The organism is Streptomyces sp. DH12 (genome assembly GCF_020873895.1).
In the GTDB taxonomy this organism is placed as follows: domain Bacteria; phylum Actinomycetota; class Actinomycetes; order Streptomycetales; family Streptomycetaceae; genus Streptomyces.
Genome location: NZ_JAHWGT010000012.1, coordinates 57,341 through 111,757 on the forward strand (window position 1 = coordinate 57,341; position 54,417 = coordinate 111,757).

The 54,417-nt window shown below is 73.8% G+C and carries 58 protein-coding genes, 1 tRNA gene and 1 riboswitch (2 of these 60 only partly in view); of the genes, 19 read left to right on the top strand and 40 right to left on the bottom strand.

The window, feature by feature from the left end; genetic code table 11:
• Positions 1-593, bottom strand: the 5' portion of a protein-coding gene (yidC, locus tag LPA54_RS13255) for a membrane protein insertase YidC (protein WP_228977282.1). It extends 67 nt beyond the left edge of the window; the window shows 593 of its 660 coding nt (coding positions 1-593); it begins with the start codon at positions 591-593; its stop codon lies off the left edge, out of view.
• Positions 594-839: 246 nt separating this feature from the next.
• Positions 840-1,127, bottom strand: coding sequence for a DUF6412 domain-containing protein (locus LPA54_RS13260; protein ID WP_228977090.1), 288 nt, complete (start codon positions 1,125-1,127; stop codon positions 840-842).
• A gap of 233 nt (positions 1,128-1,360) precedes the next feature.
• Here LPA54_RS13260 and LPA54_RS13265 point away from each other — a divergent pair, with 233 nt between their 5' ends.
• Together LPA54_RS13265 and LPA54_RS13270 are read left to right on the top strand one after the other, a co-directional pair.
• Entirely contained in the window at positions 1,361-2,389 is a 1,029-nt protein-coding gene (locus LPA54_RS13265; RefSeq protein ID WP_228977091.1) for an SEC-C domain-containing protein, read from the top strand.
• Between the two features lie 269 nt (positions 2,390-2,658).
• Positions 2,659-3,204: an excalibur calcium-binding domain-containing protein gene (locus tag LPA54_RS13270; protein ID WP_228977095.1), complete on the top strand. Its 546-nt coding sequence runs from the start codon at positions 2,659-2,661 to the stop codon at positions 3,202-3,204.
• A 44-nt stretch (positions 3,205-3,248) separates the two neighbouring features.
• On the opposite strand, the gene LPA54_RS13275 is transcribed toward LPA54_RS13270, so the two are convergent.
• On the bottom strand, positions 3,249-4,034 hold the full coding sequence (locus LPA54_RS13275) for an aminotransferase class IV family protein (protein WP_228977097.1): 786 nt from the start codon (positions 4,032-4,034) through the stop codon (positions 3,249-3,251).
• A complete protein-coding gene (locus LPA54_RS13280; protein ID WP_228977100.1) occupies positions 4,031-4,738 on the bottom strand; it encodes a hypothetical protein in 708 nt (235 codons plus the stop codon). Before LPA54_RS13280 ends, LPA54_RS13275 begins: the two co-directional genes overlap by 4 nt.
• A 158-nt stretch (positions 4,739-4,896) precedes the next feature.
• On the opposite strand from LPA54_RS13280, the gene LPA54_RS13285 reads away from it, so the two are divergent.
• Positions 4,897-5,199, top strand: a complete 303-nt coding sequence (locus tag LPA54_RS13285) for a hypothetical protein (RefSeq protein WP_228977102.1) — start codon at positions 4,897-4,899, stop codon at positions 5,197-5,199.
• Positions 5,200-5,288: 89 nt separating this feature from the next.
• Here the strand turns inward: LPA54_RS13285 and LPA54_RS13290 are convergent, their stop codons facing one another.
• The 4 genes from LPA54_RS13290 to LPA54_RS13305 form a co-directional block, all read right to left on the bottom strand.
• Positions 5,289-6,620, bottom strand: a complete 1,332-nt coding sequence (locus LPA54_RS13290) for a DUF445 domain-containing protein (protein WP_228977103.1) — start codon at positions 6,618-6,620, stop codon at positions 5,289-5,291.
• A gap of 202 nt (positions 6,621-6,822) precedes the next feature.
• A complete protein-coding gene (locus LPA54_RS13295) occupies positions 6,823-7,794 on the bottom strand; it encodes an ATP-binding cassette domain-containing protein (protein WP_228977105.1) in 972 nt (323 codons plus the stop codon).
• Positions 7,795-7,797: 3 nt separating this feature from the next.
• A complete protein-coding gene (locus LPA54_RS13300) occupies positions 7,798-8,700 on the bottom strand; it encodes an ABC transporter permease (protein ID WP_228977107.1) in 903 nt (300 codons plus the stop codon).
• A complete protein-coding gene (locus tag LPA54_RS13305) occupies positions 8,693-9,493 on the bottom strand; it encodes an ABC-2 family transporter protein (protein WP_228977284.1) in 801 nt (266 codons plus the stop codon). The genes LPA54_RS13300 and LPA54_RS13305 overlap by 8 nt, the downstream gene beginning before the upstream one ends.
• 295 nt (positions 9,494-9,788) lie before the next feature.
• Between LPA54_RS13305 and LPA54_RS13310 the strand changes: the two genes are divergently transcribed.
• On the top strand, positions 9,789-12,197 hold the full coding sequence (locus LPA54_RS13310; protein WP_228977109.1) for a transglycosylase domain-containing protein: 2,409 nt from the start codon (positions 9,789-9,791) through the stop codon (positions 12,195-12,197).
• Here LPA54_RS13310 and LPA54_RS13315 read toward each other — a convergent pair.
• The 3 genes from LPA54_RS13315 to LPA54_RS13325 all read right to left on the bottom strand — a co-directional run bounded on the left by LPA54_RS13315 (position 12,191) and on the right by LPA54_RS13325 (position 13,487).
• Positions 12,191-12,511 (bottom strand): multidrug efflux SMR transporter, encoded by a 321-nt coding sequence (locus tag LPA54_RS13315; protein WP_228977112.1) that lies wholly within the window; start codon positions 12,509-12,511, stop codon positions 12,191-12,193. The two genes, LPA54_RS13310 and LPA54_RS13315, sit on opposite strands and share 7 nt — an antisense overlap.
• A gap of 35 nt (positions 12,512-12,546) precedes the next feature.
• A riboswitch (guanidine-III (ykkC-III) riboswitch) is annotated at positions 12,547-12,619 on the bottom strand.
• Positions 12,620-12,704: 85 nt separating this feature from the next.
• Positions 12,705-13,043, bottom strand: coding sequence for a co-chaperone GroES (locus LPA54_RS13320; protein WP_010474424.1), 339 nt, complete (start codon positions 13,041-13,043; stop codon positions 12,705-12,707).
• A gap of 120 nt (positions 13,044-13,163) precedes the next feature.
• Positions 13,164-13,487 (bottom strand): DUF3618 domain-containing protein, encoded by a 324-nt coding sequence (locus LPA54_RS13325; protein ID WP_228977114.1) that lies wholly within the window; start codon positions 13,485-13,487, stop codon positions 13,164-13,166.
• 134 nt (positions 13,488-13,621) lie between these two features.
• Here LPA54_RS13325 and bcp point away from each other — a divergent pair, with 134 nt between their 5' ends.
• The 4 genes from bcp (at position 13,622) to LPA54_RS13345 (ending at position 15,813) form a co-directional block, all read left to right on the top strand.
• Positions 13,622-14,089 (top strand): thioredoxin-dependent thiol peroxidase, encoded by a 468-nt coding sequence (bcp, locus tag LPA54_RS13330; protein ID WP_228977115.1) that lies wholly within the window; start codon positions 13,622-13,624, stop codon positions 14,087-14,089.
• Positions 14,090-14,246: 157 nt separating this feature from the next.
• Positions 14,247-14,876: an HNH endonuclease gene (locus LPA54_RS13335; RefSeq protein ID WP_228977116.1), complete on the top strand. Its 630-nt coding sequence runs from the start codon at positions 14,247-14,249 to the stop codon at positions 14,874-14,876.
• Positions 14,873-15,712 carry an HNH endonuclease gene (locus LPA54_RS13340; RefSeq protein ID WP_228977117.1) on the top strand — a complete coding sequence of 280 codons (840 nt, stop codon included), beginning with the start codon at positions 14,873-14,875 and terminating at the stop codon, positions 15,710-15,712. The genes LPA54_RS13335 and LPA54_RS13340 overlap by 4 nt, the downstream gene beginning before the upstream one ends.
• Before the next feature lie 25 nt (positions 15,713-15,737).
• Positions 15,738-15,813, top strand: a tRNA-Leu gene (locus LPA54_RS13345).
• Positions 15,814-15,864: 51 nt separating this feature from the next.
• On the opposite strand, the gene rdgB is transcribed toward LPA54_RS13345, so the two are convergent.
• From rdgB to LPA54_RS13365, 4 genes are all read right to left on the bottom strand, one after another.
• The gene (rdgB, locus tag LPA54_RS13350) at positions 15,865-16,467 is read right to left on the bottom strand and encodes an RdgB/HAM1 family non-canonical purine NTP pyrophosphatase (protein ID WP_228977119.1); all 603 of its coding nucleotides are present in this window, start codon (positions 16,465-16,467) and stop codon (positions 15,865-15,867) included.
• A gap of 29 nt (positions 16,468-16,496) precedes the next feature.
• On the bottom strand, positions 16,497-16,877 hold the full coding sequence (locus tag LPA54_RS13355) for a hypothetical protein (RefSeq protein WP_228977121.1): 381 nt from the start codon (positions 16,875-16,877) through the stop codon (positions 16,497-16,499).
• Between the two features lie 89 nt (positions 16,878-16,966).
• Positions 16,967-17,701, bottom strand: a complete 735-nt coding sequence (gene rph / locus LPA54_RS13360; protein ID WP_228977122.1) for a ribonuclease PH — start codon at positions 17,699-17,701, stop codon at positions 16,967-16,969.
• A gap of 166 nt (positions 17,702-17,867) precedes the next feature.
• Entirely contained in the window at positions 17,868-18,161 is a 294-nt protein-coding gene (locus LPA54_RS13365) for a PTS glucose/sucrose transporter subunit IIB (RefSeq protein WP_308112843.1), read from the bottom strand.
• Positions 18,162-18,303: 142 nt separating this feature from the next.
• On the opposite strand from LPA54_RS13365, the gene LPA54_RS13370 reads away from it, so the two are divergent.
• Together LPA54_RS13370 and LPA54_RS13375 are read left to right on the top strand one after the other, a co-directional pair.
• Positions 18,304-19,575, top strand: coding sequence for a PTS transporter subunit EIIC (locus LPA54_RS13370; RefSeq protein WP_228977126.1), 1,272 nt, complete (start codon positions 18,304-18,306; stop codon positions 19,573-19,575).
• Positions 19,576-19,944: 369 nt separating this feature from the next.
• Positions 19,945-21,210: a PTS transporter subunit EIIC gene (locus LPA54_RS13375; RefSeq protein ID WP_228977128.1), complete on the top strand. Its 1,266-nt coding sequence runs from the start codon at positions 19,945-19,947 to the stop codon at positions 21,208-21,210.
• Between the two features lie 194 nt (positions 21,211-21,404).
• Here LPA54_RS13375 and LPA54_RS13380 read toward each other — a convergent pair whose 3' ends face one another.
• The gene (locus LPA54_RS13380; protein WP_228977130.1) at positions 21,405-22,157 is read right to left on the bottom strand and encodes an MBL fold metallo-hydrolase; all 753 of its coding nucleotides are present in this window, start codon (positions 22,155-22,157) and stop codon (positions 21,405-21,407) included.
• 207 nt (positions 22,158-22,364) lie between these two features.
• Between LPA54_RS13380 and LPA54_RS13385 the strand changes: the two genes are divergently transcribed.
• Positions 22,365-22,874: a type II toxin-antitoxin system PemK/MazF family toxin gene (locus tag LPA54_RS13385; RefSeq protein ID WP_228977132.1), complete on the top strand. Its 510-nt coding sequence runs from the start codon at positions 22,365-22,367 to the stop codon at positions 22,872-22,874.
• Between the two features lie 322 nt (positions 22,875-23,196).
• On the opposite strand, the gene LPA54_RS13390 is transcribed toward LPA54_RS13385, so the two are convergent.
• The 7 genes from LPA54_RS13390 to clpS form a co-directional block, all read right to left on the bottom strand.
• Complete coding sequence (locus tag LPA54_RS13390) at positions 23,197-24,147, bottom strand: PLP-dependent cysteine synthase family protein (RefSeq protein WP_228977134.1); 951 nt, start codon at positions 24,145-24,147, stop codon at positions 23,197-23,199.
• Positions 24,147-24,434, bottom strand: coding sequence for a MoaD/ThiS family protein (locus LPA54_RS13395; RefSeq protein ID WP_228977136.1), 288 nt, complete (start codon positions 24,432-24,434; stop codon positions 24,147-24,149). The genes LPA54_RS13390 and LPA54_RS13395 overlap by 1 nt, the downstream gene beginning before the upstream one ends.
• Before the next feature lie 123 nt (positions 24,435-24,557).
• Complete coding sequence (locus LPA54_RS43005) at positions 24,558-24,674, bottom strand: putative leader peptide (protein WP_368857861.1); 117 nt, start codon at positions 24,672-24,674, stop codon at positions 24,558-24,560.
• Positions 24,675-24,774: 100 nt separating this feature from the next.
• Positions 24,775-25,197 carry a Mov34/MPN/PAD-1 family protein gene (locus LPA54_RS13400; RefSeq protein ID WP_228977137.1) on the bottom strand — a complete coding sequence of 141 codons (423 nt, stop codon included), beginning with the start codon at positions 25,195-25,197 and terminating at the stop codon, positions 24,775-24,777.
• A gap of 111 nt (positions 25,198-25,308) precedes the next feature.
• Positions 25,309-26,724, bottom strand: a complete 1,416-nt coding sequence (locus LPA54_RS13405) for an amino acid permease (RefSeq protein ID WP_228977138.1) — start codon at positions 26,722-26,724, stop codon at positions 25,309-25,311.
• 292 nt (positions 26,725-27,016) lie between these two features.
• Positions 27,017-27,595, bottom strand: a complete 579-nt coding sequence (locus LPA54_RS13410; protein WP_228977141.1) for a DUF2017 domain-containing protein — start codon at positions 27,593-27,595, stop codon at positions 27,017-27,019.
• The gene (clpS, locus tag LPA54_RS13415; protein ID WP_228977288.1) at positions 27,595-27,909 is read right to left on the bottom strand and encodes an ATP-dependent Clp protease adapter ClpS; all 315 of its coding nucleotides are present in this window, start codon (positions 27,907-27,909) and stop codon (positions 27,595-27,597) included. Before clpS ends, LPA54_RS13410 begins: the two co-directional genes overlap by 1 nt.
• Positions 27,910-28,084: 175 nt before the next feature.
• On the opposite strand from clpS, the gene LPA54_RS13420 reads away from it, so the two are divergent.
• Together LPA54_RS13420 and LPA54_RS13425 are read left to right on the top strand one after the other, a co-directional pair.
• Positions 28,085-29,419, top strand: a complete 1,335-nt coding sequence (locus LPA54_RS13420; RefSeq protein WP_228977143.1) for a nicotinate phosphoribosyltransferase — start codon at positions 28,085-28,087, stop codon at positions 29,417-29,419.
• Between the two features lie 166 nt (positions 29,420-29,585).
• A complete protein-coding gene (locus tag LPA54_RS13425) occupies positions 29,586-30,173 on the top strand; it encodes an isochorismatase family protein (RefSeq protein ID WP_228977145.1) in 588 nt (195 codons plus the stop codon).
• 51 nt (positions 30,174-30,224) lie between these two features.
• Here LPA54_RS13425 and LPA54_RS13430 read toward each other — a convergent pair whose 3' ends face one another.
• From LPA54_RS13430 to LPA54_RS13440, 3 genes are all read right to left on the bottom strand, one after another.
• Complete coding sequence (locus LPA54_RS13430; protein WP_228977147.1) at positions 30,225-30,521, bottom strand: hypothetical protein; 297 nt, start codon at positions 30,519-30,521, stop codon at positions 30,225-30,227.
• Between the two features lie 121 nt (positions 30,522-30,642).
• Entirely contained in the window at positions 30,643-33,087 is a 2,445-nt protein-coding gene (locus tag LPA54_RS13435; protein WP_228977149.1) for an immune inhibitor A domain-containing protein, read from the bottom strand.
• Positions 33,088-33,266: 179 nt separating this feature from the next.
• Positions 33,267-35,945: an immune inhibitor A domain-containing protein gene (locus LPA54_RS13440; protein WP_228977150.1), complete on the bottom strand. Its 2,679-nt coding sequence runs from the start codon at positions 35,943-35,945 to the stop codon at positions 33,267-33,269.
• A gap of 167 nt (positions 35,946-36,112) precedes the next feature.
• On the opposite strand from LPA54_RS13440, the gene LPA54_RS13445 reads away from it, so the two are divergent.
• Positions 36,113-36,361, top strand: a complete 249-nt coding sequence (locus tag LPA54_RS13445; protein ID WP_228977153.1) for a hypothetical protein — start codon at positions 36,113-36,115, stop codon at positions 36,359-36,361.
• Here LPA54_RS13445 and LPA54_RS13450 read toward each other — a convergent pair.
• Entirely contained in the window at positions 36,347-37,129 is a 783-nt protein-coding gene (locus LPA54_RS13450; protein WP_228977154.1) for an RDD family protein, read from the bottom strand. The two genes, LPA54_RS13445 and LPA54_RS13450, sit on opposite strands and share 15 nt — an antisense overlap.
• Positions 37,130-37,192: 63 nt before the next feature.
• Positions 37,193-38,830, bottom strand: coding sequence for an RDD family protein (locus LPA54_RS13455; RefSeq protein WP_228977156.1), 1,638 nt, complete (start codon positions 38,828-38,830; stop codon positions 37,193-37,195).
• Positions 38,831-39,065: 235 nt separating this feature from the next.
• Between LPA54_RS13455 and LPA54_RS13460 the strand changes: the two genes are divergently transcribed.
• The gene (locus LPA54_RS13460; RefSeq protein WP_228977158.1) at positions 39,066-39,488 is read left to right on the top strand and encodes an SsgA family sporulation/cell division regulator; all 423 of its coding nucleotides are present in this window, start codon (positions 39,066-39,068) and stop codon (positions 39,486-39,488) included.
• Positions 39,489-39,621: 133 nt separating this feature from the next.
• Here the strand turns inward: LPA54_RS13460 and LPA54_RS13465 are convergent, their stop codons facing one another.
• Positions 39,622-40,989, bottom strand: coding sequence for an FAD-binding oxidoreductase (locus LPA54_RS13465; protein WP_228977159.1), 1,368 nt, complete (start codon positions 40,987-40,989; stop codon positions 39,622-39,624).
• A gap of 98 nt (positions 40,990-41,087) precedes the next feature.
• On the opposite strand from LPA54_RS13465, the gene LPA54_RS13470 reads away from it, so the two are divergent.
• Entirely contained in the window at positions 41,088-42,479 is a 1,392-nt protein-coding gene (locus LPA54_RS13470) for a hypothetical protein (protein ID WP_228977160.1), read from the top strand.
• 176 nt (positions 42,480-42,655) lie between these two features.
• On the opposite strand, the gene hppD is transcribed toward LPA54_RS13470, so the two are convergent.
• Positions 42,656-43,801, bottom strand: a complete 1,146-nt coding sequence (gene hppD / locus LPA54_RS13475; protein WP_228977161.1) for a 4-hydroxyphenylpyruvate dioxygenase — start codon at positions 43,799-43,801, stop codon at positions 42,656-42,658.
• A gap of 121 nt (positions 43,802-43,922) precedes the next feature.
• Here hppD and LPA54_RS13480 point away from each other — a divergent pair, with 121 nt between their 5' ends.
• Positions 43,923-44,417: an Lrp/AsnC family transcriptional regulator gene (locus tag LPA54_RS13480; protein ID WP_228977163.1), complete on the top strand. Its 495-nt coding sequence runs from the start codon at positions 43,923-43,925 to the stop codon at positions 44,415-44,417.
• Between the two features lie 39 nt (positions 44,418-44,456).
• Here the strand turns inward: LPA54_RS13480 and LPA54_RS13485 are convergent, their stop codons facing one another.
• The 8 genes from LPA54_RS13485 to LPA54_RS13520 all read right to left on the bottom strand — a co-directional run bounded on the left by LPA54_RS13485 (position 44,457) and on the right by LPA54_RS13520 (position 51,218).
• Positions 44,457-45,245 (bottom strand): S16 family serine protease, encoded by a 789-nt coding sequence (locus LPA54_RS13485; RefSeq protein ID WP_228977164.1) that lies wholly within the window; start codon positions 45,243-45,245, stop codon positions 44,457-44,459.
• A gap of 95 nt (positions 45,246-45,340) precedes the next feature.
• Positions 45,341-45,985, bottom strand: coding sequence for an IclR family transcriptional regulator (locus tag LPA54_RS13490; protein WP_228977166.1), 645 nt, complete (start codon positions 45,983-45,985; stop codon positions 45,341-45,343).
• Between the two features lie 459 nt (positions 45,986-46,444).
• The gene (locus LPA54_RS13495; protein ID WP_228977168.1) at positions 46,445-48,229 is read right to left on the bottom strand and encodes a DEAD/DEAH box helicase; all 1,785 of its coding nucleotides are present in this window, start codon (positions 48,227-48,229) and stop codon (positions 46,445-46,447) included.
• A gap of 131 nt (positions 48,230-48,360) precedes the next feature.
• Positions 48,361-48,540, bottom strand: coding sequence for a hypothetical protein (locus tag LPA54_RS13500; RefSeq protein ID WP_228977170.1), 180 nt, complete (start codon positions 48,538-48,540; stop codon positions 48,361-48,363).
• Positions 48,537-48,737: a CopG family transcriptional regulator gene (locus LPA54_RS13505; protein ID WP_228977172.1), complete on the bottom strand. Its 201-nt coding sequence runs from the start codon at positions 48,735-48,737 to the stop codon at positions 48,537-48,539. The genes LPA54_RS13500 and LPA54_RS13505 overlap by 4 nt, the downstream gene beginning before the upstream one ends.
• Before the next feature lie 59 nt (positions 48,738-48,796).
• Positions 48,797-50,272: an MFS transporter gene (locus LPA54_RS13510; protein ID WP_228977174.1), complete on the bottom strand. Its 1,476-nt coding sequence runs from the start codon at positions 50,270-50,272 to the stop codon at positions 48,797-48,799.
• A 130-nt stretch (positions 50,273-50,402) separates the two neighbouring features.
• Positions 50,403-50,876 carry a VOC family protein gene (locus LPA54_RS13515; RefSeq protein WP_228977176.1) on the bottom strand — a complete coding sequence of 158 codons (474 nt, stop codon included), beginning with the start codon at positions 50,874-50,876 and terminating at the stop codon, positions 50,403-50,405.
• A 90-nt stretch (positions 50,877-50,966) separates the two neighbouring features.
• Complete coding sequence (locus LPA54_RS13520) at positions 50,967-51,218, bottom strand: GntR family transcriptional regulator (protein WP_228977177.1); 252 nt, start codon at positions 51,216-51,218, stop codon at positions 50,967-50,969.
• A gap of 170 nt (positions 51,219-51,388) precedes the next feature.
• Here LPA54_RS13520 and LPA54_RS13525 point away from each other — a divergent pair, with 170 nt between their 5' ends.
• Both LPA54_RS13525 and LPA54_RS13530 read left to right on the top strand, forming a co-directional pair.
• The gene (locus LPA54_RS13525; protein WP_306806496.1) at positions 51,389-51,583 is read left to right on the top strand and encodes a hypothetical protein; all 195 of its coding nucleotides are present in this window, start codon (positions 51,389-51,391) and stop codon (positions 51,581-51,583) included.
• 178 nt (positions 51,584-51,761) lie between these two features.
• Entirely contained in the window at positions 51,762-51,947 is a 186-nt protein-coding gene (locus tag LPA54_RS13530; protein WP_228977179.1) for a hypothetical protein, read from the top strand.
• A gap of 44 nt (positions 51,948-51,991) precedes the next feature.
• Here LPA54_RS13530 and LPA54_RS13535 read toward each other — a convergent pair whose 3' ends face one another.
• Together LPA54_RS13535 and LPA54_RS13540 are read right to left on the bottom strand one after the other, a co-directional pair.
• Positions 51,992-52,627: a hypothetical protein gene (locus LPA54_RS13535; RefSeq protein WP_228977180.1), complete on the bottom strand. Its 636-nt coding sequence runs from the start codon at positions 52,625-52,627 to the stop codon at positions 51,992-51,994.
• A 49-nt stretch (positions 52,628-52,676) separates the two neighbouring features.
• Positions 52,677-54,417 carry the 3' portion of a DUF6571 family protein gene (locus LPA54_RS13540; RefSeq protein ID WP_228977182.1) on the bottom strand. 404 nt of this gene lie beyond the right edge of the window, so the window shows 1,741 of its 2,145 coding nt (coding positions 405-2,145); the start codon falls outside the window, past its right edge — the gene reads right to left on this strand; its stop codon occupies positions 52,677-52,679.

Genomic DNA, 54,417 nt, shown 5'->3' on the forward strand with positions numbered 1-54,417 from the left:
GTCGTGCTGGTCACGACGTACAGCGCCGCCGCCAGCGGGACGACGGCGACGGTGACGAGCGTCCCGAACGACAGCAGCGGCGCCACCCGCGCCACCGCCGCCGCCCCGGGCGGCCCGGCGTCGGCCCCGGCGTCACCTCCGGCGGCGGCGAGCTGCGCCCTGGCCGTCCGGTACGTCCAGGTGGCGACGGCCGCGACCAGCGCGAAGAGCGCCAGGTAGACCAGCCCCGCGCCGCCGAACGCGCCGCCCCGCGCGAGGGCGTCGGCCCACCGGCCGTCCAGCGGCGCCCCGAGGAGGTGGTGGCCGGCCTGGCCGGGCGTGGAGAAGAGGCGGTACAGCAGGAGGAACACCGGCAGCTGGAGGAGTCCGGGCAGGCACCCGGCGAGCGGGGACACCTTCTCGCGGGCGTGCAGCTCGGCCACGGCCCGCCGCAGCCGCTCCGGGTCCCGCGCGTACCGCTTGCGCAAGGCCGTGACCCGCGGCGCGAGCCGTGCGCGGGCCCGCTGCCCGCGTGCCGACGCGAGCGACATCGGCAGCAGCGCCGTACGGACGAGGAGGGTGAGCAGGACGATCGCGGCGGGGGCCGTGACCAGCCCGGAGAACCACGTGAGGAACTCCGTGAAGACGGAGAGCGTGAAGACAGACAAAGCGGACCCCTGGGTCGTCGTTCCGTCGTACCGACGGGCAGGCCGGAGTGGTGGCGGAAGCGGCCGGGAGGCCCGGGTGCCTGGGGCACCCGGGCGGCGCGGCGGCCCCGGTCGTGCCGGACGGACCGGCACACGCGGCGTGGCGGCGGGTACGGAAGGACGTACGGGGGTGGGTCGGGGCTGACGCCCCGGTCAGCCGTGCGCGACCGCCGCCGGACGGCGGCGGCCGGGGGCCCGGGGACGCGGACGCCCGGAGGCGTCGGGGTCGCGCTGCGGGAGGAAGGCCGTACGCCGGTCCCGCTCCCGCAGGGCGGTGCGCACCCGGGTGGGCGGCACGGCCGGCACGCGGCGGGCGCTGACGAGGGCACACGCGACGAGCGCGGCGGCCACGAGGGCGACGGCCGGGAGCGCGGGGCCGTCGGCCAGGAGGGCGACTGCGAGGAGAAGGGGCAGGAGCAGGCGCAGGAGCGTTCCGTACACGCTGCCTCCCCTCGCCGGACCGGGCTGTTCTCCCCGTCACCGTACCGGAGTTCACCGCACCGGCGGGAGGCCGCACGTGTCACGGAACCGTCCCGAAACCCCACCCCGCACATCCCCCGCACCTCCCCCGCGCACCCCGCGCACGCCCCGCGCGCACCGCCCGCGACCGCGTCGCCGTCCGGTCCGCGCACAACCCCGCCGGAGCCGCGCCGTACGGCAGTACGGTGGTGACCATGCGCCTCGACACGCCTGCTGACCACACGAACGAAGCCGAGCGCCTGCTGCGCACCGCGGAGCAGTACCCCGGGGACCGTGAGCCGCTCCTCCTGAGGGCCGCCGCGCACCTGGAGCTGGCCGGCGACCGCGCCCGGGCGACGACGCTCTACGACACGCTGCTGTCCACTCCCCCGGCCCCGGACAACCCGCACCTGGTGCGGGCCCTGAAGGCGGCGAACCTGTGGGAGTACGGGCACGAGGCGGAGGCCCGGGCGATCATCGCGGGCCTGCGGGCCACGACGCCCGACTCCGCGCCCGCCTCCGCGTCCGCCTGGGAGATCGTCGGGGAGACGCTGGAGGCCCACGACGAACTGGAGGCGTCGGAGGAGACGTTCTCGACGGCGGCGAAGGCCCTGGTGCCGCTCCCCCACGAGCAGGAGGTGCCCTACCCGGCCCAGTCGCTGCTGCTCTCCCGCCACCGGGTGCGCCGCCTGCTGGCGCGCGAGCACGACGACTGGGACGTCCTGGCGGACCGGCTGCACACGGGCACCGTCCCGCTGGACGAGCTGCACGACCCGAAGCGGACCTGGGCGCTGGGTTCGTCGGACCCGGCCGAACTCCGGGCGGAGATCACCCGCCTGCGCAGCGAGCTGGGCTCGTACCGCACGGCGCTTTCGCGGCCGTTCCCGGTGGCGGTGCTGCTGTGGCCGCGCGAGGAGCTGGACGAACTGCTCACCGCGTACCCGGAGCTGGAGTCGGAGTACCCGACGTACGACGCGCACCTCACCGACCTGGAGGCGTCGCTGCGCGAGCTGGCCGCGGCGGGCACCCCGAACCTCGGCGTCGTGCGGGGCACGGTCCCCTCGTACGAGGCGTTCGCCGCCTCCGAGGGCGCGTCGCCGGCGGACGCCGCCCTCCTCCCCCAGTACGCCACGACCCTGGCCGCCCGCGGCCGGGCCGTGCCGTGGCCGCCGCAGCGCACGGCCCCGTGCTGGTGCGGCTCGGGCGCCCCGTACGCCGACTGCCACGGCAAGGAACTGCCCTAGCGGCGCCGCGGCACGGCGGACGGCTCGGCACGGCGGACGGCTCGGCGCCGGGCCGCGGCGTGCGGTCTCGGGTGCGGCGGGTGCGGCGTGCGGTGCCGGGTGCGGTGGGCGCGGCGTGCGGTGTCGGGTGCGGTGGGCGCAAAACGGGTTCGGCCGTTTCCGCCCGCCGGGCCCCTCCCGTCCACTAGTTTCACGGTGAACGACCGCCGACCGGCCCCGCCGGACCCCCCACACGCCCCGCGGTCCCGTGTGCGAGGGAGACGTGCGCCATGAGCCACCCGTACCAGCCGTCCCATGACCCGTCCGCCGCCCCTGTGGCACCGCGGCCGCTCCACCGGATGAAGCGGGTGTGGGGCGGGGGGCTCCTCCTGCTGATGATCGGCACCGGCTGCGGCGCCGCCATGGAGGGCGGGGACCCCGCGAAGCCCGCGGCGGGCGCCGCCCCGGCCGCCACCGTCACCTCCACCGCCACGGTCACGGCGAGCCCCACCACCACCCCCGCGCCGACGCCGACGCCGACGGCGACGGCGACGGCGACGGCGACGGCGACGGTCACCGCGACCGCCACCGCCACCGCCACGGTCACCGCGACGGCGACCGTCACCCGGCGGGCGGCCGCCGCGGACGCGGGCGCCGACGACACGGGCGACGGATCGGCGTCGGGCGACGGATCGGCGTCCGGCGGTGGGAGCGCCGCCTACTACGGCAACTGCTCGGAGGCCCGCGCGGCCGGCGCGGCCCCCGTCCGCCGGGGCGACCCCGGCTACGGCCGGCACCTCGACCGCGACGGCGACGGCGTCGGCTGCGAGGGCTGAGGCCCCGCCCTGCCGGGTGGTCCCGCGTGGCGGCCGGGGGGGCGTCAGAGGGGGTCCCCCGGCAGGTCGCGGTAGGCGGCTCGAAGGGCGGCCACCACGGGGTGGCCGGTGGTGAGGGCGGTGCCGTCGACGGCGGCGATCTCGCGGACGCCGACGGCCGTGTTGGTGGCGAAGGCGGCCCGCATCCCCGCGACGTCGGCCGGCGTGACCCTCCCGGTGGTGTGCGGGTGGAGGCGGCGCAGCAGCGCCATCGTGACGCCGGGCAGGACGTCGCCCTCGGGCCAGACCACCCGGTCCGCCGCGTCGACGAAGCCGACGTTCCACGTGGGGCCTTCGGTGACGCGGCCGTCCCGGTCGGTGAAGAGCGCGTCGTCGGCGCCCCGGAGCTGCGCGGCGCGCCGGGCGTGCAGGGCGCCGAAGAGGCCGACGTGCTTGACGGCCGCCTGGTCGCGGACGTACGGCAGGGTCCGCAGGCGCAGCGGGGGCGGCGACAGCGGGCCGGCCGGGCGGGTGGTGACGAGGACGCGCGGGGCCGCCGGGGCGGCGGGGCGGCCGAGGTCGAGCGCCGGGTCGTAGACGGTGACGCGGACGACGACGGGGCCGTCCGGCGGCGCGGGCACCGCGCGGCGGACGAGGCCGCGTACCCGCTCGGTGTCGAGGTCCGTCCCGAAGACCGCCCGGCAGTCGCGGGCGAGGCGCTCCAGGTGCAGGGCGAGCCCTCGCACGCGCCCGTCCTCCTCGACGCGCAGGGAGGTGAAGTGGCCGTAATTGGTCAGGGCGAGGGGCCGGAGCTGGTCGGCGCCGGCGGGGGTTCCGTCGAGTTCCGTCACAGGGCCAGTGTGTCCTGCCGGGCGCGCGGGAGGGGAGCGCACGGCAGGCCGCCGACGGGGACGCGCGGTTCGGGCCGGCGGGTGGGGTGGACGCGTACGTACGCGTGGCTGCGGGGGTGGGTGGCGGAGGAGACCAGCACGTCGACCGTCTGCGGCACGTCCGGCGGCGCCTCGGGGGACCGCGCGCCGTACAGGGCGAGTGCGGCGGCGCCGGTGAGGAGCGCGTCGGGGCCGGCGTAGAGGAGGGCCGCGCGCAGGCGCTGCCGGGGCGTGGGCGCGGTGCCGCGCAGCAGGACGACGCGGGGCAGCACCCGTCGCCACGGGCCGCCGGGCCGGCAGCGTGCGGTGACGACGTACGCGGCGCAGCCGATGGCCTGGAGCTGGTGGACGGTCGCCAGGCCGTCCTGGGCGACGACGAGCGGGTCGGCGGCGTAGGCGGCGGCGAGGTCGGGGCAGACCGCGGCCAGGTCGGCGGCGTACTCCGGCGCGGGGCCGGCGGGGTCCCACACCGGTACGGGCTCGGCGGCGGGGCACGGCACCGGCAGGGGGCCGACGGCGGTACCCGGCACCGGTGCCGGACCGGCGGGGTCCGCCGCGGGTGCGGGTGCCGGGCCGGCGCGGTCCGGTACGGCGGCGGGGCCTGCCGGGGGCGCGGGGTCCGGTGCGACGGTGGGCGCGGAGAGGGCGGCGGCGCGTCTGGGCATGGGCCAACCCTCCCCACCCCCACCCCCGCTTACGCACCGCACTCATCCCGTCACGCTCCGGCAGTGCTCCGGCGGTGGCCCCGCGCCGGTCCGGGGCGGGGCGGGGTGCCCGGCGGGTTAGCCTCGGGGTCGTAGTCGATCAGTCAGGAGGGTTCGCGATGGCCAGGGTTCCGGTGGCGGCGGTTGCCGCGGGTGGGCTCGTCGGGGGTTACGGGGTAGCCCGGTGGACGGGCCGGCGGCCGCTCGGCGGCGTGGCGCTGGCCGCTGCCGGGGCGGTGGCCGGACGGGAGTGGCGGCGGCGCAGCGGCACCCCGGCCGCGGCGGCGCTGGGCGCCGCCTACGTCGCCGCGTTCGCCGCGTCGCACCCGCTGGCGAAGAAGGTCGGCGCGTGGCCGGCGGTGTTCTCCGTGGCCGGCGGCATGGCGCTGGCCTCGTGGATGGTGACGCGCCGAGAAGGCTGAGGGGGCCGTTGAACACGGCGGGCGCCGCGCGCGTATTCACGGGCACCTCCCCGTAGTACCTGGGCGGGTGGCCGACCGGCAGGGGCCGGTCACCCGCCCAGGGAGTGGGAGACGGTGTGGATGACGAGCCCGGCCAGGGCCCCCACGACCGTGCCGTTGATGCGGATGAACTGCAGGTCCCGGCCGATGTGGGCCTCGATCTTCCGCGAGGTCTGGTCGGCGTCCCAGCCCGCCACCGTGTCGGTGATGAGCGAGGTGATCTCGGCGCGGTACGTCGTCACCACGTAGGCGGCGGCGTCCTCCAGCCACCCCTCGACCTTCCCCTGGAGCCGCGCGTCCGTCTTCAGCCGGGCGCCCAGGGAGAGCAGGGAGGCACGGGCGCGCAGCCGCAGTTCGCTGTTCTCGTCCTCCGCCGCCGACATGATCATGGCGCGGACCGACGCCCACGCGGACGCGATGACGTCCTGCACCTCGGGGCGGGCCAGCAGCTCCGACTTGAGGCGCTCGACGCGGGCCCGCGTGTCGGTGTCCGCCTGGAGGTCGCCCGCGAAGTCGGCGAGGAACCGGTCGATCGCGCCGCGCGCCGGATGGCCGGGCATGTCGCGCACCTCGGTGACGAAGCGCAGCAGCTCCTTGTACACCCGCTCGCCGACCTTCCGGTCGACGAAGCGCGGGGTCCAGCCGGGCGCCCCGCCCTGCACGGCGTCCATCACCGAGTCCCCGTGGGTGACCAGCCAGTCGTGGGCGCGCGCGCAGACCAGGTCGACCGCGCGGTGGTGCGCCCCGTCGGCGACGACGCGGTCCAGGGTCTTGCCGATGCCGGGCGCGATCTCGACGGCCTCCGCGCGGCGGGTGATCGCCTCCCCGACGACCGCCTGGACGTCGGCGTCCCGCAGGACGGTCAGCGCGCCGCGCAGCGCCGTGGCCAGCTCGGCCGTCACCCGGTCGGCGTGCGCGGGCTCCGCCATCCACGTGCCGAGGCGGGCGGCGACGTCCAGTGCCCGCAGCCGGACGCGCACCACGTCGGGGGAGAGGAAGTTCTCCCCGACGAAGGTGCCGAGGGACTCGCCCAGTTGGTCCTTCTTCGTCGGGATGATCGCCGTGTGCGGGATCGGCAGGCCCATCGGGCGGCGGAACAGCGCCGTGACCGCGAACCAGTCCGCGAGCGCACCCACCATGCCCGCCTCGGCGGCCGCCGCGACGTACCCGGGCCAGCCCGTCACGCCGGATGCCTCCGCCCAGGTCGCCAGGGCGTAGACCACCGCGACGAGGCACAGCAGGGCCGTCGCCGCCGCCTTCATCCGGCGCACGCCCCGGCGCCGCTCCTCGTCCTCCGCCGTGTACGCGAATCCCGCGGCCCCGGCGGTCGCCGCCGTACGCGCCGCCCCCTCCGTCGGTGTGTTCGTGCCGGTTCCGGTCATGCGCTCCGCTCTCGTCGCCGCGTCCTGTCTACAGCAGGTACTCCCGGGGCGGGCCGCTGGTTCCAGGGTCGGCCGTCCTCCCGACCGTCGCGGATCCTTCCCACCTTCTCGCGGCACGCCTTCCCGCTCCCCGGCGGGACACCCCCCAGGGGATGTCCCGCCGATCATGCCGGGCTCCCGGCCTGATCGACCGGGACACCCCCTAAGGCGTGCGGCGTTCGGCGTACATCCTCGCGATGACCGCCTCGATGTCCGGCTCCCGCACCGACAGGTCGACCAGCGGGTACGCGGCGGCGACCGCGGCGACGAGCGGCGCCGCCGACGCCGACGCGGGGAAGGCCAGCCACTGCCGCGGGCCCTCCACCCGGACGACCCGGGCGCCGGCGACCTCCAGGGGCGGCAGCTCGCGCGCCAGGTCGACGACGAGGGTCCGCTCCCCCGACCCGGCCTCGTACAGGCCCTCCACGGCCCCGTCGTACACCAGCCGGCCGTGGTCGATGACCATCACCCGCCGGCACAGCTGCTCGATGTCGGTGAGGTCGTGGGTGGTGAGCAGGACCGTCGTGCCCCGGTCGGCGTTGAGGTCCCGCAGGAACGCGCGGACCTTCGCCTTCGACACCACGTCCAGGCCGATCGTCGGCTCGTCGAGGTAGAGGACGTCCGGGTCGTGCAGCAGCGCCGCGGCGATGTCGCCGCGCATCCGCTGGCCGAGCGAGAGCTGCCGGACGGGAACCTGGAGCAGGTCGCCCAGGTCGAGCAGTTCGACGCACCGGTCGAGGTTCTCGCGGAACCGGGCGTCCGGGACGCGGTACAGGCGGTGCGCCAGCCGGTAGGAGTCGCGCAGCGGCAGGTCCCACCACAGGCCGGTGCGCTGGCCGAAGACGACGCCGATCCGCCGCGCCAGGCGGGTGCGCTCCCGCGACGGGTCGATCCCGGCGACGCGCAGCCGGCCGCCGCTCGGCGTGAGGATGCCGGTGAGCATCTTCACGGTGGTGGACTTGCCGGCGCCGTTGGGGCCGATGTAGCCGACCATCTCGCCGCGCGCCACGCGGAAGCCGATGCCGTCCACCGCCCGCACCTGCCGCCTCTCCCGACGCAGCGGGCCGACCCTGCGGCGGACGTCGAAGACCTTCTCCACGCCGTCCAGCTCGATGAAGTCCGCTTCCTCGTCCATGCCTCAGCTCCCGGTCGATCGGTACGCGCGCAGGCCGGCCCGCCAGGCCAGGCCGGCCACCGCGACGCACGCGGCGGCGACGAGCGGCGGGGCGAAGGCCGCCCACGGCGGCAGGCCCGCCGGGGCGTCCCGGCCCAGGACGTACAGGGCGGGGACCCAGTTCACGAACGCCAGCGGCACGACGTAGACGACGCCGCGCACCAGGTCGCCCGCGAAGACGGACGGCGGGTACTGCAGGAGGGTGTTCCCTCCGTGCGTGAAGGCGTTGGTGACCTGGGCGCCGTCCTGCGCCCAGAACTGGAACGCCGCCCCCGCTGTCATCAGCGAGCCGAAGATCACGGCACCCGTCAGGGTCATCAGCGGCACCATGGCCACCGTCAGCGGCGTCCACTCCACCCCGTCCAGCACGACCAGCGACCACACCAGCACCAGCAGCCCCTGGGTGACGCGGCCCAGCCGCCGCAGCGCGAACCGGTCCGCCGCCACCTGGGCCAGTACCGGCGCCGGCCGTACCAGCAGGGCGTCGAGGGTGCCGTCCCGGACGCGCCGGCCGACCTTCTCGGCCTGACCGACCGCCAGGTCCGCCAGGCCGAAGGCGGTGCCGGTCGTGCCGTAGAGGAACGCCACCTCGGCGAAGGAGAAGCCGCCGAGCCCCCGCACGTGCGTGAACATCAGCCAGATCACGACGAAGTCGAAGAAGGTCGCCACCGCGTCGACCAGCAGGGACACCACGAAGGAGAAGCGGTACGCCATCGTCGAGCGGATCCACATCGCGGCGATCAGCCCGTACGCCCGCAGCCCCCACGCGGCACGGCCCGCGAGCCCCCGCGGCCCCCTGGACCGACCGACACCACCGAAGTCCCCGAAGTCCCCGAGACCCCCGGCGCCCCCGGGTTCCCTAGCCACCCTGCACCACCACCCGGCGCGTGGCGACCGCCTGGAGCAGCCGGCCCGCCGCCAGCAGCACCAGCGCCCACCCGCCCTGGAAGGCGTACGCCTCCAGCAGCGCCCACCCGGTCCGCTTCTCCAGGAACACGTCGGCGGGGACCTGGAGCATCGACGCCCAGGGCAGCGTCCGCGCGACCTCCCCCAACCCGCCGGGGAAGACGGTCAGCGGCAGCAGCATCCCCGAGAAGAAGAGCCCCGACAACCACGCCGCCTGCGCCACCCCGGCGCCGTCCATCAGCCAGAACACCGACAGCGCCACCAGGTACCAGACCGCGAAGCCCACCACGACCCCCAGGGCCACCGAGACCAGGAACGCCGGCCACGTCCACGGGCGTTCGGGCAGCGCCACGTCGAACGCGCAGGCGCCCACCGCCATCGGCACGATCCCCCGGCCCAGCAGGTGGAACGCGGCGCGCCCCAGGTCGACGGAGAGCCACCACAGCTGGAGGTCGGCGGGGCGGTGGAGGTCCACGGCGATGTCGCCGCTCCTGATCCGCTCGATCAGCTCCTCCGCGAAGCCGCCGCCCATCAGGGCGCAGGCGGCGAGCAGCGCCTGGCCGAGCCAGACGTACGCGAGGGCCTCGGGCAGGTCGTAGCCGCCGAGCCCGGGACGCTCCCGCCACAGGGCCGTGTAGGTGAACGCCAGGACGAAGCCGAAGACGGTGTTGGTGAAGACCCCGGCGGCCGTGGCCATCCGGTAGGTGGCGTGACGACGGAAGGCACCGGTCAGCACGGCCAGGTACAGCCGCACCGCGCCGCCCCCCGCGCGCACCGCGCCGCCCCCCGCCCGCGCCGCGCCACCGCCTCCCCGCCGCATGGCGCCGCCTCCGCCCTCTCCCGCCCCGCGCGGCCGACGCTCGGCCGAAGCGGGTGAGCGTAGCCAGTCGCGCGCACGGCCCGCGACCGCTTTTCCGGCCGGGCACGGGTGGGTCCGGCCGCCAGATCCACGGGAAGCGCACCGGGCTGCTGCACTATGAGACAGGCGACAAACCGCCACAAGTCAGACAGTCGGACCGTGACCGCGAACGTGACCGTGCCGGAGACCCATGAGCGACGACCCGCCGCAGCCCACCACCGGAGGCTGGGAACCCCGTGACCCCACCGTCCACACCCCCGGCGGCACACCCGCCCGGCCGCCCCGCCGCCTCCGCGCCCGCCGGCGCGACCGCCGCACCGGATGGCGCAGGATCATCCCCACCCGGCGGACCGTCCTCGGCGGGATCCTCCTCCTCGCGCTCCTCGTCACCGGCGGCCTCCTCGCCGGCTACCACCTGGTCGACGTCCCGCCCGCCAACGCCGCCGCGACCGCCCAGGCCAACGTCTACCTCTACGCCGACGGCACCCCCCTCGCCCAGGGCGGCCGCGTGAACCGCGAGAGCGTCCCCCTCGCCCGCGTCCCCCGCCCCCTGCGCCACGCCGTCCTCGCCGCCGAGGACCGCGACTTCCACACCGAGCCCGGCGTCGACCCCGAAGCCCTGGTCCGCGCCGCCTGGAACACCGTCACCGGCAAGGGCACCCAGGGCGGCTCCACCATCACCCAGCAGTACGTGAAGAACTACTACCTCGGCCAGGAGCGCACCCTCACCCGCAAGGTGAAGGAGTTCTTCATCGCCATCAAACTCGACCGCAGCCAGACCAAGGACGAGATCCTCGAGGGCTACCTCAACACCAGCTACTACGGGCGCAACGCCTACGGCGCCCAGGCCGCCGCCCGCGCCTACTACGGCAAGGACGTCCAGGACCTCGACACCGCCGAGGGCGCCTACCTCGCCTCCCTCCTCAACGCCCCCAGCGCCTACGACGTCGGCGCCCGCCCCGCCAACCGCCCCCGCGCCCTCGCCCGCTGGAACTACGTCCTCGACGCCATGGTCCAGGAACGCTGGCTCACCACCGCCGAACGCAGGAGCCTCACCTTCCCCCGCGTCCTGCCCGCCCGCCCCACCGCCGGCCTGGCCGGCCAGCGCGGCTACGCCGTCCAGGCGGTCGACGCCTTCCTCGCCCGCAACGGCATCCTCAGCGCACAGGCCATCGCCGCCGGCGGCTACCGCATCACCACCACCCTGGAGAAGGGCCGCATGGACGCCTTCGCCGACGCCGTACGCGAACAGGTGACCGACCGACTCGACCCCGCCGCCAACCCCGCCGACCGCTACGTACGGGTCGGCGGCGCCTCCATCGAACCCGCCACCGGCCGCGTGGTCGCCCTCTACGGCGGCGTCGACTACACCCGGCAGTACGTCAACAACGCCACCCGCCGCGACTACCAGGTCGGCTCCACCTTCAAACCGTTCGTCCTCGCCTCCGCCGTGGCGCACGGCGCCACCACCCAGACCGGCGAACCCATCACCCCGAACACCGTCTACGACGGCAGCAACAAACGCCCCGTCGAAGGCTGGACCGGCGCCCTCTACGCCCCCGCCAACGAGGACGACGTCAACTACGGCGGCATCCCCCTGCACACCGCCACCGACCGGTCCGTCAACGCCGTCTACGCACAGCTCGCCGTCGACGTCGGACCGAAGAAGGTCAAGCGCACCGCCATCGCCCTCGGCCTGCCCGCCGACACCCCCGACCTCACCGCCTCCCCGTCGATCGCCCTGGGCCCCGCCACCGCCAGCGTCCTCGACATGGCCGAGGCGTACGCGACCCTCGCCAACCACGGCCGGCGCGGCCTGTACACCCTCGTCGACAAGGTCGAACGCATCGACCCCGCCGGGAACCAGCCCCTGCCCCTGCCCGCCGTCGGCGCCACCGTCCGCCAGGCCGTCAGCCGCGAGGCCGCCGACACCACCACTGCGGTGCTGCGCGGCGTCGTCGAGAGCGGCACCGGCACCGCCGCCCGCGCCGCGGGCCGCCCCGCCGCCGGCAAGACCGGCACCGCCGAGGACGACAAGGCCGCCTGGTTCGCCGGCTACACCCCCGACCTCGCCACCGTCGTCGCCCTCATGGGGCAGGACCCCGACACCGGCGCCCAACGCCCCCTCTACGGGGCGCTCGGCCTCGACCGCGTCAACGGCGGCGGCCCGCCCGCCGAGATCTGGGCCCACTACACCGGAACCGCCCTGGAGGGCAGCCCGGCCCGGGACTTCGACCTCGAAGTGGCGGAGGGCGTCGACCTCCCCTCCGAGGCGCCCTGGGACGCCGACCGGCCCCCCTGGTCCCCGGCGCCCTGGCAGGAGCCGCACGAGGAGGAGGTGTGGGCGCCCGACGGGCAGCGGTACGACGAGGGCGGCCACGGCCCGAGCCGGCCCCCCTCCGCACGGCCCGACCCGTCCCCGGACCGCCCCGACCAGGCACAGTCCCAGGCCCAGGCGTCCGGCGGCGCACCGGGCCCCGACCAGGCGGCGGGCCCGCCGGGCGGACCGGAGCCCCCCGCCCCGCCGGCCCCCGACCCGGCGGCACCCGCCCCGGACGGCGCGACCACCCGGACGGGGCCCGCGGCCGGCCGTCAGTGACCCGACGTGGCCTTCAACCCCACCACGGCCACCAGCAGCAGGCAGACGAAGAAGATCCGGGCGGCGGTCGCGGGCTCGTCGAAGACGACCATCCCCAAGACCGCCGCACCGGCGGCGCCGATCCCGACCCACACCCCGTACGCCGTGCCGATCGGCAGCGTCCGGGCCGCCCGCGCCAGCAGCAGCATGCTGGCGGCGATCCCCAGACACGTCAGGACGCTCGGCCACAGCCGCGTGAACCCGTCGGTGTACTTCATCCCCACCGACCAGCCGACCTCCAGCAGACCGGCGACGACGAGCAGGACCCAGGCCATGGCGACACGCACCCTTCGAGACGAGAGCAACAAGCGGTGCGTCGTCTTTGCCTTCGAACCCGGTACGGCGCGTCTCGTCGGGTGCCCCCCAGGATAGCGGGGGGCCGGAAAGCCGCGGGAGGGGCGTCAGGAACAGCGGGCGGGCAGGAGCGGCGGGCGGGCAGGAACAGCGGGACGCCCGGGGCTCAGCGGCTCAGAGGTACAGCCCCGTGGAGTCCTCCGACCCCTCGAACCGGTCGGCGGCCACCGCGTGCAGGTCCCGCTCCCGCATCAGCACGTACGCCACCCCCCGCACCTCCACCTCGGCACGGTCCTCCGGGTCGTACAGGACGCGGTCGCCCGGCTCCACGGTCCGGACGTTCTGACCGACCGCGACCACCTCGGCCCAGGCCAGCCGGCGGCCCACCGCCGCCGTCGCGGGAATGAGGATGCCGCCTCCCGAGCGGCGCTCGCCCTCGGGGACGTCGGACCGGACCAGCACCCGGTCGTGCAGCATCCGGATGGGCAACTTGTCGTGGGTGTTCTCGCTCACGCCACGAACTTACCCGCCCTCACCGCACACGGGTGCCGGAGGGCCCGCACCCGGCCGGAACCCCGGCCGCCACGGGCACCCCACCGGCCCCCGGCCGGGGGGCCGCGGGCTCCCGGACGCCTACCTCCGGCGCTTGCCGCGACCCGACAGCGCGACCAGGCCGATGACGCCGACGGCAAGCAGCGCCACCGGGATCACCCGCTCCAGGCGCGGGCTGCCGTCCTCGGCCACCAGGCTCGCCTTGACGTCCGTCACCACCCGGTTCACGGCGACATAGGCCCGGCCGGCCGTCTCGTCGACCGTGGACGCCACCTTCGCCTTGGCGTCGCCCATGATCGTCTTCGGGTGCATCCGTACGCCGATCTCGTCGAGCGTGACGGCGAGCTGCTCGCGCCGGCGGACGATGTCCGCCTCGATCTGCGCGGGGGTCCTGGCGTCCGACACCGAGCTGCCTCCGTAGGTGGTCGTGATCCGCGGTCGTCACGGACAGTTTGTCAGCTCGACGGCCCGCAGGCTGTCACAGACCCCCATTAGGCTCGGACCGGTACCACCACACTGCCGCGAGGAGACCCACGACCATGAGCGAGCGACTGCAGCCCGGCGACACCGCCCCCGCCTTCACCCTGCCCGACGCGGACGGCAAGGAGGTCTCGCTCGCGGACCACAGGGGCCGCAAGGTCATCGTCTACTTCTACCCCGCGGCCCTCACCCCCGGCTGTACCAAGCAGGCCTGCGACTTCACGGACAACCTCGACGTGCTGGCCGACGCCGGGTACGACGTGATCGGCGTGTCGCCGGACAAGCCGGAGAAGCTGGCGAAGTTCCGCGACAAGGAGGACCTGCGGGTCACTCTCGTCGGCGACCCGGAGAAGAAGGTCCTGGAGGCGTACGGCGCCTTCGGCGAGAAGAAGCTCTACGGCAAGACGGTGACGGGCGTCATCCGCTCCACCGTCGTCGTCGACGCCGACGGCAAGGTCGAGCGCGCCCTGTACAACGTGAAGGCCACCGGCCACGTCGCGAAGATCATCAAGGACCTCGGCATCTGACCCCGGCGCCCGCCCCCTCCCGAACGGCCCGCACCGCCCCACCGGCGACCGGGCCGTTCCCCGTCCCCGTCCCCCACGTGACCGGCCGCCCACCGGTTCGTTGACCCATGCGAGACACGAACGCACGGCCGGGAACGGCGGACGGGGAGGGGGCGCGATGGCAGTGGTCAGGTACACCCCGGAGCTGCTCAGGGAGGCAGCGCGGGCGACGAAGGACTGGGACGAAGCGGTCCGCTGGTGCGGCGGCACACCGACGGCCGGCAGCCGGCGCTACCTGCGCCGGAAGATGGCGGAGGCCGGCGTGGACACCGCGCACTTCCCCGCGCGGTGGGTCCGGCACACGGAGGAGGCCCTGCGCGAGGCCGTCGCCCTCTCGACCAGTGTCGGGGAAGTCGTGCGCCGCCTCGGCCTCCGCCCGGTCGGCGGGAACCACGCCCACATCAGCCGCCGGATCACGGCCCTCGGCATCGACACCTCGCACTTCGCGCCGCACCGGCGGGCCGGCGCCACGCGGGCACGGCGGCCTCTGCTGTCCCTCCGGACACCGGAGGAGGGCAGAGTGCCCGGTGAGCGGCTCCGGCGCGAACTGCTGAAGAGAGGGGTGCCGGAGCTGTGCGCCTCGTGCGGTACGGGACCCGAGTGGAACGGCTCACCGCTCCGCCTCGAAGTCGACCACCTCAGCGGCGAGTGGTGGGACAACCGCCCGGGGAACCTCCGGCTGCTCTGCCCGAACTGCCATGCCGTCACCGACACCTACCGGGGCCGCGGGCGCAGGGCCGTGGCGTGAGCGGGCCCCGGTACACCCGCGACCTGCTGGCGAGGACCGCCGCCTCGTCCACCGGGCTCGTGGACCTCCTGCGCCGTCTAGGCGGTCCCGTCGGCGCCGGGCCCCTGAGGTACCTGCGCGGCAGGCTCGCGCACCACGGGATAGACACGTCCCACTTCGTGGAGGAGGCCCTGCCGACCCGGGAGAGGCGCGCGTACCCGCGGGACCGTCTGGAGGAGGCGGCGGCGCGCTCCCACAGTGTGCGGGAGGTGCTGGAGTACCTGGGTTGCCCGCCGCAGGACGGCTCCTACAGCCACATCAGGAAGAGGCTCGACCGGTTCGGGATCGACACCTCCCACTTCACGAGCGGTCGCAGGCACGGCCCCGGTCCCCTCCCCCGGGAGCCGCTGGCGGCCGCCGTCGCCGGGGCGAGGAGCATGGCGGGGGTGCTGCGGGCCCTCGGCCTTCCCGACACCGGTGCCGCACGCACCCGGGTGCGGCGGGGGCTGGAGGCGCACGAACTGTCCACCGCGCACTTCACGGGGCAGGCGCACCGCCGCGGCGCGGTCGCTCCCACCCGCAAGCCGGCCGGCGAAATCCTGCGGCGGCGGGCGCCCGGTTCGCCCCGGGTGAAGACCGCCGTGCTGCGGCGGGCCCTGGACGACATCGGGGTGCCCCGCCTCTGCACCGCGTGCGGTATCGGCGACACCTGGCAGGGCAGGCGCCTGGTCCTGGAGATCGATCACGTCAACGGCGACCGGTTGGACAACCGCCGGGAGAACCTCCGGTACTTGTGCCCCTCGTGCCACAGCCAGACGGGCGGTTTCGCCCGCCGGTCCCCCACTTCCGGGGGGTGAGCCGCCCGCTAGAGTAGGCCCGGACGGGTCCGTACCCCAGCTGGCCGAGAGGGCGCCGGTTTAGGTCCGGTGTGTCGTGGGTTCGAGTCCCACCGGGCCCACGGAGAGACGGCCCCGCACTTCCCTGGGAACGTGCGGGGCCGTTCCGTCTCTCAGCCCAGCAGTTCCCGCAGGGACGGGAGCAGGGCGCGGAAGGCCTGGCCGCGGTGGCTGATGGCGTTCTTCTCGGCCGGGGTGAGTTGGGCGCAGGTGCGGGTGTCGCCGTCGGGCTGGAGGATCGGGTCGTAGCCGAAGCCGCCGCTGCCCTCGGGGGCGTACCGGAGGGTGCCGTTGAGGCGGCCTTCGACGACGCGTTCGGTGCCGTCGGGGAGGGCGAGGGCGGCCGCGCAGGCGAAGTGGGCGCGTCGGTGGGGGGTGTCGATGTCGGCGAGCTGGGCGAGGAGGAGGTCGAGGTTGGCCTGGTCGTCGCCGTGGCGGCCGGCCCAGCGGGCGGAGAAGATGCCGGGGGCGCCGCCGAGGACGTCGACGCAGAGGCCGGAGTCGTCGGCGACGGCGGGGTGGCCGGTGGCGCGGGCGAGGGCGTGGGCCTTGAGGAGGGCGTTCTCGGCGAAGGTGACGCCGGTCTCCTTGACGTCGGGGACGTCGGGGTGGGCGTCGGCGCCGACGAGTTCGTGGGTGAGTCCGGCGTCGGCGAGGATGGCGCGGAGTTCGGTGATCTTCCCGGCGTTGCGGGTGGCGAGGATCAGGCGGGTCATGGGGTCCAGTATCGCGAGGGGGTCGGGGGTCAGGGGGTGCAGACCTTGCCGATCTCGGCGGCGGCGTCGGTGACGGGCTTGAGGTCGGGGGTGGTGTCGCCGTCGCGGACGGCGGTGCGGACCTGTTCGACGCCGGTGGAGAGGCCGTCGACGGCCTTGGAGAGGTCGGCGTTGCCGGTCTTCTCCTTGAGGGTGGCGAGTTCCTGGTCGATGGCGGTGAGGGATTCCTCGATCTGGGTGGGGTCGCCGGCGTTGGAGGCGGCCTGGCTGAGGCGGTCGACGCTGGTGGCGATGGCGTCGGCGGCCTGGACGCAGCCGAGTGCGGTGTCGAGGGTGCCGCAGCCGGTGAGGGCGAGGGCGGCGGTGAGCGCGGTGCCGGCGACGAGGGTGGTGGTGCGGTGTCGGCGCATGGGTGGGTCCTCCCCTGGCTGGTGCGGGCGTACGGCGGTGTCCGTGCGTCCGTGTTCGGTGGGACGCCGCCGGGGGGCGGCGTGGTTGCTCAGGGGGTGGCGGTGTCGAGTGCCTGGCGCTGGAGGGCGGCGAGGTCGGCGCAGCCGCCGGTGGCGAGGTCGAGGAGGGCGTTGAGTTCCTTGCGGTCGAAGGGTTCGGCTTCGGCGGTGCCCTGGACTTCGACGAAGCGGCCGTCGCCGGTGCAGACGACGTTCATGTCGGTTTCGGCGCGGACGTCCTCCTCGTAGCGGAGGTCGAGGAGGGGGATGCCGTCGACGATGCCGACGGAGACGGCGGCGACGGTGCCGGTGAGGGGTTTGCGGCCGGCTTTGACGAGCTTCTTGGTCTGGGCCCAGGCGATGGCGTCGGCGAGGGCGACGTAGGCGCCGGTGATGGCGGTGGTGCGGGTGCCGCCGTCGGCTTGGAGGACGTCGCAGTCGAGGACGATGGTGTTCTCGCCGAGGGCCTTGTAGTCGATGACGGCGCGCAGGGAGCGGCCGATGAGGCGGGAGATCTCGTGGGTGCGGCCGCCGATCTTGCCGCGGACGGATTCGCGGTCGCCGCGGGTGTTGGTGGCGCGGGGGAGCATGGAGTATTCGGCGGTGACCCAGCCTTCGCCGCTGCCCTTGCGCCAGCGGGGGACGCCTTCGGTGACGGAGGCGGTGCACAGGACGCGGGTGTCGCCGCAGGAGATGAGGACGGAGCCCTCGGCGTGCTTGCTCCAGCCGCGGTGGATGGTCACCGGGCGGAGTTGTTCGGGGGTGCGGCCGTCGATTCGGGTCATGGCGAAGAGCCTAGGGGCTGGCGGGGGTGGTGTGTGCCGGGGTGGGGGCGGGAGTGGGGGTGGGGGGTGCGCGGTGGGGTCGGGGACGCGGCGGGGCCCGTCCCCGTACTGCCGGATGGCGGTGCGGGGGCGGGCCCGGTGAGGTGGGGTGCCGGTCAGCGGCGGGTCACATCATGTCTTCGATCTCGCCGGCGATGGGGTCGGCGTCGGTGCCGATGACGACCTGGATGGCGGTGCCCATCTTGACGACGCCGTGGGCGCCTGCGGCCTTGAGGGCGGCTTCGTCGACCAGGTCGGGGTTGCTGACCTCGGTGCGGAGGCGGGTGATGCAGCCTTCGACCTCTTCGATGTTGTCGATCCCCCCGAGCCCGGCGACGATCTTCTCAGCCTTGCTGGCCATGTCTTTCTCCCTGTGTTCGCAGAGCGCAGTCTCGGCGCGCCGTTCGTCAGCGTTTGTCACGGTAACTCACGGTTGGCCCATCTACGCAGGCGAGTCGCCGCTCGGTCCTCGAACATGACGATCACCGGCACCCTGCCCGCGGGCGGGCTCGGGCGGAGCCTATCGCAACTGGTCTACACCAGTCTGTTCCGGGAGGACGCGGATGAGCAAGGAGAGCGCGCAGGGGGCGGGTGCCCCGCGCAGGTCGCGGTGGAGCGGTCTGTTCCAGGGGTTGCAGAAGATCGGGCGGAGCCTTCAGCTGCCGGTGGCGGTGCTGCCGGCGGCGGGTCTGCTGGTGAGTCTGGGCAACCTGTTCTCGGCGTATCTGGACGGGCCGTTCTGGGAGCGGACGTCGGAGGTGCTGCTGAAGGGGGGGACGGCGATCCTGGACGGTTCGTTCGGGTTGCCGCTGCTCTTCTGCATCGGGGTGGCGATCGGGTTCGCGAAGAAGGCGGACGGGTCGACGGCGCTGGCGGCGGTGGTCGGGTTCCTCGTCTACTTCAACGTGCTCCAGGCGTTCCCGCGGGAGGGGACGGTGACGGCGGACGTGCCGGAGGGGGTGCCGCAGAACCCGGGGGTGCTGGGGGGCATCCTGATCGGCCTGCTGACGGCGGTGGTGTGGCAGCGGTACCACCGTACGAAGCTGGTCGACTGGTTGGGCTTCTTCAACGGGCGCCGGCTGGTGCCGATCCAGATGGCGTTCCTGTGCGTGGTGCTGGGTGTGCTGTTCGGGCTGCTGTGGGAGCCGGTCGGTGCGGCGCTGGAGTGGTTCGCGCGGCACCTGATCGACCTGGGGGCGTGGGGCGCGGGCATCTTCGGTCTGGCGAACCGGCTGCTGATCCCGGTGGGGATGCACCAGTTCCTCAACACGTTCTTCTGGTTCCAGGCGGGTGAGTTCACGCGGCCGGACGGGACGGTGGTGCGGGGCGACCTGACGCGGTTCTTCGCGGAGGACCCGACGGCGGGGCAGTTCATGTCGGGCTTCTTCCCGATCATGATGTTCGGCCTGCCGGCGGCGGCGCTCGCCATCGCGCACACGGCGCGGCCGGAGCGGCGGCACGAGGTGACGGGGCTGATGGTGTCGGTGGCGTTGACGTCGTTCGTGACGGGGGTGACGGAGCCGATCGAGTTCTCGTTCATGTTCGCGGCGCCGCTGCTGTACGGGTTGCACGCGCTGCTGACGGGGGCGTCCATGGTGGTGACGTGGGCGCTGGGGGTGCATGCGGGGTTCAGCTTCTCGGCGGGGTTGATCGACTACGTGGTGAACTGGCACCTGGACACGAAACCCTGGTTGATCATTCCGATCGGTCTGGGGTTCGCGGTGGTCTACTACGTCGTGTTCCGCTTCGCGATCACGTTCTTCGACCTGCCGACGCCGGGGCGCGAGCCGGAGGAGGTGGAGGAGGAGTCGGAGCGGCGGACGACGGCGCCGTAGCGGGGAGCCGTGCGGCGCTCCGGCCGTCCTCGCTCCCGGGCCTCCGTGCCCCCGCCTCCGCCCGCACCCCCGCCCGCGTCCCCGCTTCCGCCCCCGTCCGCGCCCCGAACCGCCCCTGTGAGAGCCCTCGGACCGCCCGGTCCGGGGGCTTCGCGCTCGCCTTGGCCGGGGGCTTGCCGGGCGCGTACGGGCTGTAGGGAACGCGTCACGTATTTGCAGGTTCCTTATCTATCCCCGACCGTGCTACAACAGGTCTACACCAGCACTGGTGTAGACCACGCGGCCCCGTCCCCCGTGCCGCGTCCCCCTGAGACGCCGCCGTCCCCCTTTTCCTTCCCTGGGCGGCGCCTTGCCCACTGGAGGAAGTAGATGAGTACGGCCAGCACCGCCCCCGCGGCGGAGAAGAAGAAGGGCGCGGGCGCGATGGCTGTCATGCAGCGCATCGGCCGCAGCCTGATGCTGCCGGTCGCCGTGCTGCCCGCCGCCGCGCTCCTCGTGCGGTTCGGCCAGCCCGACATGCTGGGCAGGGAGTCGTTCCCGGCCTTCATCACCAAGATCGCGGGCTATATGGCCGCGGGTGGCGGCGCCCTGCTCGACAACATGGCGCTGCTCTTCGCGGTCGGCATCGCCATCGGGTTCGCGAAGAAGTCCGACGGGTCGACCGCCCTCGCCGCGGTGGCCGGCTACCTGGTCTTCAAGAGCGTGCTGGGCACCTTCACGGACAGCAGCCTGCCCAAGAAGGAAGCCATCGTCGACGGCAAGATCGTCATGGTGGAGCAGGCGGTCGACGCCAAGGTGCTCGGCGGCGTGGTCATGGGCATCATCGTGGCCCTGCTCTACCAGCGCTTCCACCGCACCAAGCTGCCCGACTGGGCGGGCTTCTTCGGCGGTCGCCGGCTCGTCCCGATCCTCTCCGCCTTCGCCGGTCTGCTCACCGGCATCGTCTTCGGGCTCATCTGGCCGTGGCTCGGCGCGGGTCTGCACTGGTTCGGTGAGAGCCTCGTCAACTCCGGCGCCGTCGGCGCGGGCATCTTCGGTGTCGCCAACCGCGCGCTGATCCCGGTCGGCATGCACCACCTGCTGAACTCCTTCCCGTGGTTCCAGGCGGGCGAGTACAACGGCAAGAGCGGTGACATCGCCCGCTTCCTCGAAGGCGACCCGACCGCCGGGCAGTTCATGACCGGCTTCTTCCCCATCATGATGTTCGCGCTCCCCGCGGCCTGCCTCGCCATCGTCCACTGCGCCCGCCCCGAGCGCCGCAAGGTCGTCGGCGGCATGATGTTCTCGCTCGCGCTGACCTCGTTCGTCACCGGTGTCACCGAGCCGATCGAGTTCACCTTCATGTTCATCGCCCCGGTCCTCTACGCCCTGCACGCGGTGCTGACCGGCGTCTCGATGGCGCTGACCTGGGCGCTCGGCATGAAGGACGGCTTCGGCTTCTCCGCCGGCGCGGTCGACTTCTTCCTCAACCTGGGCATCGCCACCAACCCGTGGGGCCTGGCCCTGGTCGGCCTGTGCTTCGCGGCCGTCTACTACGTGGTCTTCCGCTTCGCGATCCTGAAGTTCGACCTGCCGACGCCGGGCCGCGAGTCCGACGAGGAGCTGGCGGAGCTGCAGAAGGCCGAGGCGAAGTAGCCACGCCCCGCGAGCCGACCCGATCGGCGAGACACCCCCGAGGCCCGGCCGTCCACCCGACGGCCGGGCTTCGGCGTACCCGGGCGCGTGGCGTGCCGGGGCGGGGGTGAGTCGGGGCGCGGGGCGTGCCGGGGCGCGTGGCTGCCGGGGCGGGGGTGGGGCGGGCCGGCCGGGCGCGGCGGACCGGGGGGCGCTCAGATCTCGTGGACCGTGCCCGGGCGGGCCAGCTCCGCCGGGCCGTCGTACACGGCGCGGGCGTCGGCGAGGTTCCGCTCGCCGTCCGTCCACGGCGGGACGTGCGTGAGGACCAGGCGCCCCACGCCGGCGCGGGCGGCGGTGGCGCCCGCCTCGCGGCCGTTCAGGTGCAGCTCGGGGATGTCCTCCTTGCCGTGCGTGAAGGACGCCTCGCAGAGGAACAGGTCCGCGCCGGCCGCCAGCTCGTCGAGGGCGTCGCACACGCCGGTGTCGCCGGAGTACGCGAGGGACCGGCCGCCGTGCTCGACGCGGATGCCGTACGCCTCGACGGGGTGGCACACGCGCTCGGTGCGCACCCGGAACGGGCCGAGGTCGAAGCTCCCGGAGCGGAGCGTGCGGAAGTCGAAGACCTCGCTCATCGCCGTCGGGGACGGTGTGTCCGCGTACGCCGTGGTCAGCCGCTGCTCGGCGCCGTCCGGCGCGTACACCGGGAGGGCGTCGCAACGGCCGCCCTCGTGGCGGTAGTAGCGGGCGACGAAGTACCCGCACATGTCGATGCAGTGGTCGGCGTGGAGGTGGCTGAGGAAGATGGCGTCGAGGTCGTACAGACCGCAGTGGCGCTGCAGCTCGCCGAGGGCGCCGTTGCCCATGTCGAGGAGCAGCCGGAAGCCGTCGGCCTCGACGAGGTAGCTCGAGCAGGCCGAGTCCGCGGACGGGAACGACCCGGAACAGCCGACGACGGTGAGCTTCATGGAGCGTGAACCTCCGTGGACGGGAGCGGGGCAGCGCTGACGGGGGGAGGTCGTGCGGTGCGACGAGCGTAAGGCGCGGTACGGCGGCACGCTCCTTCGCAGCGGCCCGTTGTGGGGGAACTCACCCGTGCTGTCACCGGTTCGGATGGACGGCGGCGCGGGGTGCGGTCGGGCGGTGCGGGGCGGCGGCCGGTAACGTCCGGAGGTATGGACACGTCCTGGTGGCTGGCGCTCGGCGCCGTCGTGGTGCTCGCCCTGGTCGCGGCGACGGCCGACGGGCGGGGGCGGCAGGGGCGGGGCGGGCGCCGGCCGGGCGGTCGCACGCGGCCGCCGGCGCGGCCGGGGCGCCGGCCGGCGGACCGTCCGGCGGGGCCCCGGCGGCCGGGCCAGGCGCCGCCGGAGCGGCGGCCGGAGCCGGGCGACATCTGGTGGGCCGACGTGCCGTACGAGGACGGGCCCGGTTCGAAGGACCGGCCGTGCCTGGTGCTGGCGGTGCGCGGGGACTCGGCGCTCGTCGCGAAGATCACGAGCCGGTACCGGGACGAGCGGGCCGGGGTGGTCGTCCTGCCGCCGGGCTCGGTCGGTGACACCCGGGGGCGGCCGAGCTTCCTGGAGACGGACGAGCTGCGCGACGTGGCCCTGTGGGAGTTCCGGCGCCGCGTGGGCGCGGTGGACCCCCTGGTCTGGGACCAGGTCCGCCACTTGGCGACCGACTGACGCCCCCGGCGGACGGGCGGACGGGGCGCGGTGGCCGGGGCTGCCGGCGCGGCGGGGCGGTGCGGCCGGGGGCGCGGGCCGCGTTGGCCGGTGCTGCAAGCGGGGCGGGTGCCTCGGGCTCTCCGCCGACCGGGCGGGACGGGCGCCTCGGGCTCACCGGCCGGGCTCTCCCGGGTCGGACTCTCCCGGGTCGGACTCTCCCGGGTCGGGGCCGGTCAGGCCCTCCCGGCTCGGGCTCTCCCGGGCTCGGGCTCTCGCGGGCTCGGGCTCTCCCCGGCCGGTCGGGCGGGCGCCGGGCGGGGCCCGGCCGGGGAGGGGGGCGTCAGGCCCAGAGTTGGCCCTGGAGCGTCTCGATGGCGGCCTCCGTCGTCGGGGCGGTGTAGACGCCCGTCGACAGGTACTTCCAGCCGCCGTCCGCGACGACGAAGACGATGTCCGCCGCCTCGCCCGCCTTGAGCGCCTTCCTGCCGACGCCGATCGCGGCGTGCAGGGCCGCGCCCGTGGAGACACCCGCGAAGATGCCCTCCTGCTGGAGGAGCTCGCGGGTGCGGGTGACGGCGTCGGCGGAGCCGACCGAGAAGCGGGTGGTGAGGACGGTGGCGTCGTACAGCTCGGGCACGAAGCCCTCGTCGAGGTTGCGCAGCCCGTACACCAGGTCGTCGTAGCGCGGCTCGGCGGCGACGATCCGTACGTCCGGCTTGTGTTCGCGCAGGTAGCGGCCGACGCCCATGAGGGTGCCGGTGGTGCCGAGGCCGGCGACGAAGTGGGTGATCGACGGCAGGTCGGCCAGGATCTCCGGCCCGGTCGTGGCGTAGTGGGCCGCGGCGTTGTCCGGGTTGCCGTACTGGTAGAGCATCACCCAGTCGGGGTTCTGCTCCGCGAGCTCCTTGGCGAGCCTCACGGCGGTGTTGGAGCCGCCGGCCGCGGGGGACGGGATGATCTCGGCCCCCCACATGGCGAGCAGGTCGCGCCGCTCCTGGGAGGTGTTCTCGGGCATGACGCAGACGATGCGGTACCCCTTGAGGCGGGCCGCCATGGCCAGGGAGATGCCCGTGTTGCCGCTGGTGGGCTCCAGGATGGTGCAGCCCGGGGTGAGACGGCCGTCCTTCTCCGCCTGCTCGATCATGTGCAGGGCCGGCCGGTCCTTGACGGAGCCCGTGGGGTTGCGGTCCTCCAGCTTGGCCCAGATGCGGACGTCGTCCGACGGGGAGAGGCGCGGCAGCCGGACCAGCGGGGTGTTCCCGACGGCGGCGAGGGGGCTGTCGTAGCGCATCAGCGCATTCCGCCGGCCACGGCCGGGAGGATGGTGACGTTGTCGCCGTCGGCCAGCTTGGTGGAGATGCCGTCGAGGAAGCGGACGTCCTCGTCGTTGAGGTACACGTTCACGAAGCGTCGCAGCTCGCCGCCGGCCGCGCCGTCGACGATGCGCTCCCGGATGCCGGTGTGGCGGGAGTCGAGGTCGGCGAACAGCTCGGCGAGGGTCTCCCCGCTGCCCTCGACGGCCTTGGCGCCGTCGGTGTAGGTGCGGAGGATGGTCGGGATGCGGACCTCGATGGCCATGGTGTGGACTCCTGGGGGAAAGGACGGGCTGCGGACGTGCGGGGGCAGGTCGTACCGCGCGCCCGGGAGGGGGCGCGGGCGGTGCGCGCGTGCGGAAGGGGGTTCGTGCTCGGGGGCCGCGTCTCAGGCGGCGGCGCCGCGGGGACACATGGCGCTGGCGAGGCGGCACAGGTCGACGTGCAGCCGCGCGACGAGCAGGACGGGGCCCGGCGTCTTTTCGCTCACGTCGAGGGGAACCATGCGCTCATCGTATCGATTCCCGGCCCTCCAACCCGAGTGTTATCTCGCATTGCGGACGCCATCTGCTCGGCATGTGGAATGCGGTGGGGGGAGTCGCAGGTCAGTACGTTTCGACGACCTCGACCTCCTCCTCGGTGATCACGCCGTCCACGATGCGGTACGAGCGGAACTGGAAGGGGCCGGCGCCGTCGGCGTCGGCGGTGGAGACGAGGACGTAGTGGGCGCCGGGCTCGTTGGCGTACGAGACGTCGGTGCGGGAGGGGTACGCCTCGGTGGCGGTGTGCGAGTGGTAGATGACGACGGGCTCCTCGTCGCGGTCGTCCATCTCGCGGTAGAGCTTGAGCAGGTCGCCCGAGTCGAACTCGTAGAAGGTGGGCGAGCGGGCGGCGTTGAGCATCGGGACGAAGCGCTCGGGGCGTCCGGAGCCGGCCGGGCCGGCGACCACGCCGCAGGCCTCGTCCGGGTGGTCGGCACGCGCGTGCGCGACGATCTGGTCGTACAGAGCCCGTGTGATGGTCAGCATGGGGTTCAGGATAAGCAGAGGGGCCCGTCCGTACCGAGGCTTGGTACGGACGGGCCCACATGCTGGACACCGGCCCCTGGTCGCGGGCTGAGGCCCGGCGCCGGGCGGCGGTCAGCGGCGCTTGAAGGCGGCGACCTCCGGGTTGCGGCGGCTCAGGAAGACGTACGAGACACCGAGGATCGCGGCCCAGATCGGGGCGCAGTACAGCGAGACGCGCGAGCCCGGGTCGACGGCCATCAGCACGATCACCATGCCGATGAAGGCGAGCGCGAAGACGCTGGTCCAGGGCGCGCCGGGGGCCTTGAAGGAGGACTCCGGGAGCTCGCCGCGGTCGGCGCGCAGACGGTAGCGGATGTGGCTGACGAGGATCATGATCCAGGCCCACATGCCGGAGATCGTCGCGAAGGAGACGACCTTGTTGAAGGCGTCGCCGGGCCACCGGTAGTTGATCCACACGCCGACGAGCATGAGGGCGGCGGAGAAGGTGGTGCCGAAGAGCGGGGTGCCGGACTTCGTCAGGCGGGTGAAGAGCCGCGGGCCCTGGCCGTTGAGCGCGAGGTCGCGCAGCATGCGGCCGGTGGAGTACATGCCGGAGTTGCAGGAGGACAGGGCGGCGGTCAGGACGACGAAGTTGACGATCGCGGCGCCGACGCTGAGGCCCATCTGCTCGAAGGCGGCGACGAACGGCGAGACGCCCGGCTTGAAGTGCGTCCACGGCACGACCGACAGGATCATGATCAGCGAGCCGACGTAGAAGACGGCGATGCGCCACGGGACGGTGTTGATGGCCTTCGGCAGGGTCGTCTCGGGGTCCTTGGACTCGCCGGCCGTGACGCCGACGAGTTCGACGGCGAGGAAGGCGAACATGACGATCTGCAGGGTCATCAGCGTGCCGCCGACGCCGTGCGGGAAGAAGCCGCCCTCGGACCACAGGTGGCTGACGGTGGCGGTGTCGCCCGCGTCGGAGAAGCCGATCGTGAGGATGCCGGCGCAGATCAGGATCATGCCGACGATGGCGGTGACCTTGACCATGGAGAACCAGAACTCCAGCTCGCCGAAGAGCTTCACGGAGATGAGGTTCGCGCCGTACAGGACGATGGTGAAGACGAGCGCCGAGACCCACTGGGGGATGTCCCACCAGTACGTCATGTAGGTGGCGGCCGCGGTGACCTCGGTGATGCCGGTGACGACCCAGAAGAGCCAGTAGGTCCACCCGGTGACGAAGCCCGCGAAGGGGCCGACGAACTCGCGGGCGTACTCGGAGAACGACCCGGAGACCGGGCGGTACATGAGCAGCTCGCCCAGGGCCCGCATGATGAAGAAGATGACGAGGCCGGCGATCGCGTACGCCAGGATGAGGCTCGGGCCGGCCTTGGAGATGGCCTTGCCCGCGCCGAGGAAGAGGCCGGTGCCGATGGCCCCGCCGATGGCGATCATCTGGATCTGCCGGGCGCCGAGGCCCCGCTGGTAGCCCTCGCCGACGGCCTCGTCGCCGTGGTGGTCTGTCTCGACCTTCAGTGAGGTCATGTTCTTCTGTGCGCCTTTCTCCACGCTGATCCCCCCGGACATGGCTGGAGTGCCGCCGGCGGTCGGCCGGTCGTGGCGCCCCCGGGCACATGGGTGGCGTGCCCGGGCGGTCGGTCAGATGTATCACGGCCGCACACATATGGGACGAAGTGGTCTGTGACCCGGGTCACGGCGGAACCAGGACGAATCCCCGCCCTTCTCGGCGAAAGGGGCGGGGATTCTTGGGGGGATCGTTATACGGAATTGAGGGTCCGCTGAGCGAACACGGTGCTGGGCCGTTACCGCGCGGGCGTCACGGCATGAGCGTCTCGACGAGCGTCTCCTGGAGGGCGCCGAGCCACAGGTACGCCATCACCATCGGCTTGCGCGGGTCGGTATCCGGCAGCCGGTACAGGCCGTCGCCCTCGTCCTCGTCGCTGACCTCCAGGCGCGTGCCGATGGTGAGGCGCAGGTCGTTGAGCGCGCCGAGCCAGCTGCGGGACTCCTCGGCCGTCAGCTCCAGCCGGCCGCCGGGGGCGCCGGCGGCGGTGAGGCCGTCGAGGCTGCGGACGACGGTGAGCGCGTCCTCCCGCTTGCGGGTGCGCAGGTCGTTCTCGGTGAAGCGGCGGAACTCGGCGGAGGCGGCGCGGGCCTCGTCGTCGCCGTCCCCGTACGCCTCGGGGAAGAGGCGGGCCAGCGCCGGGTCGGCGGGGGGCTTGCTGGGGCCGTCGCGGAAGAGGGCGGCGAGCGGGTCCTCGCCCTGCGCGGGCTCGTCGCCGGGGCCGATCAGCTCCAGCATCTGCACGGCGAGGGAGCGCAGGATGGCGACCTCCACCTCGTCGAGCGGCACGGTCGCGCCGCCGCCGGGCAGCGCCTCGAAGTGCCCGCTCATCAGCCGCGGTCCTGGGAGAGGGTCGCCCAGAGCCCGTAGCCGTGCATCGCCTGCACGTCGCGCTCCATCTCCTCGCGCGTGCCGCTGGAGACCACGGCCCGGCCCTTGTGGTGCACGTCGAGCATCAGCTTGTGCGCCTTGTCCTTGGAGTAACCGAAGTACGTCTGGAAGACGTAGGTCACATAGCTCATCAGGTTGACCGGATCGTTGTGCACGAGCGTCACCCAGGGGACGTCGGGTTCCGCCACGGCGTGGCCCTCTTCCGCCGGGGCCGTGCGTTCGATCTCTACGGGTGCGACACTCACTCCCCCAATGCTGCCACCGAGGGTGGCGCGCCGCACAAACGGAAGCCTTCCGTCCGCTCCGCGGCCCGCCACCGCCCCGCCGCCCGGCGGGCGCCGTTCCGCCGCCGGACCCGCGCGGAGACGCGCACGCGCCCGCGCCGAAGAGAAATCGTCAAACTGACGAGATCGGGGGTACGATCCTGGCATGAACGCTGCGGACCTAGGGCTTCCGGTGGCTGTGCCGTCCACCGCGCTCTTCACCGACCAGTACGAGCTGACCATGCTCCAGGCCGCCCTGCGGGGCGGCACCGCCGACCGCCGCTCGGTCTTCGAGGTCTTCACCCGCCGCCTCCCCGAGGGCCGGCGCTACGGGGTCGTGGCCGGCACCGGCCGCGTCCTGGACGCGGTGGAGAACTTCCGCTTCGACGAGTCCCAGCTGGCCTTCCTGCGCGAGCGGGGCGTCGTCGACGAGGCCACCCTCGCCTGGCTCGCGGAGTACCGTTTCCGCGGCGACGTGTGGGGCTACCCCGAGGGCGAGGTGTACTTCCCCGGCTCGCCGATCCTGCGCGTCGAGGGCTCCTTCGCCGAGTGCGTGCTGCTGGAGACGGTGATCCTCTCCATCCTCAACCACGACTCGGCCATCGCCGCCGCGGCCTCCCGCATGTCGGCCGCCGCCGGCGGGCGCGGGCTGATCGAGATGGGCGCCCGGCGCACCCACGAGCTCGCCGCGGTCGCGGCGGCCCGCGCCGCGTACGTCGGCGGCTTCGACTCCACCTCGGACCTGGCGGCGGGTTTCCGCTACGGCATCCCGACGGTGGGGACCTCGGCGCACGCCTTCATCCTGCTGCACGACACGGAGCGGGACGCGTTCCGGGTGCAGGTGGACGCGCTGGGGCGGGGCACGACCCTCCTCGTCGACACCTACGACGTCACCCAGGCCGTGCGGACGGCGGTGGAGGTCGCCGGCCCGGACCTCGGCGCGGTGCGCATCGACTCCGGCGACCTGCTGCTGGTGGCCCACCGGGTGCGCCAGCAGCTGGACGAGCTGGGCGCGCGCGACACGCGGATCGTCGTCACCTCGGACCTGGACGAGTACGCCATCGCCTCGCTGGCGGCGGCGCCGGTGGACGCGTACGGCGTCGGGACGCAGCTGGTGACCGGCAGCGGCCACCCGACCGCGTCGATGGTCTACAAGCTGGTCGCCCGCGCGGACTCGGCCGACCCCGCCGCTCCGCTGCGGCCGGTCGCGAAGCGGTCGCTCGGCGGGAAGGCGTCCGTCGGCGGCCGCAAGTGGGCGGCGCGGCGGCTGGACGCGGACGGCGTCGCCGAGGCGGAGGTCGTCGGCACCGGCGAGGTGCCGGCCGAGCTGGCCGGGCGGCAGCTGCTGACGCGGCTGGTCGACGCCGGACGGGTCGTCGCCCGGGAACCGCTGGAGGCGGCCCGCGCGCGGCACATCACCGCCCGGGCGGGCCTGCCGCTGTCGGCGGTGCAGCTGTCGCGCGGCGAGGCCGTCCTGCCGACGGAGTACGTGACGCCGTGACCGCCGCGGGGCGGGGTGGGCGGGCCCCCTCCCCTCGGGGAGGGGAAGTCTCTACGCTCGGAGGCGTCCCCGCCCCCGTCCCCCGACGGCTCCCCGCCCCGCACCCTCCCCGGGCCCCTTCCCGGGCCGCTCCCCCGACCGCTCCCCCACCGTAAGGACAACCGCCATGCACCGCGCATTGATCGTCGTCGACGTTCAGAACGACTTCTGCGAGGGCGGCAGCCTCGCGGTGGCGGGGGGCGCGGACGTCGCCGCCGCCATCACGGACCTGGTGGGCGAGACCGCCGGGGTGGTCTACCGGCACGTGGTCGCCACCCGGGACCACCACGTCGACCCGGGGGACCACTTCTCCCCCGCCCCCGACTTCGTCCGCTCGTGGCCGCCGCACTGCGTGGCCGGGACGGAGGGCGTCGGCTTCCACCCGAACTTCGCGCCCGCGGTCGCCTCGGGCGCCGTCGAGGCCGTGTTCGACAAGGGGGCGTACTCCGCCGCGTACAGCGGTTTCGAGGGCAGCGACGAGAACGGCGTCAGCCTCGCCGACTGGCTGCGCGCCCACGGCGTGCGGGAGGTGGACGTGGTGGGCATCGCCACCGACCACTGCGTGCGCGCGACCGCCCTGGACGCCGTCGCCGAGGGGTTCCGTACGCAGGTGCTGCTCGACCTGACGGCCGGTGTGGCCGAGGCGTCCACGGACAGGGCGCTGGAGGAGCTGCGCGCGGCGGGCGTGGAGCTGACCGGCAAGCCGGTCGTCTGATCCGCGGGCGGTCGCGGGCCCCGGGCGGCCGGTCTGCCCGTCCGCCCCGTCTCAGGGGCGCAGCAGGGCGCGGATGGGCTGCCAGAGGTCCTGGTCGCGGCCGGGGGCGGTGCGCCACAGGAGCCCGTCCGGGTGGTGCAGGACGGCCGTGATCTCGTCGGGCGTCGGCGGGTGGGTGTTGCCCCGCAGGTAGGCGCGCAGGCCGAGGTTGCGCAGGCGGGTCAGGGCGCGTGGGCGGTTGGCGGCGTGGACGAGTATCCGGACGTCGCCGTCGCCGGCCGGGTTGGGCAGGCTCAGCGCGACCACCATGTTGCCGCCGGGCAACCTGCAGAAACCACCACCGGGCATGTCGAACGCTCCCCCGTCGAGACGTGTGTCAATAAGAACCGGTCAGCTGCACTCAAACACGATCGGCCGCCGCCCGCTAGAGGGCGACGGCCGATCATGCGTTGACCTGCGGTTTATCGATTCACTTGCCCGACGGGCCGACCTGGACGCTGATCGTCCGGCCGTTGCGCGGCTGGTCGGTGATCGCGATCCGGGTGTTGGTGTCAGTCACCTTGACGCCGGCGCGCGGGTTGCTCTCGAACCAGTAGACGCCCTTGCGGTCGTCGAAGACCGGGTTGCCCGCGAGGCCGCCGATGCGCTGCGGCACGTCGGCGTTGTGCAGGGTGATCCGGTCGGTGCGGAAGCGGCTGAACGGCGCGTCGTGGGACTGCACGCGGTTGCGCATCAGCGTGCCGTCCTTCCACGTCAGCGGCTTGGCGTGGGCGTCGATCGGGAGGACCATGCCCTCACCGGGGTGGACGGCCGTGTTGTTGTCCTTCTGGGAGGTGTCCCACTTCCAGATCAGCAGGCCGGTCTGGTACGGGTAGTGCTCCACCCAGCTGGCCTTGTCGCCGCCGAAGCCGAAGTTGTACGGCCCGACCTCGAGCGTCGCGTCGTACGAGACGTACTGGCGGTTCTCCGCGATGTAGTACTGCGGGTACTCGTCCGTGATCGCCTCTCCGATGCGGGAGAAGCCCTTGGACGTCCAGCCGGCGACCTCGGTCTCGGCGTCGTCGGCGAAGAGCGGCGCGCCGTCGGCCGTCACGGTGACGTTGTCCGCCGCGAAGCCCTTCTGCGCGACGCCGCCGTCCGTCTGGTAGCGGAAGCGGATGTCGATCTTCTTGCCGGCGTACGCGTCGAGCGGGTAGGCCAGCTTCTTGTAGGAGCCGGAGACGCCGGTCAGGGCGGTGGCGCCACTGGCGTCCTTGGTGATCGGCGCGCCGTCGGCGGTGCCGTCGAGGGCGGTCCACTGCGCGCCGCCGTCGGTGGAGACCTCGGCGTACAGGTAGTCGTACTCGTCCTCGATGTCCCACCAGCCGTCGAGGGTCAGGGCGGCCTTCGACTTGCCCGTCAGGTCGACGGAGCGGGTGAGGGTGTTCTTGAGGTCGTCACCCATGTTGCTCCACCACTGGGTGGCGCCCTGGGCGGGCTTGACGATCGGGGTGGTGACCTTCTTCTTCGGCAGCTCGACGATGAGCGCCTGCGGGTTCCTGGTGTTGTACTCCGCGACGCCCAGCTTGTGCCTGGACTTGGTGCCGGCCTTGGCCTTCTCGTAGTTCAGCCAGCCCAGCTGCAGCTTGTCCCAGGCGGTCATGTCGCCCGGCATGTCGCCGATGGAGTCCTTGCCGGTGCCCAGCCAGGAGCCGGAGGACATCAGGGACCAGAAGCCCGTGGAGTTCTCGGCGCCGGCGCGGCCGGAGGTGTCGTACAGGTCGGGCAGGCCGAGGTCGTGGCCGTACTCGTGGGCGAAGACGCCGAGGCCGCCGTTCTCGGGCTGCATCGTGTAGTCGCCGACCCAGATGCCGGTGTCGCCGATCTGGGTGCCGCCGGCCTTGTTGTTCGCCGGGCCGGTCTTGCCGGCGTCGGTGCCGTAGGCGTACCAGCGGTGGGCCCACAGGGCGTCGGTGCCCTCGGCGCCGCCGCCGGCCGACTCGTCCTCGCCCGCGTGGACGATCTGGAAGTGGTCGATGTAGCCGTCGGGCTCGTTGAAGTTGCCGTCGCCGTCGAAGTCGTAGCGGTCCCACTGGTCGTACTGCGCCAGCTGGGCCTTGATCTGGGCGTCGGTCTGGCCCTTGGCCTTCTGGTCGGCGGTCCAGGCGGTCACGCCGTCGCGGACGGCGTCCCAGACGTTGGAGCAGTTGGTCTGGCCGCAGTAGTTGGAGCCGTAGCGGGCCTCGTTGTACTCGACCTTGACCCAGTCCGAGACGGTGCCCTCGACCGAGTAGCGGCCGGAGGAGGTGCGCTCGTAGTAGGTCTTGAGCGAGTGCTTCGGGTTGCCCTTCTTGTCCTTGCCGGTGCCGAAGTACAGGTCCTGGAAGTGCTGCCGGTCGTAGTCGGCCTGCCAGGCGGTGGAGTTGTCCTTCGTGCGGTCCGGCTTGGCTATCCGGTTGTGCAGCGGGCCGGGCTTGCCGCCGAACTTCGGCTTCAGCTCGTCGGTGTCGTCGTCCTTGCGGTCGACCAGCGTCTCGTTGTCGACCTTGTCGCCGAACTCGACGAGGATCGTGAAGATCTTGTCGGTCTTCTCCCGGCCGAGCTCGACGTACTTCTTGGCGTCGAGCTTCACCACCTTGGAGGAACCGCGGCGCTCCACCGTGGACTCGCCGGAGAGCACCTGCTCCAGGGCGGCCTGGCGCTGCTTCTCCTGCTGCTCGCTGAAGGGGCCTTCGAGGTCGTGGTCGACCCCGGCGGCCTTGTCGTGCGCGTGGCCGTGGCCGTGGTCCGCGCCGGGTGCCGGGTCGTGGCGTTCGATGCCCGTGTCCGGGCGGTTGTCGGCCTGGGCCGTGGTGAGGGCCCCGGCGGTCGCGGCGGTCGCGGCCAGGGCCACGATCACCGCGGAGGCGCGGAACGCCCGTCGTCTGCTGGTCACTTGTACGTTTCCTCCCCTGCGCACCGCAGCCGCGGATGGGGGGTCACGTGTTTATCCGCGTGCGGTGTCGCGCCACAAGTGACGACATTCGACCGGACTTACGCGAGAAAAGACAGTCTTGACTTGTGCAGGCCAAGTGCCCTATGTGGACACCCCGATCCGTATAGCGGACGCGGAAATCAGCCGGTCGACGCGGCGGAGGGGCCCACCCGGACCGTCATCCACGATCCGCTCGGCGACTGCGCGACCACATCGATCCGGGTGTTGGTGTCCACCGTCCGCACACTGGCGTAGGGACTCTCATCGAACCAGTAGACGCCCGTACGGTCGTCGAAGACCCGGTTGCCCCGGCGAGGTGGGATACGGGTGGGTTCACCCGTCTTGTGCAGCGTGAAGCCCGGTACCGGCCACGGCCCGAACGCCGCGTCGTAGGGCGCCACCTGGTTGGGCATCGGCGTCCCGTCCGCCCAGCGCATCGGCTCCGGGTGCGCGTCGACGGGGAGCAGCAGCCCGTCCCCCGGGTGGTCGCTGACGTTGTTGTCCCGCTGCGAGGTGTCCCACTGCCACACCAGCATCCCCGGCCGGTACGCGTAGTGCTCCACCCGGCGCTCCAGCGGCGCCGCGAAGCCGAAGTGGTACGGGCCCGCCTCCAGCGTCCGCCCGAACCCCGCGTACTGGCGGTTCTCCACCAGGTAGAACCTCGGGTACGTGCCCGTCACCGAGGCCCCGACCCGCGTGAAGCCCCGCGCCTGCCACCCGGCCCCCGCCCCGCCGGAGCCGCCGGGGCCCGTCCCGCCGGGGTCCGTCCGGTCGGGGTCCGTCCGGTCGGGGTCCGTCCGGTCGGGGGCGTCCTCAGCGCCGTCGGTGAGGACCGCCTCGCCGTCGACCCGCACGGTGATGTCGTCCGCCGTGAAGCCGCGCCCCGCCACGCCGCCGTCCGTCCGGTACCGGAAGCGCAGCGCGACCTCCCGCCCCGCGTACGCGTCGAGCGGGTAGACCAGCCTGCGGTGGGTGCGGGACGCGCCGGTGAGGGCCGGTCTGCCGCCGCCGTCGCGCGGGATCGCCTCCCCGTCGGCGGTGCCGTCGAGGGTCCGCCAGGCGGCGCCGCCGTCCACCGACACCTGCGCGTACAGGAAGTCGTACTCCTTCTCGATGTCCCACCAGCCGTCCAGCTCCAGCGACGCCGCGGTGCCGCCCCGCAGGTCGACGGTGCGGGTGAGGGTTTGCGACAGGTTGTCCCCCTGGCCGCTCCACCACTGCCGCGCGCCGGCCGCCGGCCGCACCACCGGGGTCGTGACCGTCCGGTGCGGCAGCTCCACGACGAGCGCCTGCGGCCGGTCGGTGGCGTGCGCGGACACGCCCAGGTGGTGCAGGGACGGCGTGGCCGCCTTCGCCTTCTCGTACGTCAGCCAGCCCAGCTGGAGCCGGTCCCAGGCCGTCATGTCGCCGGGCAGGTCGCCGATCGCGTCACCCCCGGTGCCCAGCCAGGACCCGGACGCCATCAGCGACCAGAAGCCGACGGAGTTCTCCGCGCCGGGCACGTTGTTGGTGTCGTACAGGTCGGGCAGACCGAGGTCGTGCGCGTACTCGTGGGCGAAGACACCGAGGCCGCCGTTCTCCGGCTGCATCGTGTAGTCGCCGACCCAGACGCCGGTGCCCCCCACGCGCACCCCGCCCGCCCGGAACCGCTCGGGACCCGTCTCCCCGTCGTCGCGGCCGTACGCGTACCCCCGGTGCGCCCACAGCGCGTCGCCGCCCTGGGCGCCGCCGCCCGCCGAGCCGTCCTCGCCGGCGTGGACCAGCTGGAAGTGGTCGACGTAGCCGTCCGGTTCGTCGAAGTCGCCGTCACCGTCGTGGTCCGTGCGGTCCCACACGTCGAAGGACGCCACGTGCGCCGCGATCCGCTCCTCCGTCCAGCCGTCCCGCCGCAGCCCCGCCACCCAGGCGGCGACCGCGTCCCGCACGAGGTCCTCCACGTTGGGGCAGTTGTGGGCGCCGCAGTAGTTCGAGCCGTAGCGGGCCTCGTTGTACGGGACGCGCACCCAGTCCGAGACCTCGCCCTCCACCGAGTAGCGGCCCGACGAGACCTTCTCGTAGTAGGTGCGGAGCGACTCGGTGCCCGGGCCCTCCCCGAAGTACAGGCGCTCGTAGTGCGCACGGTCGTAGTCGGGGCGCCAGTCGGTGGAGTTGTCCTTCGCGCGGTCCGGCCGGGGTATTTCGTTGTGCCGGGGGCCGGGCGTGCCGCCGTACTTCACGACGGGCGGCTTGGGGCCGCGGGGCCCGTCCGGGTCGTACAGGGTCGTGTCGTCGACCTCGTCGCCGAACTCGACCAGGACGGTGAGGATCCGGTCGGTCCGCTCCCGGCCCAGCTCCGCGTACTTGCCCTCGCCCAGCCGCACGACGCGGGAGCCGCCCCGCCGCTCGGCCGCGGCCCTGCCCGTGAGGACGCGTTCCAGCGCGGCCTGGCGGTGCAGCCGCGTCACGGCGCTGTAGGGGCCGTCGATGACGTGCCCGTCCCCCGGGCCCGGCGGGGGGCCCGCGTCGTGGGCCGGGGGCGGCTCCTGCTCCTGCCGTCCGGGCGGCTGCCGTCCGGGCGGCGGCACGGGGGCGGGGGCTGGGGCGGCGGGCTGCGGGTGCGGGGCCGCGGTGGCGGGTGCGGGTGCGGGTTGTGGTGTGGGCGCGGCGGTCGGTGGGGCGGGAGCGGTCGGTTGGGCGGTGGTGGCCGGTGGGGGTGCCGGTGTGGCGGTCGCCGGGGCCGGCGTGCCGGTCACCGGGGCCGGGGTGGCCGGTGGGGCCGCCGTGACGAGGGTCGCGAAGGCGGCGGAGACGACGCTCCAGCCGCGTAACGTGCGCAACATCCGCTGCGGTCCTCCCCTGTGTTCGGCGTGAACCGGTGCGCCCCCCGTGCTCCGCACGGCGGGTCAGGTCACGCTTACCGACGGTTCCGCCGGGGCATCCAGCGTCGTAGGGTCGTCCACCTGTGCGACCGCGTCGCGAGACTCCACCACGAGGACGGAACACCGCCATGCCGCGTCCGACCGCCGTACGGCTCGCCTACGGTTCGGCCACTGTGGTCTGCTCGACCGTCGTCCTGCTCCTGCTGTTCCCGGCGGCCGACGGCGCCTGGACCGCCCTGGTCGGGGCGGTCTCCCTGCTCCTCGGCGTCCGCGTGGCGCTGGGCGCGCCCGCCGGGGCGCGCGGCCGGGGCCGGGGTACCGGGGCGGCGCCGACGCCCGCCGCGGCGCCCGACCGGCAGCCGTCACTGCGTCGCTGAGACCACCACGGTCCTGGCCGCCTTGTCGTGCAGGCCCTGCTTGTACGGCTTGTCCACGAGGATCAGGATGAGCAGCAGCAGCGGCCACAGGCACGCGCAGCAGATCAGCGCGGGCAGCCACAGCACGAGTGCCCGCATGAGCGCGGCGCTGGTGGGCGGGGTGGTCCCGTCGTTCAGCATGGCGACGCGCAGGCCCGTCATCCGCTTGCCGAGCGTCTGCCCGTTCGCCTTCGCCGTCATCAGGGTGTCGTAGGCGATGTACGCCACGAGGGTGATGAGTTGGAAGGCCCACTGCCCGCCCCCCGCGCTCGCGCTCCACACGGCGCCGAAGTCGCCGGAGTCCTCGTTCATCCGGTCGTAGACGCCGAACGGGATGCCGATGATCGCCAGGGGCACCGCGATGACGAGCCAGTCGACGATCCGCGCGAGGACCCGCTTGCCGGTCTCGGCGAGGGGCGGCATCCCGCCGAGCGGGTCCTCGCCGCCGTAACCGTAGGGGCCGCCGCCATAGGGCCCACCGCCGTAGGGCCCACCGCCGGGCGGGGGCGCCCCGTAGGGCCCGCCGCCGCCGGGGGGCGGCGCTCCGTAAGGGCCTCCGTCGTACGGGCCGCCGCCGGGCGGGCCGCCCGGGTAGGGACCCTCACCACCCGGCGGGGGCGGCGGGGGCGGGGTGCCGCCGCCCTGCGAGGGCTCTGACGGCTCCTGCGGGCGCTTGCGGAACGGGTCGTCCTCGGGCGGCTGACCGGGCGTCGGCGGTTCGTTGCTCATGGGGGCAGTGCATCCCGCCGCGACCGGTGCCGCATCCGGTCGCGTGCCGTTCGGGGGACGGCGTCAGTGCCGCGCCACGAACGTCCCGGCCGCCTTGTCGTGCCAGCACTGCCGCCACGGCCGGTCGACCAGGCACCACAGGACGTTCAGCACGCCGATCACCAGCAGCCCGAGCAGCGAGTAGACCAGGCGGCGGCGCAGCGCCGCCCCGAACGTCGGGGGCTCGTGCGACTCGATGCCCCGCACCTGGAGCCCGCAGAGCTTCTTGCCGAGGGTGCGGCCCCACCGGGCGGTGGGCACCGCCTCGTAGAGCACGCCGAGGACCAGCAGGATGCCGAGCGCGATGCCGAACTGGACGGAGGTCGTGCCGTCGACGAGCCACACGGTGACCGTCTCGCCCGACCGCCTGGCCTGTTCGATCTTGTCGCGGATGTGGTCGACGCCCTGCATGACGAAGGGCGCGCCAGCCGCGCCGGCGAGCCCGCCCAGGACGAGGGTGTCGACGACGCGGGCGGCGAGGCGCCTGCCGAGCCCGGCGGGGCGGGCGGACGCCCGCTCCTGCGCGGCCCGCAGGAACGGGTCGGTGACCGGCGGCTTCCACGGGACGACCGGCTGCCCCGCCGCGTCCCCTCCGGGCGCCGCGGCCGGCGCCCCGGGGGACAGCGGGGCGGAGGCCACGGGGGCGGCCTGCTGCTGGGCGAGTCGGTGGACCTGCTGCGCCCAGGACGCGGCGCCGCCCCCGGGTCCGGCCGTGACGGGCGCGGTGCCCGCCGGCGCCGGGGCGTGCGCCGCGGACGCCGCCTGCGGCGGTACGGGCCCGGCGGGCGCGGCCTGCTCCCGGACGGGCGGGTACGGTTCAGGCCGGGCCTGCGCGCCCGGGTGCGCGGCGGCCTGCCGCGCCTGGGCCCGCTCCTGCGGCCCCTGCGCCTGGGCTTCGGCCTCGGCGTGGGCCTGGGCCTGTTGCCGACCCTGTCCCTGTGCCTGAACCTGCGCCTGGGGCTGCTGTCGTGGCTGGAGGCGCCGGCGCGCGTCGTCGTGCGACGCGGCGGTGCTGGGGGCGGGGGCGGACGGGGCGGGGGCCGGCTGCTGGGTGTGCGGACCCTGCTGCGCCGGGACGTCCGCCGCGCGCGAGGAGCGCGGGGTACCGGGCTTCGGCGCGCGGATCGTCATCGTGCCCTCGGGGACCGGCCGCGCGGCCGGTTCGGGCTCCACCCGGCGCACCCCGGGCAGGGCGCCGCCCGTCGGGTCGGCCGGGTTCGCCACGCGGGGGTCCGGGCGGCCGGGCGCTCCCCACGAGACCTGCTCGTCGCGTTGGTCGCCGAAGCCGCGCTGGCGGGAGATGTCGGCCTGCCACGCGGGTGCGGGCCGGGCGTCCCGTTCCGCTTCGCGTTCCGCCGCCGGCAGGGGGCCGGTGGCGGGGCCGGCCTCCGAGGCCAACTCCGGGTCCTCGTCGAGGAAGACGGGTCCCGTCTCCTCCACCGACGGGCCCGTCGCCGCCTGGACGGCCGGCGCGGGCGCGGGGGCGGGGGCCGCCGAGGCCGGGGGCGCCGGCATCGCCTCGCCGTCCCCGGGCGCGGGGCGGCTCGTGCCGGGGACCCAGGCCGCCCCGTTCCAGAACCGGATGTAGCCGGGAATGGAGGGATCTGGGTAGTAACCGGCTTCGGGGCTGCCGTCGCCGGTTGCCGGGGTTGGGGCGCTCATCACCGTGGTCCCGTATCTCCTCGAGGGCCTCAATTCAAGGCACCACATCTATCAGACCGCCGGATGCCCCCGGGCCGCTCCGCTCGCCAGGGCCGCCATCCGGTCACAGCAGTGTCACGCAAAGTAACAGAGATTCGCCGGTGAAAGTCGCGTAATGGCGGGGAGGAAAACAGCTCCCTCCTTCCGCGCGGGTCCGCTCGGGGGCCCGTCCGCACGCCGAGAGGGAGGAACGACCATGGAGGAGACCACGGTGGTGGAACGGGAGCTGGAGCTCAGGCTGGTGCTGTCCCCGGACCGTAGCGTGCCGGTGCCGGCCCGGCTGACCTACCGGGCGGCCGACCCGTACGCCGTCCACATCGCGTTCCACATCGGCTCGGAGCAGCCGGTGTACTGGACGTTCGCCCGGGAGTTGCTGGTGGAGGGGGTGTTCCGGCCGTGCGGCGACGGGGACGTGCGGATCTGGCCGTCGAAGGCGGAGAGCGGCGGCGTGGTCCTGATGGCGCTGTCGTCCCCCGACGGCGAGGCGCTGCTGGAGACGCCGACCGCCCAGGTGACGGCCTGGCTGGAGCACACGCTGCGGGCGGTGCCGCCGGGGACGGAGTCGGAGCGGCTCGGCCTCGACGAGGAGTTGGCCGAGCTGCTGTCGGCTGAGGCGTGAGGGGAGGCCCGGGGACCCGGAGCCCCGGAGCCCGGGCGCCCGGGAGCCGGCGGCCCCGCGGGTCCCGGAGAGCCTTGGGAGCCGGGGGCCCGGGGGCTCGGCGGGCCTGGGCGGCCCCGGGGGGCCCAGGGGGTCAGAAGAGCTTGCCCGGGTTGAGGATGCCGAGCGGGTCGAACGTCCGCTTGATGCCGCGCTGGATCTCCAGTCCGACGGGGCCGAGTTCCCGGGCGAGCCACTCCTTCTTCAGCACGCCGACCCCGTGCTCCCCGGTGATCGTGCCGCCCAGCTCCAGGCCGAGGGCCATGATGGCGTCGAAGGACGCGCGGGCGCGGCGGGCCTCCTCCGCGTCGGTGTGGTCGAAGCACACCACGGGGTGGGTGTTGCCGTCGCCCGCGTGGGCGCAGACGCCGATGGTCAGGCCGTACTCCTCGGCGATGGCGGCCGTGCCGTCGAGCATCTCGGCGAGCCGGGAGCGCGGTACGCACACGTCGTCGATCATCGTGGCGGAGGCGACGGTCTCCAGGGCGGGCAGGGACATCCGGCGGGCGTTCAGGAGGAGTTCGGACTCGGCGGCGTCCTCGGCGGGGACGACCTGCGTGGCGCCCGCCCCCGTGCACAGCTTCGCGACGGCGGCGAGGTCGGCGGCCGGGTCCGGGGTGTCGAAGGCGGCCAGGAGCAGGGCGGCGGTGGTGTCGGGCAACCCCATGCGGCCCAGCCGGTTGACGGCGCGGACCGTGGTGCGGTCCATCAGCTCCAGCAGGGAGGGGGTGTGGCCCTGCTCCATGATGGCGCAGACGGCGGCGCACGCGTCGGCGGCGGAGGCGAACTCGGCGGCCAGGGCGAGCTGCTCGGGCGGCTTGGGGCGCAGGGCGAGCACGGCCCGGACGACGACGCCGAGGCTGCCCTCGGAGCCGACGAACAGCCGCGTGAGGTCGTACCCGGCGACGCCCTTGGCGGTGCGGCGGCCGGTGGACAGCAGCCGCCCGTCGGCGAGGACGACGTCCAGGCCGAGGACGTACTCGGCGGTGACGCCGTACTTGACGCAGCACAGCCCGCCGGAGGCGGTGCCGATGTTCCCGCCGATGGTGCACGTCTCCCAGCTGGACGGGTCCGGCGGGTAGGCCAGGCCGTGTTCGGCGACGGCGCGGGAGAGGACGGCGTTGACGACGCCCGGCTCGACGACGGCGATCCGGTCGACCGGGTCGATCTCCAGGATGCGGTCCATCCGGACGAGGGACAGCACGATGCACCCGTCCGTGGCGTTGGCGGCGCCGGACAGGCCGGTGCGGGCGCCCTGCGGCACGACGGGGACGCGCAGCGCGGTGGCGGTGCGCATCGCGTGCCGGACCTGCTCGACGGTACGGGGCAGGACCACGACGGCCGGGGTGCCGGCGTCGCAGAAGCCCGCCATGTCGCGGGCGTAGGAGGGGGTGACGTCCGGGTCGGTGATCAGGGCCTCGTCGGGGAGACCGGCGCGCAGCCGCTGCAGCAGATCGTCCATGATCCCAGCGTGGCACCCGGGGGCCATCGGTGTGAACCGGGCGTGTACCGGCCGTCGGCGCGCGGGGGCCCGCCGGGGCCGCGCGCACAGTGAGCGGCATGAAGACGGAACGGGTCTCTCAGGTGGTGCTGCTCGCCGGGGCGGGCGCGGTGCTGGCGGGCGCGGTGGCGCTGTTCCTGACGGACGGGATGACGGGGCTGCGCGGCGGGGGCGGCGGGGTGCCGCCCGCTCCGGGTCCGGCGGCGCGGGCGGCGGTGGCCGTGCGGGCGGGCGCGCCGGCGTCGCTGCCGGAGCTGACCGCGCTCATCGGGGACCGCGAGGCGTGGCTGCGCGACCATCCGGGTGACGACGCGTCCTGGGCGGTGCTCGGCGGCGCGTACACGGAGCGGGGCGTGCGGACGGGGGACCCGGCGGCGTACCCGAAGGCGGAGCGGGCGCTGAGGCGCTCGCTGGACGCGCACCCGGCCGCCGCGGGCAACGTCGACGCGGCGCTCGGCATGGGCGCGTTGGCGCACGCGCGCGGTGACTTCGCGGCGGCGCGGCGGTGGGCGGAGGAGGCCCGGCAGCGGGCGCCGCGCCGGTGGCGGGCGCAGGCGGTGCTGGTCGACGCGTACCGGGGGCTCGGCGACCAGACGGGCGCCCAGCAGGCGCTGGCCCGGCTGCGGGAGATGCACACGGGTACGGCCGCGCTGACCCGGGCGGCGGAGGTGTACCGGGACCGGGGTTGGCGGGAGGACGCCTCGGCGGTGGCGTACGACGCGGTGGGCCGGGCCGCGACGCCCGCCGAGAAGGCGGCGTGCCTGGGGCGGCTGGGGGAGCTCGCGTGGGAGCGGGGCGAGCCGGAGGAGGCGCTGCGCCAGTACGCGGCGGCATTGGCGCTCGCCCCGCGGGACGCGCCCGCGCTGGTGGGCCGGGCGAGGGCGCTGGCGGCGCTGGACCGCGCGGACGAGGCGGTACGGGACTACCGGGCGGCGCTGGCGCTGCGGCCCCTGCCGGAGTACGCGCTGGAGGCGGGCGAGCTGTACGCGGCGCTGGGCCGGGAGGCGGAGGCGAAGGCCGGGTACGAACTGCTGCACGCCCGGGCCGCGGAGGCGTTCGGGCACGGGGTGGACCAGTCGCTGGTGCTGGCCCGGTACGAGGCGGACCACGGCACGCCGCTGACCGCGGTGGCGTGGCTGCGCGCGGAGTGGCGTCGCGGGCACCGGTCCGCGGAGGTGGCGGACGCCCTGGGGTGGGCGCTGCTGCGGGCGGGCCGGGCCCGGGAGGCGCTGCCGTACGCGCGGCTCGCCACCGAGCAGGGGCGGCGCAGCGCGCTGTTCGCGTACCACCGGGGGGAGGTCGAGCGGGCGCTCGGCATGACCGGCGAGGCCCGCCGCCACCTCGCGGAGGCGCTGCGGACCCACCCGCGCTTCTCGCCGCTGCACGCCCCGCGGGCGCGGCTGGCGCTGGAGGCGCTGGGCGAGCCGTCGTCTCCGCCGCCGCGCCGGTGAGCGGCGGCGGGGCGGGGCCGGGACCGGGACGCGGCGCCTCGGGCCGCGTGGCGGGGCGCCGCCGAGACGGGCCGGGGCCGAGGCGGGGCGGGCCGCGTGGCGCGGCGGGGCCGGGACGGCCTGTGGCCCCGCGGGTCAGGTCCGCGGGGCCACAAGTACCGGGGGGGCGGGCGGCGTCAGAGGTTGCCGCGCTTCTCCTGCTCGCGCTCGATCGCCTCGAACAGCGCCTTGAAGTTGCCCTTGCCGAAGCCCATCGAACCGTGCCGTTCGATGAGTTCGAAGAAGACCGTCGGGCGGTCCTGGACGGGCTTGGTGAAGATCTGCAGGAGGTAGCCGTCCTCGTCGCGGTCGGCGAGGATCTTCAGCTCGCGCAGGGTCTCGACGGGCACGCGGGTGTCGCCCACCCACTCGCCGAGGGTGTCGTAGTACGAGTCGGGCGTGTCGAGGAACTGCACGCCCGCGGCGCGCATGGTGCGCACGGTGGCGACGATGTCGTTCGTGGCGAGCGCGATGTGCTGGACGCCGGCGCCGCCGTAGAACTCCAGGTACTCGTCGATCTGCGACTTCTTCTTCGCGATCGCCGGCTCGTTGATGGGGAACTTCACCTTCAGCGTGCCGTCGGCGACGACCTTCGACATGAGGGCGGAGTACTCGGTGGCGATGTCGTCGCCCACGAACTCCTTCATGTTGGTGAAGCCCATGACCTTGTTGTAGAAGGCCACCCACTCGTTCATCCGGCCCAGCTCGACGTTGCCGACGCAGTGGTCGATCGCCTGGAAGGTGCGCTTGGCCGGCGGCTCGACGAGCGGCTTGGCGGCGGTGAAGCCGGGCAGGTACGGGCCGCTGTAGCCGGAGCGGTCGACCAGCGTGTGGCGGGTCTTGCCGTAGGTCGCGATGGCGGCGAGGACGACGGTGCCGTGCTCGTCCTTCAGCTCGTACGGCTCGGTGAGGCCGGTGGCGCCCTGCTCCACCGCGTAGGCGTACGCCGCGCGGGCGTCGGGGACCTCGATGGCGAGGTCGACGACGCCGTCGCCGTGCTCGGCGACGTGGTCCGCGAGGAACCGGCCGCGGTCGGTGGTGGGCTTGATGACGGAGGTCAGCACGAAGCGGGCCGCGCCGTTCGTCAGCACGTAGCTGGCCGTCTCACGGCTGCCGTTCTCCGGTCCGGAGTAGGCGACGAGCTTCATGCCGAAGGCCGTGGAGTAGTAGTGCGCGGCCTGCTTGGCGTTGCCGACGGCGAAGACGACCGCGTCCATGCCCTTCACCGGGAAGGGGTCGGCCTGCCGGGCGGTGTCGGGGGTCTCATGCAGGATCTCAGTCATGGCGGCAGGTTCTCTCCGTTCCACAAGCTGCGCAATAGTTCGCGCATCCACTGGTCAATCTGTACAGCGGGGCCCCACTATGTGGGGGCGTTCTGTACACGATGACCACTGGGAGGCGGCCGTGGCGATCGATCATCTGGACGGCAGGCTCATCGCCCTGCTGGCGCGCGAGCCCCGGATCGGGGTGCTGGAGGCGTCCCGGCGGCTCGGCGTGGCCCGCGGCACGGTCCAGGCGCGCCTGGACCGGCTCCAGGCGAACGGCGTGATCCGGGGTTTCGGCCCGGAGGTGGACCCGGCCGCGCTGGGCTATCCGGTGACGGCGTTCGCGACGCTGGAGATCAAGCAGGGGCAGGGCGCGGACGTGCGCGAGCACCTGGCGGGCGTGCCGGAGGTGCTGGAGCTGCACACGACGACGGGCCACGGCGACATGCTGTGCCGGCTGGTGGCGCGGTCGAACGCCGACCTCCAACGGGTCATCGACCGGGTGGTGGGCTTCGAGGGGATCATGCGCGCGTCGACGGCGATCGTGATGGAGAACCCGGTACCGCTGCGGCTGATCCCGCTGGTGGAGCAGGCGGCCACCGACGCGGACCCGCCCCCGGCCCGCCGCGCCTGACGGCGGACGCGGCCCCGTCCCGCCGGTGCCGCCGGCGGGTCAGCAGCTCGGTACGCGGCCGCCGTCCGCCAGGGCTTCCAGGGAGGCCACCGCGTCCTTCAGGGTCGTGACGGGGATGAGCCGCAGCTTCGCCGGGCGCGTGGCCTCGGCGTCCTCGCACTCCGCGCGGGGCACCAGGAACACCGTCGCCCCGTCGCGCGCGGCGGCCTGCGTCTTCAGGGAGACCCCGCCGACCGCGCCGACCGTCCCGTCCGGCGAGATGGTGCCCGTACCCGCGATGATCCGGCCGCCCGTGAGGTCGCCGCCCTCGCCGTCCCCGGCGAGCTTGTCGACGATGCCGAGCGAGAAGAGCAGCCCGGCGCTGGGGCCGCCGATGTCGGCGAGGTGCAGCCGGACGTCGACGTCGTCCTCGCTCTTGCCGAGGTGGTCGAGGGCGGCGGCGACGGCGTCGTCCTGCGACCGCCGCATCTGCCCGAGGTTGCGCTTCTCGATCTCGCGGTCGGACTTGCCGGCCGGGTACACCGAGTCGTGCGGCAGCACCGCCTGGTCGGTGCGGAACCAGGCGCGTACGACGTCCCGGTACCCGATGTCGCTGTGGGGCCCGGTCGCCACGATCGTGACCATCCGCAGCTGTCCCGTGGTCCGGCGGACGGGCGCGCCCGAGATGGTGATCACCGCGCGGCCCTTGTCGGCGCCGAGCACGTCCGCCGTCGACCCGGGATGCGCGATCGTGAACGGCAGCGGGGCGAACGCGGCCACCGCGAGGAGCGCGAGGATCGGCAGGGCGCACAGGGCGAGGGCGCGGGGGCGCGTGAGACGGGAGAGCACGGGGCCAATCTACCGGCGCCCGCCCCGGCGCCCCCGTACGGCCGCCCGCGCGCGGCCCCGCCTCCCTCGAACACCGCGCTGCCGGACACCGCCGCTCAGCGCAGGGCGTCGGCGACCTCGCGGGCGGCGTCGACGACGCGCGGCCCGACGCGCTCCGGTACGGCGTCGGTGAGCATGACCACGCCGACGCTGCCCTCGATGCCCGTCACGCCCAGGAGCGGCGCGGCGGCGCCGCTCGCGCCCGCCTCCAACTCGCCGTGGGTGAGCGTGTAGCCCGGTTCGCCGGGGCCGCCCGCCCGGCGGGCGCCGAGTATCGCCCGGCCCGCGGCGCCCCGGTCCAGCGGGTGGCGGAACCCGGCCCGGTAGGCCACGTGGTAGTCCGTCCAGGTCGGTTCGACGACGGCGACGGCGAGTGCCTCCGCCCCGTCGACCAGGGTGAGGTGCGCGGTGGCCCCGATGTCCTCGGCGAGCGAGCGCAGCGCCGGCAGCGCCGCCTCCCGTACGAGCGGGTGCACCTGGCGGCTGAGCCGCAGCACGCCCAGCCCGACGCGGGCCCGGCCGCCGAGGTCGCGGCGGACGAGGGCGTGCTGCTCCAGCGTGGCGAGCAGGCGGTAGACCACCGTCCGGTTGACGCCGAGCCGGTGGGACAGCTCGGTGACGGTCAGCCCGTGGTCGGTGTCGGCGAGCAGCTTGAGGACGCGCAGTCCCCGGTCGAGCGTCTGGGAGGTTTCCGCGGTCACGACGCCCCCTCCTTCGGAGTGAGTGGCGGCGGACACTCCCAACAGTGCTGCGGCACCCGTCCCTTGAGCGACGCACCGAGAGGCCGCCGGCAGGCCATGGCACACCGGCTGCGCTCCGCGGCGGCGCTGCCACGGGGCGTTTGCATGTGCCCGGGACAGTAGCGAGCGGCTCCGCTGAGCGGAAGACCTCGTCCAGAATCCGGGCGCGCCTGGGGACTTGATCCCGGAATGCGGGCTTCCGTACCGGAGCGCCCCGAAGCCCCACCCGAAAACGGGTGGTTCGGGACGCCCCACGGAGCCCGGCCGGGCCCGCCCGACCCGAGCCCGGCGGGGGCGTACCCGCGCCCGGCGGGGGCGCGCCCGGGCAGGCGCGTACGGGAGGGGCGGGGTGCGTACGTACAGAAGGGGCGGGGCGTGTACGTAGGAAGGGCCGGGGCGCGTGCGGGAGGGGCGGGCGGCTCAGCGCATCCGCGTGGCCCACTCCTGGACCTTCTTGATCCGCTCGCGGATCTGCCCCGCCGTCGCCTCCGCGCTCGGCGGGCCGCCGCACACGCGCCGCAGCTCGGTGTGGACGACGCCGTGCGGCTTGCCGCTCTGGTGGACGTACGCGCCGACCATCGTGTTCAGCTGCTTGCGCAGCTCCATCAGCTCCTTGTGGGAGACCACCGGCCGCCGCTCCGCGGGCAGCTCCAGCAGGTCGGCCTCCTCCGCGGGCTTCTGCCGGCTGTGCTGGATCTGCCGGGCCTGCCGCTTCTGCAGCAGCAGCTGCACCTGGTCGGGCTCCAGCAGGCCGGGGATGCCGAGGTAGTCCTGCTCCTCCTGGCTGCCGGGGTGGGCCTGCATGCCGAACTCGGCGCCGTTGTACATGACCCGATCGAAGACCGCGTCGGACTCCAGCGCCTCGAAGGGCAGCATGTCCTGCTCGCCGGTGTCCTCGTCCTGCTGCTTGTTCGCCTCGTCGAGCTCCTTCTCGGACTCGGCGTACGGGTCCTCCTCGCCCTCCTTCTTCGGCCGGTCGAGGACGTGGTCCCGCTCGACCTCCATCTCGTTGGCGAAGCCCATGAGCATGGGGATGGTCGGCAGGAAGACCGACGCGGTCTCGCCGCGCCGCCGCGACCGGACGAAACGCCCCACGGCCTGCGCGAAGAAGAGCGGCGTGGAGATCGTCGTGGCGTACACGCCGACCGCGAGGCGGGGCACGTCGACGCCCTCGGACACCATGCGGACGGCGACCATCCAGCGGTCGTCGCCCTCACTGAACTCGTCGATCCGCTTCGACGCGCCCGCGTCGTCGGAGAGGACCACGGTCGCGCCGTGCCCGGTGATCTCGCGGATCAGCTTGGCGTACGCGCGGGCCGAGTCCTGGTCGGAGGCGATCACCAGGGCGCCGGCGTCCGGGATCGCCTTGCGGACCTCGGTCAGCCGCTGGTCGGCGGCGCGCAGCACGTTCGGCATCCAGTCGCCGCGCGGGTCGAGCGCGGTGCGCCACGCCTGCGAGACGGCGTCCTTCGTCATCGGCTCGCCGAGCCGGGCGGCCACCTCGTCGCCGGCCTTGGTGCGCCAGCGCATGTTGCCGCTGTAGCTGAGGAAGATCACCGGGCGGACGACGCCGTCGGCGAGGGCGTTGCCGTAGCCGTAGGTGTAGTCGGCCGAGGAGCGCCGGATGCCGTCGTTGCCCTCCTCGTACGTGACGAAGGGGATGGGGTTGGTGTCGGAACGGAACGGCGTACCGGTCAGCGCCAAGCGCCGCGTGGCGGGCTCGAACGCCTCCAGGCACGCCTCGCCCCACGACTTGGAGTCGCCGGCGTGGTGGATCTCGTCGAGGATCACGAGCGTCTTGCGCTGCTCGCAGCGGTTGCGGTGGAGCATCGGCCGCACGCCGACACCGGCGTAGGTCACGGCGACGCCCTGGTACTCCTTGCTCAGCGGCCCGGCGCTGTACTCCGGGTCCAGCTTGATCCCTATCCGCGCGGCGGCGGCGGCCCACTGCTTCTTCAGGTGCTCGGTCGGGGCGACGACGGTCACCTGCTGCACGACGTGGTGGTGCAGCAGCCAGGACGCCAGCGTCAGCGCGAAGGTCGTCTTGCCCGCGCCGGGGGTGGCGACCGCCAGGAAGTCCCGCGGCTGCTCCTGGACGTACCGGTCCATGGCCGCCTGCTGCCAGGCGCGCAGCTTGTTGGCGGTGCCCCAGGGGGCGCGGCCGGGGAAGGCGGGTGAGAGGTGATGGGAGGCGGTAGTAGTCACGGTCTCCGATTCGGGGCTCTCGGACGCATGGAGGTGCGCGCGGTTCGCGTACGACAACCGGGCCACCCTACCGGTGCCCCGCCCCGCCCCCGGGCGGGACGACGCCGTGACCTCGCGGAGTGCGAGCGGCGTCACACCAGGAGCGCGCGGAGCCTCCCGGCGATGTCCGCCACCGCGTCCGCCCGGCCTGTGGCGACGTCGGTGACCAGCCGTTCCGCGGGCCCGGCGCCGCGCAGGGCGACATCCTGGTCGTCGACGGCACCGCCGGCGATGACCAGAACGCCCTCGACGCCGAGGTGGCCACACGTCACTCGAGCCGCTCCATGAGCTCACGCCACCGGGTCGCCGGTGCCCTCGCGGTCTTGCGCACGAGGGCTTCCTCGGCGGTCCGCGCCGGGTGGTCGTCCACGGCCCTGGGCACCATGGCGTGCATGCCGGTGTCCGCCGGCTCGGCGCGCTGCTTGAGGGCGTCGGTCCGGTCGTCGCGAAGACGCGGGTCCCTGGCCATACCGGAACGGTGGCGTCGGCCCGCGGTCACCCTGGTACCGCAGGTGGACGCGCCGCCGCCTACCCGACCGGCGCCCCGGCCCTCACCCGGGTGGCGACCCACGCGCCGAACAGCGCCACGCCCGCCATCGGCAGGAACACCGCCGCGAAGGCGACCGGGTGCGAACCGGACGCCCCGGCGACCGCGTGCCCCGCGACCGACCCGCCGCCCAGCGCCGCGAACGCCGCCCCGCCGGCCGCGAGCAGCAGGACGTTCGACAGCCCGTCGGAGATCTGGAGCGCGGCCGAGTTCGTCCCGGCCTCCTCCGGCGCGGACAGCTTCAGCAGCATCACGCTCGTCGAGGCGATCACCATGCCCATGCCGAGGCAGCCGAAGCCCCAGGCCACCCCCACGACCCACACCGGCACAGCCGGCAGCAGCACCAGCGGCACCACCGCGATGGCCGCCGCCACCAGCAGCATCCCCGCCACCATCAGCCGCTCCCGGTACGGCTCCAACCGGGGCCGCGACTGGACGTACGAGCCCAGCGCCCAGGTCGCCCCGCCCACGGCGAGCGACAGCCCGGCGAGCGTCGGGCTCAGGCCCCGCTGGGTGACGAGCATCAGCGGCACGAACGACTCGGCCGCGATGAACGCCCCCGCCGACACCCCCCGCAGCAGCACCACCGACGGCAGGCCGCGCGCCGCCCGGTACGTCCCGCGCGGCAGCAGCCCCAGCGCGGCGGGTACGAGCAGCGCGGCGCCCGCGGCGGCGGGCACGAGCGACAGCCACCGCAGGTCCTGCCCGGCGTACTGCAGGAGCCCCGCGCCCAGCGAGATGCCGAGCGCCAGCCGCAACCGGCGCCGGTCGAACGCCGGCGCGGGCGCCAGCGGGTCCGCCGGCCCGGACGCGGTACGGCGGATCGCCGGCAGCGCCAGGACGAGCGGCACCACGACGAGCGCCGGTATGCCGAGGAAGACCCACCGCCACCCGAGCCGCTCCGTCACCGTGCCCGCGGCGAGCGGCCCCACGACGGACGGGATCACCCAGGACGCCGCGAACGCCGCCATGATCGCCGGCCGCAGCCGCTCGGGGTACGCCCGGCTGACGACGACGTACAACGCGACGATCACCAGACCGCCGCCGAACCCCTGCACCGCCCGCCCCAGGATGAACGGCCACATCGTGGCGGCCGTCCCCGACACCAGCAGCCCCGCGGCGAAGGCGAGGATCCCCGTGGCGAGCGCCCCCAGCGGCCCGTCCCGGTCGGCCCACTGCCCCGCCAGGACCATGCCGAAGAGGCTGGTGGTGAAGTACGCGGAGAACGCGAACGCGTACAGCGCCACCCCGTCCAGCTCCCGCGCCGCGACGGGCATCGCCGTGCCGACGGCGGTCGCCTCGAACGCGATCAGCAGGACGACGGAGACGATGCCGACGCTCAGCGCCCGGTACTCACGGCCGAGCACACCACCGCCGCCCCGCGCGGGGGCGGCGGTGCCTTCGCCGCGATCGGGGTCCGTATCTGCCTCGGTGTCGGAGGGGTCCAGTGCGCTCATGGCCTCCAGAGTAAGAGGCGTGGAGCCGTTTGACCCCTGTCGCACGACGGGACCGCCCTCGTCCCATGGTCGTACGACCGCCGGCCCCCCGCCCCGGCCCGCCCGGCCCACCTCGCCCCGTCTCCCCGCCTCAGCCCTCGAACGCCTCCTGGAGGGCCCGGATGTCGATCTTCTTCATGCCCATCATCGCCTCGGCGGCGCGCCTGGCCTTGTCGGGGTCCGGGTCGGTCATCATCTCGTCGAGGACGCGCGGGGCGACCTGCCACGACAGCCCGTACTTGTCCTTGAGCCACCCGCAGGGCCCCTCCTGGCCGCCCTCGCCGAGCCGGGCCCAGAAGTAGTCGACCTCCTCCTGGTCCTCACACGCCACGGACAGGGAGATCGCCTCGTTGAACGTGAACTCGGGCCCGCCGTTCATCGCCACGTACCGCTGCCCCGCCAGCTCGAACTCGACGGTCATGACCGTGCCCGCCGGCATCGGGGTCCCCTCGGGGTAGCGGTCGACCTTCACGATCCGCGAGTCCTCGAAGATCGACGTGTAGTGCTCGGCCGCCTCCTCCGCCTGGGTGTCGAACCACAGGAACGGGGTGATCTTCTGCTGCATGTCGGGGTCCTTCCCTCCGTGTGCCTTCACACGAGTAGACCGAGGGGAACCCCGAAACTCATCGCACGGTACGCCGGATGCCCGCGCCGATCATCCGTCGGACGCGTCACCCGCCGTGGCGGCGGCAACGAACGAGCCCTGGCCGAGGACGGTGTAGAGCCTGCCTTCCGCACGCAAGGCGGCGACGGCCTTCTGGATCGTGGAAGGCGCCACGTCAAGCTCGGTCGCGAGATCGACGACGGCGGGAAAGCGGGCGCCCGCCGCGTAGGTACCGGCATCGATCCGGCGGCGCAGCTCGTCCGCGATCTGGGGCCACACGGGCTTGCTCCGGTCGAGATCCATATCGCGAGGATGCGCGTAGCCTCGACATTGCGCGACCGCGAATACGGGGTCATGCACTTGTGCGCCTCCTGCGGGGCTTACGCGCCCCCGGTTGCGGCCGACGGGCGGGCGGCACAGACCGACCCCCCGCCACTGCCGGCTGTATCAGCGTCCGTTGGGAGCCTCGCCCCTTGAGCCTCCCCCGCTCCCCGTACGGGTCGACCGAACCGCTCGACGGCCGCGCCTCACTCCTCGTCCGCCCCTACCTCCTGGCGCACGAACGCCAGGTGAACCAGGCCCGGCGCAGGCTCCCCCTCATCCTCGCCGCCGACTTCGGCATCGACCTGGACACACGGGTCCTGCACGGGGTGGGGACGGCACGGTGAGCACGCCGGCGCGGAAACCGGTCCGGATGTGCGTCCGGTGCGACCGGATCACGAAGGAGCCCGTGGTCTGCGAGGTGCACTCGGCCAGCGGGCCGGGCTTCACGGTCTACGCGTGCACCGCCTGCGCACGCCTGTTCCCGCCGCTCCCCGGCGCGCTTGACCTCAGGGACGGTGAGCGATGAACCCCGGGCGCTCGACGGAGCAGATCTTCACGGCCGCGAGAGCGTCCGGCCGGACGCAGGAGTGCGAGAAGGGCGAGCATGGCTTCTGCACCCCCATGGAGGTGTACGAGTCCGACAGCCCCGGCCCTGACGAGCGGCCGTTCTTCTCCATCACCTGCACGTGCCCCTGCCACAACACCTGACCACAGCCGGGGCTTTCTCCCGCCCACCAGGAGGGAGCCCCGGCTCAACCCTTGCCGGGCTTGACCACGGGCTCGCCCTGTAGCGGCTTGTTCTCGCACCCCAACACCTCGACGGCCTTCTGAGCCATGAGGTACGACAAGGCCACGTGCTGGACGTCCCACTCCCTCTGGGGACCCTCACGCGGTCCCCCGGTGAGGGACACCCATCCGATCATCTGCGCCCGCCGCGAGGCATCACGCAATTCTCCCCGCATCACGCAGGAGAAGCTGAACTTGGCATCACCTTCGTTCGCTTCGGCCGGAAGGCCGTTCACCACATAACGGTTGGCATTCCTCAGCGGGCGTCCGGCCACCCTCCCCTCCTCAGGCGTGGCCCACTGAAGCATGGTGCGCACCGATGCTTCGGATCCACCCGTCACAGAGCCACCCGGAGCGTTCTGAAACAAGCACAGATGGGAAGGCAGTGCCTCTCCCCCGGGCTCCATTCTCCGAAGCGCTTCCCCTAGACGATCTCCGAGGTCGGAGGTCCGCTTGAGAATCGTGGTCCTGACCGTGTCGGTATCAAGCATCTTTTGCACGGCACCCTGTTCCGCAGAACTCGAGGGAAGCTGACACAGGTAGTCGTCGGCAAGCGCCTCCTTCTCGCCACCCCCGCTACACGAGGTCACCAGCAGAGTCATACCGACGAACAGCGACGCAACACGTGCACTCCTACGCTGAGGGCGGCGGTTACAGATGGTCGGAAACGGCAGTCCGCCCAGCCGTGTACCCATCATTCGCACTGTTTCTCGCCCCCTTGAAAGCTCCCTCGTTCGACATGTTTCTGTCCGTAGCCCACTGATCGAGCAACGCGTTGGTGCCGTCCATGAGGTTCCCGTAGTTCCTGCTCGCGTCGGCTTTGCCTTGCTGCTCGGCTTCGGCGGTCACGTCCTTGACCCAGTCATACTTAACGCTGTCGATCAACGCTCCACCAGCCGTTCCGACGATCGGGATCTCACCGATCAGTCCGTTGGCTCCGATCGCCGAGTACTCAGCCGTGTCCTCCGCCCATTCGATCTTCTCGTCCTGCTTGTCCCGATACACGTCGGCACCGATCCCGTTGAGGGCACCCATAGCCGCGCCGATATCCCGTGCCCGATCGTCCCAGTCCGAGCTTCTGCCATGCGTCTTGTCCCCGTGATACTCCGGCGCGTTGGCGAGCTGATCGGCGGCGTAAGCGCGCTCCGCCTCGTACAGCAAGGCATAGGAGGGCGCGTCGTCGGCGATGCCGCGCATCACCCGGACCAGGCTCGCCTGCCCGACTGCCAGGTGCGCCTTGTCCCCGTCTACGTGGATGGACTCGCTGCCGCCGACGCCCCCGAGGCGGGATTCCTGGCCGCCCAGGATCAGGTGGGTGTCCGCCACGTAGTCCGCGAGTGCCCTGGCCATCGGCTGGCGGAGGTTCTCCAGGTGCTCGGGGAACTCGTCGCCGCCCGCGTCCTTGTCCAGCAGGCGGATCGCCTCGTGCATCACCCGGGCCTGGCCCTCGGTGTGGGGGCCGGGAGGGCCTAGCTTCTCGCCGGGTTCGTGGCCCGTCGCGGCGGCCTGGATCGCGGCGCCGAGGCCCGATGCCTGGTACGGGTCCGCCAGTTCCCTGGGCGTCCCGTACAGCGGCGCCATGTACGGGGTGCTCCACTCGCGTTCGGTGAGCAGGTACTTCAGGTGGTCGTTCTTGTTCCCCTCGGCGGCCGGGTCGAGGAAGTACTCCGCCGCGGCCGGGTCCTTGCTCATGGCCTTCAGCAGGCCGTCCAAGGGGTCGGTCACGAGGTTGGGGCGTTCGACGTCGTGGGCGTGGTCCCAGATACGGGGGTTGGCCTTCTCCGTCGCGATGACGGCGTCGCCCATCTCGTTGAGGAACTGCTTGCCGTACCCCTCGCCGTGCGACATCAGGGTCGCGAGTGCCTGGTATCCGCGCAGGGGGGTGGTGCCGCCCCAGGAGTCGTCGCCGAACGCCTTGAGGCCGTCGACGAAGGGGCGGTACGCGTAGCTGTTCGGGTCCTTCGTACCGGAGGCGAGCGTCGAGGCCAGGCTCGTGTTGATGGACTCGTGGAGCTTCCGGTCGGCGGCCGACGCCCCGCGCTCGTGTGCCGCCAGGTTCATCTGGTCGGACAGCAGGACGGTCTCCTTGGCGCCCAGCGAGTGCAGGAACGCCTCGCTGAAGTGCTTGTCGCCGGAGTTGTGGCGGACGAGGTCCTCGAACTCCCGCAGCTCCTCCGGCGTGGCCTTCCCCGCACGGATCTTCTCGGCGAGGACGGTGGCGGCCGCGGCCTCGATGTCGCCGACGGGCCTGGCGTTGAACCCGAAGGGCGAGGTGCCGTCCGACGCGGTCTCGCTGATCAGGGCGCGCTTCACGTACTCGTCGAAGTCGCCGACCGCCTTCACCGCGTTCGTGATGTTCCTGGTGTGGGACTGCTCGACCTCACGGAGGTCC

Excerpts from the sequence above, each read along its gene's own strand:
- LPA54_RS13265 (WP_228977091.1), top strand. The coding sequence starts at position 1,361 with ATGCGCCTCGACACGCCTGCTGACCACACGAACGAAGCCGAGCGCCTG.
- LPA54_RS13270 (WP_228977095.1), top strand. The coding sequence starts at position 2,659 with ATGAGCCACCCGTACCAGCCGTCCCATGACCCGTCCGCCGCCCCTGTG.
- LPA54_RS13280 (WP_228977100.1), bottom strand. The coding sequence starts at position 4,738 with ATGCCCAGACGCGCCGCCGCCCTCTCCGCGCCCACCGTCGCACCGGAC.
- LPA54_RS13285 (WP_228977102.1), top strand. The coding sequence starts at position 4,897 with ATGGCCAGGGTTCCGGTGGCGGCGGTTGCCGCGGGTGGGCTCGTCGGG.
- LPA54_RS13290 (WP_228977103.1), bottom strand. The coding sequence starts at position 6,620 with ATGACCGGAACCGGCACGAACACACCGACGGAGGGGGCGGCGCGTACG.
- LPA54_RS13295 (WP_228977105.1), bottom strand. The coding sequence starts at position 7,794 with ATGGACGAGGAAGCGGACTTCATCGAGCTGGACGGCGTGGAGAAGGTC.
- LPA54_RS13310 (WP_228977109.1), top strand. The coding sequence starts at position 9,789 with ATGAGCGACGACCCGCCGCAGCCCACCACCGGAGGCTGGGAACCCCGT.
- LPA54_RS13315 (WP_228977112.1), bottom strand. The coding sequence starts at position 12,511 with ATGGCCTGGGTCCTGCTCGTCGTCGCCGGTCTGCTGGAGGTCGGCTGG.
- bcp (WP_228977115.1), top strand. The coding sequence starts at position 13,622 with ATGAGCGAGCGACTGCAGCCCGGCGACACCGCCCCCGCCTTCACCCTG.
- LPA54_RS13335 (WP_228977116.1), top strand. The coding sequence starts at position 14,247 with ATGGCAGTGGTCAGGTACACCCCGGAGCTGCTCAGGGAGGCAGCGCGG.
- rdgB (WP_228977119.1), bottom strand. The coding sequence starts at position 16,467 with ATGACCCGCCTGATCCTCGCCACCCGCAACGCCGGGAAGATCACCGAA.
- LPA54_RS13355 (WP_228977121.1), bottom strand. The coding sequence starts at position 16,877 with ATGCGCCGACACCGCACCACCACCCTCGTCGCCGGCACCGCGCTCACC.
- rph (WP_228977122.1), bottom strand. The coding sequence starts at position 17,701 with ATGACCCGAATCGACGGCCGCACCCCCGAACAACTCCGCCCGGTGACC.
- LPA54_RS13370 (WP_228977126.1), top strand. The coding sequence starts at position 18,304 with ATGAGCAAGGAGAGCGCGCAGGGGGCGGGTGCCCCGCGCAGGTCGCGG.
- LPA54_RS13375 (WP_228977128.1), top strand. The coding sequence starts at position 19,945 with ATGAGTACGGCCAGCACCGCCCCCGCGGCGGAGAAGAAGAAGGGCGCG.
- LPA54_RS13380 (WP_228977130.1), bottom strand. The coding sequence starts at position 22,157 with ATGAAGCTCACCGTCGTCGGCTGTTCCGGGTCGTTCCCGTCCGCGGAC.
- LPA54_RS13385 (WP_228977132.1), top strand. The coding sequence starts at position 22,365 with ATGGACACGTCCTGGTGGCTGGCGCTCGGCGCCGTCGTGGTGCTCGCC.
- LPA54_RS13390 (WP_228977134.1), bottom strand. The coding sequence starts at position 24,147 with ATGCGCTACGACAGCCCCCTCGCCGCCGTCGGGAACACCCCGCTGGTC.
- LPA54_RS13395 (WP_228977136.1), bottom strand. The coding sequence starts at position 24,434 with ATGGCCATCGAGGTCCGCATCCCGACCATCCTCCGCACCTACACCGAC.
- LPA54_RS43005 (WP_368857861.1), bottom strand. The coding sequence starts at position 24,674 with ATGGTTCCCCTCGACGTGAGCGAAAAGACGCCGGGCCCCGTCCTGCTC.
- LPA54_RS13400 (WP_228977137.1), bottom strand. The coding sequence starts at position 25,197 with ATGCTGACCATCACACGGGCTCTGTACGACCAGATCGTCGCGCACGCG.
- LPA54_RS13405 (WP_228977138.1), bottom strand. The coding sequence starts at position 26,724 with ATGACCTCACTGAAGGTCGAGACAGACCACCACGGCGACGAGGCCGTC.
- LPA54_RS13410 (WP_228977141.1), bottom strand. The coding sequence starts at position 27,595 with ATGAGCGGGCACTTCGAGGCGCTGCCCGGCGGCGGCGCGACCGTGCCG.
- LPA54_RS13420 (WP_228977143.1), top strand. The coding sequence starts at position 28,085 with ATGAACGCTGCGGACCTAGGGCTTCCGGTGGCTGTGCCGTCCACCGCG.
- LPA54_RS13425 (WP_228977145.1), top strand. The coding sequence starts at position 29,586 with ATGCACCGCGCATTGATCGTCGTCGACGTTCAGAACGACTTCTGCGAG.
- LPA54_RS13430 (WP_228977147.1), bottom strand. The coding sequence starts at position 30,521 with ATGCCCGGTGGTGGTTTCTGCAGGTTGCCCGGCGGCAACATGGTGGTC.
- LPA54_RS13440 (WP_228977150.1), bottom strand. The coding sequence starts at position 35,945 with ATGTTGCGCACGTTACGCGGCTGGAGCGTCGTCTCCGCCGCCTTCGCG.
- LPA54_RS13445 (WP_228977153.1), top strand. The coding sequence starts at position 36,113 with ATGCCGCGTCCGACCGCCGTACGGCTCGCCTACGGTTCGGCCACTGTG.
- LPA54_RS13450 (WP_228977154.1), bottom strand. The coding sequence starts at position 37,129 with ATGAGCAACGAACCGCCGACGCCCGGTCAGCCGCCCGAGGACGACCCG.
- LPA54_RS13455 (WP_228977156.1), bottom strand. The coding sequence starts at position 38,830 with ATGAGCGCCCCAACCCCGGCAACCGGCGACGGCAGCCCCGAAGCCGGT.
- LPA54_RS13460 (WP_228977158.1), top strand. The coding sequence starts at position 39,066 with ATGGAGGAGACCACGGTGGTGGAACGGGAGCTGGAGCTCAGGCTGGTG.
- LPA54_RS13465 (WP_228977159.1), bottom strand. The coding sequence starts at position 40,989 with ATGGACGATCTGCTGCAGCGGCTGCGCGCCGGTCTCCCCGACGAGGCC.
- LPA54_RS13470 (WP_228977160.1), top strand. The coding sequence starts at position 41,088 with ATGAAGACGGAACGGGTCTCTCAGGTGGTGCTGCTCGCCGGGGCGGGC.
- hppD (WP_228977161.1), bottom strand. The coding sequence starts at position 43,801 with ATGACTGAGATCCTGCATGAGACCCCCGACACCGCCCGGCAGGCCGAC.
- LPA54_RS13505 (WP_228977172.1), bottom strand. The coding sequence starts at position 48,737 with ATGGCCAGGGACCCGCGTCTTCGCGACGACCGGACCGACGCCCTCAAG.
- LPA54_RS13510 (WP_228977174.1), bottom strand. The coding sequence starts at position 50,272 with ATGAGCGCACTGGACCCCTCCGACACCGAGGCAGATACGGACCCCGAT.
- LPA54_RS13515 (WP_228977176.1), bottom strand. The coding sequence starts at position 50,876 with ATGCAGCAGAAGATCACCCCGTTCCTGTGGTTCGACACCCAGGCGGAG.
- LPA54_RS13520 (WP_228977177.1), bottom strand. The coding sequence starts at position 51,218 with ATGGATCTCGACCGGAGCAAGCCCGTGTGGCCCCAGATCGCGGACGAG.
- LPA54_RS13530 (WP_228977179.1), top strand. The coding sequence starts at position 51,762 with ATGAACCCCGGGCGCTCGACGGAGCAGATCTTCACGGCCGCGAGAGCG.
- LPA54_RS13535 (WP_228977180.1), bottom strand. The coding sequence starts at position 52,627 with ATGACTCTGCTGGTGACCTCGTGTAGCGGGGGTGGCGAGAAGGAGGCG.